General features: G+C 56.8%; 55 protein-coding genes and 3 tRNA genes (2 of these 58 cut by a window edge). 28 read left to right on the top strand and 30 right to left on the bottom strand.

Annotated features, from left to right (window positions below; all coding sequences use genetic code 11):
• Positions 1-307, top strand: partial view of a Tad domain-containing protein gene (locus GVI59_RS01545; protein ID WP_173572528.1) — the end only. Its footprint begins 1112 nt before the window's first position; 307 of the gene's 1419 nt are visible here — the last part of the coding sequence; its start codon lies off the left edge, out of view; the stop codon is at positions 305-307.
• 140 nt (positions 308-447) lie between these two features.
• Here the strand turns inward: GVI59_RS01545 and GVI59_RS18935 are convergent, their stop codons facing one another.
• From GVI59_RS18935 to gpt, 6 genes are all read right to left on the bottom strand, one after another.
• Positions 448-915 carry a hypothetical protein gene (locus tag GVI59_RS18935; protein WP_173572735.1) on the bottom strand — a complete coding sequence of 156 codons (468 nt, stop codon included), beginning with the start codon at positions 913-915 and terminating at the stop codon, positions 448-450.
• Positions 916-1741: 826 nt separating this feature from the next.
• Positions 1742-1818: transfer RNA gene (locus tag GVI59_RS01535), tRNA-Arg, on the bottom strand.
• Positions 1819-1892: 74 nt separating this feature from the next.
• Positions 1893-2198 carry an ETC complex I subunit gene (locus tag GVI59_RS01530; RefSeq protein ID WP_173572527.1) on the bottom strand — a complete coding sequence of 102 codons (306 nt, stop codon included), beginning with the start codon at positions 2196-2198 and terminating at the stop codon, positions 1893-1895.
• 42 nt (positions 2199-2240) lie between these two features.
• A tRNA-Pro gene (locus GVI59_RS01525) sits at positions 2241-2317 on the bottom strand.
• A gap of 15 nt (positions 2318-2332) precedes the next feature.
• Positions 2333-3253: an N-acetylmuramic acid 6-phosphate etherase gene (locus tag GVI59_RS01520; protein WP_173572526.1), complete on the bottom strand. Its 921-nt coding sequence runs from the start codon at positions 3251-3253 to the stop codon at positions 2333-2335.
• Positions 3254-3259: 6 nt separating this feature from the next.
• Positions 3260-3742: a xanthine phosphoribosyltransferase gene (gpt, locus tag GVI59_RS01515; RefSeq protein ID WP_173572525.1), complete on the bottom strand. Its 483-nt coding sequence runs from the start codon at positions 3740-3742 to the stop codon at positions 3260-3262.
• 152 nt (positions 3743-3894) lie between these two features.
• On the opposite strand from gpt, the gene GVI59_RS01510 reads away from it, so the two are divergent.
• The 4 genes from GVI59_RS01510 to GVI59_RS01495 all read left to right on the top strand — a co-directional run bounded on the left by GVI59_RS01510 (position 3895) and on the right by GVI59_RS01495 (position 7330).
• Positions 3895-5148, top strand: coding sequence for an MFS transporter (locus GVI59_RS01510; RefSeq protein ID WP_173572524.1), 1254 nt, complete (start codon positions 3895-3897; stop codon positions 5146-5148).
• Positions 5126-5584: an NUDIX hydrolase gene (locus GVI59_RS01505; RefSeq protein ID WP_173572523.1), complete on the top strand. Its 459-nt coding sequence runs from the start codon at positions 5126-5128 to the stop codon at positions 5582-5584. Before GVI59_RS01510 ends, GVI59_RS01505 begins: the two co-directional genes overlap by 23 nt.
• Before the next feature lie 79 nt (positions 5585-5663).
• Positions 5664-6563 (top strand): ABC transporter permease, encoded by a 900-nt coding sequence (locus tag GVI59_RS01500; RefSeq protein ID WP_338422046.1) that lies wholly within the window; start codon positions 5664-5666, stop codon positions 6561-6563.
• 5 nt (positions 6564-6568) lie between these two features.
• Positions 6569-7330 (top strand): ABC transporter ATP-binding protein, encoded by a 762-nt coding sequence (locus GVI59_RS01495; RefSeq protein ID WP_173572521.1) that lies wholly within the window; start codon positions 6569-6571, stop codon positions 7328-7330.
• A 116-nt stretch (positions 7331-7446) separates the two neighbouring features.
• Here GVI59_RS01495 and GVI59_RS01490 read toward each other — a convergent pair whose 3' ends face one another.
• Genes GVI59_RS01490 through GVI59_RS01480 form a run of 3 tightly spaced genes read right to left on the bottom strand, consistent with a single transcriptional unit; the run spans position 7447 to position 9366 of the window.
• Positions 7447-8601, bottom strand: coding sequence for a 5-(carboxyamino)imidazole ribonucleotide synthase (locus GVI59_RS01490; protein WP_173572520.1), 1155 nt, complete (start codon positions 8599-8601; stop codon positions 7447-7449).
• A complete protein-coding gene (purE, locus tag GVI59_RS01485; RefSeq protein ID WP_173572519.1) occupies positions 8585-9127 on the bottom strand; it encodes a 5-(carboxyamino)imidazole ribonucleotide mutase in 543 nt (180 codons plus the stop codon). Before purE ends, GVI59_RS01490 begins: the two co-directional genes overlap by 17 nt.
• Before the next feature lie 38 nt (positions 9128-9165).
• Positions 9166-9366 (bottom strand): YdcH family protein, encoded by a 201-nt coding sequence (locus GVI59_RS01480; protein ID WP_077812842.1) that lies wholly within the window; start codon positions 9364-9366, stop codon positions 9166-9168.
• Positions 9367-9621: 255 nt separating this feature from the next.
• On the opposite strand from GVI59_RS01480, the gene GVI59_RS01475 reads away from it, so the two are divergent.
• The gene (locus GVI59_RS01475; protein ID WP_173572518.1) at positions 9622-9792 is read left to right on the top strand and encodes a YdcH family protein; all 171 of its coding nucleotides are present in this window, start codon (positions 9622-9624) and stop codon (positions 9790-9792) included.
• A gap of 56 nt (positions 9793-9848) precedes the next feature.
• Here the strand turns inward: GVI59_RS01475 and GVI59_RS01470 are convergent, their stop codons facing one another.
• A complete protein-coding gene (locus tag GVI59_RS01470) occupies positions 9849-10424 on the bottom strand; it encodes a DUF1013 domain-containing protein (RefSeq protein WP_173572517.1) in 576 nt (191 codons plus the stop codon).
• A 287-nt stretch (positions 10425-10711) separates the two neighbouring features.
• A complete protein-coding gene (rpmE, locus tag GVI59_RS01465) occupies positions 10712-10939 on the bottom strand; it encodes a 50S ribosomal protein L31 (RefSeq protein WP_173572516.1) in 228 nt (75 codons plus the stop codon).
• Between the two features lie 277 nt (positions 10940-11216).
• Here rpmE and mscL point away from each other — a divergent pair, with 277 nt between their 5' ends.
• Positions 11217-11681, top strand: coding sequence for a large conductance mechanosensitive channel protein MscL (mscL, locus tag GVI59_RS01460; RefSeq protein ID WP_173572515.1), 465 nt, complete (start codon positions 11217-11219; stop codon positions 11679-11681).
• 160 nt (positions 11682-11841) lie between these two features.
• On the top strand, positions 11842-12348 hold the full coding sequence (locus GVI59_RS01455) for a hypothetical protein (RefSeq protein ID WP_173572514.1): 507 nt from the start codon (positions 11842-11844) through the stop codon (positions 12346-12348).
• Between the two features lie 215 nt (positions 12349-12563).
• Here the strand turns inward: GVI59_RS01455 and GVI59_RS01450 are convergent, their stop codons facing one another.
• The 4 genes from GVI59_RS01450 to aceA form a co-directional block, all read right to left on the bottom strand.
• On the bottom strand, positions 12564-13307 hold the full coding sequence (locus GVI59_RS01450) for an LrgB family protein (protein ID WP_173572513.1): 744 nt from the start codon (positions 13305-13307) through the stop codon (positions 12564-12566).
• 2 nt (positions 13308-13309) lie between these two features.
• Positions 13310-13726 carry a CidA/LrgA family protein gene (locus tag GVI59_RS01445; protein ID WP_173572512.1) on the bottom strand — a complete coding sequence of 139 codons (417 nt, stop codon included), beginning with the start codon at positions 13724-13726 and terminating at the stop codon, positions 13310-13312.
• Between the two features lie 228 nt (positions 13727-13954).
• Positions 13955-16174, bottom strand: a complete 2220-nt coding sequence (locus GVI59_RS01440; RefSeq protein ID WP_173572511.1) for a malate synthase G — start codon at positions 16172-16174, stop codon at positions 13955-13957.
• Between the two features lie 175 nt (positions 16175-16349).
• Positions 16350-17630: an isocitrate lyase gene (gene aceA, locus GVI59_RS01435; RefSeq protein ID WP_173572510.1), complete on the bottom strand. Its 1281-nt coding sequence runs from the start codon at positions 17628-17630 to the stop codon at positions 16350-16352.
• A 133-nt stretch (positions 17631-17763) separates the two neighbouring features.
• Here aceA and GVI59_RS01430 point away from each other — a divergent pair, with 133 nt between their 5' ends.
• The 4 genes from GVI59_RS01430 (at position 17764) to GVI59_RS01415 (ending at position 20929) form a co-directional block, all read left to right on the top strand.
• A complete protein-coding gene (locus tag GVI59_RS01430) occupies positions 17764-19194 on the top strand; it encodes a helix-turn-helix domain-containing protein (protein WP_173572509.1) in 1431 nt (476 codons plus the stop codon).
• 101 nt (positions 19195-19295) lie between these two features.
• Positions 19296-19433: a hypothetical protein gene (locus tag GVI59_RS01425; protein ID WP_173572508.1), complete on the top strand. Its 138-nt coding sequence runs from the start codon at positions 19296-19298 to the stop codon at positions 19431-19433.
• Between the two features lie 243 nt (positions 19434-19676).
• Positions 19677-20276, top strand: a complete 600-nt coding sequence (locus tag GVI59_RS01420) for a PadR family transcriptional regulator (protein ID WP_173572507.1) — start codon at positions 19677-19679, stop codon at positions 20274-20276.
• A 35-nt stretch (positions 20277-20311) separates the two neighbouring features.
• Positions 20312-20929, top strand: coding sequence for an O-methyltransferase (locus GVI59_RS01415; protein ID WP_173572506.1), 618 nt, complete (start codon positions 20312-20314; stop codon positions 20927-20929).
• Between the two features lie 272 nt (positions 20930-21201).
• On the opposite strand, the gene GVI59_RS01410 is transcribed toward GVI59_RS01415, so the two are convergent.
• From GVI59_RS01410 to GVI59_RS01380, 7 genes are all read right to left on the bottom strand, one after another.
• Entirely contained in the window at positions 21202-22563 is a 1362-nt protein-coding gene (locus tag GVI59_RS01410; protein WP_173572505.1) for an amino acid permease, read from the bottom strand.
• Positions 22564-22733: 170 nt separating this feature from the next.
• Entirely contained in the window at positions 22734-24347 is a 1614-nt protein-coding gene (locus GVI59_RS01405) for a hypothetical protein (RefSeq protein ID WP_242012864.1), read from the bottom strand.
• Positions 24348-24938: 591 nt separating this feature from the next.
• Entirely contained in the window at positions 24939-25475 is a 537-nt protein-coding gene (locus GVI59_RS01400) for a DUF3035 domain-containing protein (RefSeq protein ID WP_173572504.1), read from the bottom strand.
• 11 nt (positions 25476-25486) lie between these two features.
• On the bottom strand, positions 25487-26023 hold the full coding sequence (gene lspA, locus GVI59_RS01395) for a signal peptidase II (protein WP_173572503.1): 537 nt from the start codon (positions 26021-26023) through the stop codon (positions 25487-25489).
• A gap of 4 nt (positions 26024-26027) precedes the next feature.
• Entirely contained in the window at positions 26028-28934 is a 2907-nt protein-coding gene (ileS, locus tag GVI59_RS01390) for an isoleucine--tRNA ligase (protein WP_173572502.1), read from the bottom strand.
• A gap of 142 nt (positions 28935-29076) precedes the next feature.
• Positions 29077-29286 carry a TOBE domain-containing protein gene (locus GVI59_RS01385; RefSeq protein WP_173572501.1) on the bottom strand — a complete coding sequence of 70 codons (210 nt, stop codon included), beginning with the start codon at positions 29284-29286 and terminating at the stop codon, positions 29077-29079.
• 11 nt (positions 29287-29297) lie between these two features.
• On the bottom strand, positions 29298-29825 hold the full coding sequence (locus GVI59_RS01380; RefSeq protein ID WP_242012863.1) for a TlpA family protein disulfide reductase: 528 nt from the start codon (positions 29823-29825) through the stop codon (positions 29298-29300).
• Between the two features lie 72 nt (positions 29826-29897).
• On the opposite strand from GVI59_RS01380, the gene argH reads away from it, so the two are divergent.
• The 3 genes from argH to GVI59_RS01365 all read left to right on the top strand — a co-directional run bounded on the left by argH (position 29898) and on the right by GVI59_RS01365 (position 33979).
• Complete coding sequence (gene argH / locus GVI59_RS01375) at positions 29898-31349, top strand: argininosuccinate lyase (RefSeq protein WP_173572499.1); 1452 nt, start codon at positions 29898-29900, stop codon at positions 31347-31349.
• A gap of 211 nt (positions 31350-31560) precedes the next feature.
• Positions 31561-32667, top strand: a complete 1107-nt coding sequence (locus GVI59_RS01370) for an acyltransferase family protein (protein ID WP_173572498.1) — start codon at positions 31561-31563, stop codon at positions 32665-32667.
• 40 nt (positions 32668-32707) lie between these two features.
• Positions 32708-33979, top strand: coding sequence for a polysaccharide polymerase (locus GVI59_RS01365; RefSeq protein ID WP_338422045.1), 1272 nt, complete (start codon positions 32708-32710; stop codon positions 33977-33979).
• A 346-nt stretch (positions 33980-34325) separates the two neighbouring features.
• Here the strand turns inward: GVI59_RS01365 and GVI59_RS01360 are convergent.
• The 3 genes from GVI59_RS01360 to GVI59_RS01350 form a co-directional block, all read right to left on the bottom strand.
• A tRNA-Met gene (locus GVI59_RS01360) sits at positions 34326-34400 on the bottom strand.
• Positions 34401-34468: 68 nt separating this feature from the next.
• Positions 34469-35974 (bottom strand): amino acid permease, encoded by a 1506-nt coding sequence (locus GVI59_RS01355; protein ID WP_173572497.1) that lies wholly within the window; start codon positions 35972-35974, stop codon positions 34469-34471.
• A 119-nt stretch (positions 35975-36093) separates the two neighbouring features.
• The gene (locus tag GVI59_RS01350) at positions 36094-36960 is read right to left on the bottom strand and encodes an undecaprenyl-diphosphate phosphatase (RefSeq protein WP_173572496.1); all 867 of its coding nucleotides are present in this window, start codon (positions 36958-36960) and stop codon (positions 36094-36096) included.
• 229 nt (positions 36961-37189) lie between these two features.
• Between GVI59_RS01350 and GVI59_RS01345 the strand changes: the two genes are divergently transcribed.
• Positions 37190-37651, top strand: a complete 462-nt coding sequence (locus tag GVI59_RS01345; protein ID WP_173572495.1) for an MlaD family protein — start codon at positions 37190-37192, stop codon at positions 37649-37651.
• A 25-nt stretch (positions 37652-37676) separates the two neighbouring features.
• On the opposite strand, the gene GVI59_RS01340 is transcribed toward GVI59_RS01345, so the two are convergent.
• Both GVI59_RS01340 and GVI59_RS01335 read right to left on the bottom strand, forming a co-directional pair.
• Entirely contained in the window at positions 37677-38912 is a 1236-nt protein-coding gene (locus GVI59_RS01340) for an ATP-grasp domain-containing protein (RefSeq protein WP_242012862.1), read from the bottom strand.
• Between the two features lie 45 nt (positions 38913-38957).
• The gene (locus GVI59_RS01335; protein ID WP_173572731.1) at positions 38958-39542 is read right to left on the bottom strand and encodes a DedA family protein; all 585 of its coding nucleotides are present in this window, start codon (positions 39540-39542) and stop codon (positions 38958-38960) included.
• A 185-nt stretch (positions 39543-39727) separates the two neighbouring features.
• On the opposite strand from GVI59_RS01335, the gene GVI59_RS18930 reads away from it, so the two are divergent.
• From GVI59_RS18930 to GVI59_RS01275, 12 genes are all read left to right on the top strand, one after another.
• Positions 39728-40234, top strand: coding sequence for a hypothetical protein (locus GVI59_RS18930; RefSeq protein WP_242012860.1), 507 nt, complete (start codon positions 39728-39730; stop codon positions 40232-40234).
• Between the two features lie 128 nt (positions 40235-40362).
• The gene (locus tag GVI59_RS01325) at positions 40363-41364 is read left to right on the top strand and encodes a lytic murein transglycosylase (protein WP_173572494.1); all 1002 of its coding nucleotides are present in this window, start codon (positions 40363-40365) and stop codon (positions 41362-41364) included.
• Positions 41361-42269 carry a septal ring lytic transglycosylase RlpA family protein gene (locus GVI59_RS01320; protein WP_173572493.1) on the top strand — a complete coding sequence of 303 codons (909 nt, stop codon included), beginning with the start codon at positions 41361-41363 and terminating at the stop codon, positions 42267-42269. Before GVI59_RS01325 ends, GVI59_RS01320 begins: the two co-directional genes overlap by 4 nt.
• 10 nt (positions 42270-42279) lie before the next feature.
• Positions 42280-43605, top strand: a complete 1326-nt coding sequence (locus GVI59_RS01315; protein ID WP_173572492.1) for a serine hydrolase — start codon at positions 42280-42282, stop codon at positions 43603-43605.
• Between the two features lie 4 nt (positions 43606-43609).
• On the top strand, positions 43610-44284 hold the full coding sequence (tmk, locus tag GVI59_RS01310) for a dTMP kinase (RefSeq protein ID WP_173572491.1): 675 nt from the start codon (positions 43610-43612) through the stop codon (positions 44282-44284).
• Between the two features lie 63 nt (positions 44285-44347).
• Positions 44348-45304: a DNA polymerase III subunit delta' gene (locus GVI59_RS01305; RefSeq protein ID WP_173572729.1), complete on the top strand. Its 957-nt coding sequence runs from the start codon at positions 44348-44350 to the stop codon at positions 45302-45304.
• 153 nt (positions 45305-45457) lie between these two features.
• Positions 45458-47005: a methionine--tRNA ligase gene (metG, locus tag GVI59_RS01300; RefSeq protein ID WP_173572490.1), complete on the top strand. Its 1548-nt coding sequence runs from the start codon at positions 45458-45460 to the stop codon at positions 47003-47005.
• Positions 47002-47793, top strand: coding sequence for a TatD family hydrolase (locus GVI59_RS01295; protein ID WP_173572489.1), 792 nt, complete (start codon positions 47002-47004; stop codon positions 47791-47793). Before metG ends, GVI59_RS01295 begins: the two co-directional genes overlap by 4 nt.
• A gap of 29 nt (positions 47794-47822) precedes the next feature.
• Complete coding sequence (locus GVI59_RS01290; RefSeq protein WP_173572488.1) at positions 47823-48641, top strand: MBL fold metallo-hydrolase; 819 nt, start codon at positions 47823-47825, stop codon at positions 48639-48641.
• Between the two features lie 487 nt (positions 48642-49128).
• Positions 49129-51075, top strand: a complete 1947-nt coding sequence (locus tag GVI59_RS01285; RefSeq protein WP_173572487.1) for a PrkA family serine protein kinase — start codon at positions 49129-49131, stop codon at positions 51073-51075.
• Between the two features lie 27 nt (positions 51076-51102).
• Positions 51103-52416, top strand: a complete 1314-nt coding sequence (locus tag GVI59_RS01280; RefSeq protein WP_173572486.1) for a YeaH/YhbH family protein — start codon at positions 51103-51105, stop codon at positions 52414-52416.
• Entirely contained in the window at positions 52413-53936 is a 1524-nt protein-coding gene (locus tag GVI59_RS01275; protein WP_173572485.1) for a SpoVR family protein, read from the top strand. Before GVI59_RS01280 ends, GVI59_RS01275 begins: the two co-directional genes overlap by 4 nt.
• A 53-nt stretch (positions 53937-53989) precedes the next feature.
• Here GVI59_RS01275 and GVI59_RS01270 read toward each other — a convergent pair whose 3' ends face one another.
• From GVI59_RS01270 to GVI59_RS01260, 3 genes are all read right to left on the bottom strand, one after another.
• Positions 53990-55411 (bottom strand): DUF2252 domain-containing protein, encoded by a 1422-nt coding sequence (locus tag GVI59_RS01270; protein ID WP_173572484.1) that lies wholly within the window; start codon positions 55409-55411, stop codon positions 53990-53992.
• A 100-nt stretch (positions 55412-55511) separates the two neighbouring features.
• Positions 55512-56297, bottom strand: coding sequence for an alpha/beta fold hydrolase (locus tag GVI59_RS01265; RefSeq protein WP_173572483.1), 786 nt, complete (start codon positions 56295-56297; stop codon positions 55512-55514).
• 69 nt (positions 56298-56366) lie between these two features.
• Positions 56367-57273: the 3' portion of an NAD(P)H-quinone oxidoreductase gene (locus GVI59_RS01260; RefSeq protein WP_173572728.1), read on the bottom strand. Its footprint extends 98 nt past the window's final position; 907 of the gene's 1005 nt are visible here — the last part of the coding sequence; the start codon falls outside the window, past its right edge; its stop codon occupies positions 56367-56369.

The raw sequence follows: 57273 nt of genomic DNA, 5'->3' as shown, positions 1-57273 counted from the left end.
GGATCCGAACACGCGCTATCGTGTTGTAAATGTCGATTACAGTGCGGCATGTCAGAATATAAAACAAAGCGGGATAAGATTATTTTCCGTCTGGGCAACATATTATTCAATCAATGACTCTCTGATAAATCCGCTGTTGGGGACGGGGGCAGGTTCAATGCAGGGAGCCATGCAGGCCTGCGCATCGGACGATGAGGATTTTTTCGAGGCTGACGACGGCCCGGCCATTCAAACTGCGATTACGTCCATATTCAGTTCTATTATGAGCGATGTTTCTTTGCGACTGATTGGAAATAATCAAAATTGAGCCTTTTTAGAATGGTCCATATTCCATTCCAATCCACAGTGAGGATTGAAGTGAATTGATCGGTCACAAGCATCGTGATTCAGGAAGCCTTCATAGACGAGTTGTTGTAAATCGCCTCAAGGTCGCCCTGGGACTGTTCCTTAGTCGGTCAATCCTTTTTCTTTTTTCTCCCGCTCGGCATTTACGCTGAACTTTTGGTAAATCCCCAATGCCACCACCATACCTGTGGCCACAACCAGAAGTGCCGCTGGATAGAGAATATCTTTCGGCTGCTCACCACTTCTTTCGAAAACACCAACAAGTCCTTCAATAAATACAGCAATAATGATTGTCGTCATGAATTTCGTAAGGCTATCCCGTGCTTCAGACAGGGATTGCTTTCCTTTGGGGCGCAGGACCTCTTCTTCAATGAAATATTTAGCAACATCAAAAACAGCTATGGAAATCACGACATAACTGATCGCTCGAACAATCTCTGTTCGGCCATCGTTAAATGACAACATAAACGCAGATACCAGTCCAATTCCTCCAGATATTATCAGGAATGATGCTAATATTATTAAAACAATACTAGCAAACAGGAAAACAATTCTCGATATATTTTTTATTATATTAATTTCTTTATTCCCTTTAAAAAAATTCTATAAAAAACTTTATAGGTAAAAGATTTATATTTCTAGTTTAATTTCTGTATGAAAACTTTAACTTGAACCTATCTCCTGTGCCGCGTTGTCTGCTCATGTGCTTGCTTGGAAGGCCTGGAGGCTTTTCACACGAAAACAGCGATGGATGAGCGGACAATCTGTGACGACTTAATTTGGCCGTGTGCTGGTCTTTCGCGCTGGTATTCCAGAAAGACCCTTTGTCGGACCCAGTTATCCAGTAATCATTTCGCCATATCTGATAGGCGGTCATCGTCTTGTCGGTGATAGGTTGGTTACCTATGAAACTACCAAAATATCGGTTTATCACAAGCAACCGCGTTGATATTTTTTGATGTGGTACACCTAAACGCGGCAGATTCCGCCAATCACGGACTAACAGGTCTGTCGTTTTGTTCCTTACCGATTGGCCTGATTCAGTACGGTTCACCGCTTCCCAATAGGTGCGATGTGCAAGGACCGTTGCCTTGCCCCTATCTGGCGCTTTTAAGCTGATTCTTATCTGCCCATGACCGGGAAGTGAAAACCGCATGGGCCAGTTTCGGGTGCCGGTAGGCATAAACACACTGAATGACTGAATGACTGAACGGCTGTAGCTTGGCCAAATGTGTTAGCACTGTGCTTTTTCAGGTTTTCAGACACGCCTAAGTTCTTGATTTCCTTTGGCGGGGAAACCCTGTGCATACCACTATGCTAGGCGTCAAAAGTGGACATATCCCTAAAATGAACAGGAAGTGAATCCACTTAACTCATTGATTTGCAAGGAAAAAATTGGCGCGCCCTAATGGATTCGAACCATTGACCCACAGCTTAGAAGGCTGTTGCTCTATCCAACTGAGCTAAGGGCGCGCAGAACTGCCTTGAAGACCGGCAGGCGTTTTATCCGTTGTTCCAGCAGAAAAAACAAGTGCCGTTGAAGAACTTCAGTGCGTCCAGTTCTGGATACGGTTCATCGCGAAATTATCCGCATAAACCTTGGGAACGCGAATGCGTTCGACCACTGGTTCAACTGCATAAGGGATAGCGTGACGACGAGCGTAGGCCTCGGCTTCTTCGAGACTTTCAAACTTCAGTCGAACCTGCGCTTTTGTATCGCTGCTTCCGGTCCATCCCATAAGAGGGGTTGGACGGTGGGGGGCGGACTGGCCATATTCGAAAATCCAGCTGCGGGCACCGTAAAGCCCGGACTGTCCTGCACTTTTAGGCTGTTTGTAAATTCTTGCAGTCATTACTCGCCACTCCGTTGCTTTCAACGAGACCGTGTCGAAAAGTGGTCGGGGCGCCCGGACTCGAACCGGGGGCCTCCTGTACCCAAAACAGGCGCGCTACCAGGCTGCGCCACGCCCCGAACCTGCGGCGGAACCTATGTGCAGAGAGAGGTTCTGGCAAGCCCCAATCGGCTCAAAGCGTTACGCAAATTATCGTCAGACAAAGAAAGGGCAGTCTCAGCCGCCTTTTTATCGGCTCCAAGCGCCATCAGAACGGCTGATTTTACATGGCCTTCTGTCTGTTCGAGCGCGATTCGGGCGTTTTCTTCGCTGCAATCCGTGAGATTGATGACCATGCGGACAGCACGTTCACGTAATTTGGCGTTGCGGCTCCGCATATCCACCATCCGCGCCCTGTAAACGCGCCCCAGACCGGTCATGAGGGAAGTGGATAGCAGATTGAGAACAATTTTCTGGGCCGTTCCAGCCTTCATGCGTGTTGAACCTGCAATCGGCTCGGCTCCGGTGCCAACGAAAACAGCATGCTCTGCAGCAAGCAGGAGAGCCGTCTCCGGTACATTGGCGATGCCCACGGTCAGGGCGCCCGCATTGCGGGCCGCTTTGATACAGGCGACGGTGTAGGGCGTCTTCCCGCTTGCCGCGATCCCGACCACGACATCATTGGCGGTCAACTGAAGCGCCTCGATTTCAGCACAGCCGGCCGACGCATCATCTTCAGCATTTTCGACAGCGTTGAGCAGAGCCTCCCGGCCTCCTGCTATGAGAAGGCACATCCGCTCTGGTGGCCAGTTGTAGGTCGGCTCGAGTTCCGCTCCGTCCTGCGCGGCCAGACGTCCGGAACTGCCCGCTCCGGCATAAACCAGACGCCCACCAGCTTTCAGGCGGGGCAGGGCGCTTTCAACCGCCGCGGTCAGAGCGGGCAGGGCTGATGACACGACCGCTGCCGCAGCAAGCTGGGATTGCCAGAGCGCCGTCAGCTGTGTCGCGACAGGCCATGTGTCGTAATCCAGAAAAGCCGGATCAGCGTTTTCCGTAGCGGGCAGGGACGCGATCATGAGGACTCAGTTCCCGTTCGTCGCTTTTTTGGCGAGAGGCGCGATGAACAGGGGAGCCGTATCCCACGGAAAGAGCACCCACGTGTCCTGCGGCACTTCCATGACGTACAGATCGGTCAGAGGCTTGCCCGTCGGTTTGGCGTAGAGACAGGCGAACAGCGCTTTCGGGAGACGCTCACGGACGACGCGCGCGGTAATGCCGGAATCGACCAGATCATCCACCACAAGAAAACCTTCGCCGTCTCCGGCAGCCTGCGGATCCTTGATTATTTTTGGAGTGCCTTTTGATTCTTCATCATAGGTAACAACAGAAATTGACTCGATCAGGCGGCAGTCGAGTTCGCGGGCGAGGATGGCGGCAGGAATCAGACCACCCCGGGTAATGGCGACAATGCCCTTGAACGGCCCTTTCGACATCAGGGTTTCCGCCAGAGTGCGGGCATCGCGGTGAAGCTGGTCCCAGGTCACTGTTGCATAAGTCGTCGCCATCGCACCGCGTCTCCATTGATCTCAGTCTGTGCGCCGCTGGCTCGTTAAAGGCTTATGGCGGCGTAACGATTGTATTGCCTCCCGCAACCCGTCTTGGCAACGTGACCAGCAGGGTGGTGTCAGCGGAATAATCACCTGCTAGAGACAGCTTCATGTCAGCGACTGAAACCACCGTTCCTCCATCTCCCGACCCAACTCTGTTACGGCAACCGGGACTGATCAGCTGTCTGGTCGGTCGCAATCTCTCCGCCTTCTCCTCGCAGGTGCAGGCGGTTGCGGTCGCCTGGCAGATCTATTCCCTAACGCACAGTTCAGCCTCGCTGGGGTTTGTCGGTCTGGCCCAGTTTCTCCCCATGATGCTGCTGACGCTGCCCGCCGGACATGTGGCGGATCAGTTCAATCGCCGCCGGATCGTGATCACCTGTCAGGTGGTTGAGGCGCTCGCTGCGTGCGGTATGGCGATTGCTTCATGGCAGCATCTGATCGGACCGTGGGCGCTCTATCTGCTGGTGGCGCTGTTCGGCGCCTGTCGCGCCTTCGAGATGCCTGCACAACAGACATTTCTTCCCGCCATTGTTCCGGCTTCGCTGTTTCCACGAGCGGCGGCCTTATCGTCATCGCTGTTTCAGGTGGCCTGCATCGCTGGTCCTTCTCTGGGCGGCGTGCTGTACGGCTTTGGCGCTGATACTTGCTATGCATTGTGCTGCATCGGCTTTGCATCGTCGGCTCTGGCGACAGCATCAATTACCATGCGCTTTCCGGAGCGTCGTCGGCAGCCGATCACGCTGGAATCCGTAATGGGTGGCATCGCCTTCCTGCGCAGACAGCGGCCCATGCTTGGCGCCATCTCGCTGGATCTTTTCGCCGTGCTGCTTGGCGGCGCGACGGCGCTTCTACCGGTCTATGCCGACGACATCCTGCATGCCGGACCTATAGCGCTTGGCCTGCTCAGAGCCGGTCCCGCCATGGGGGCTGTTCTGATGGCGGTCATCATGACGCGCTGGCCCATCCGGAAGAACGCCGGAAAGATCATGTTCCTGTCGGTGGCCATATTCGGGTTGGCGACGATTGTTTTCGGTGTGTCCCGCTCGATCCCGCTCTCCATTCTGGCCCTGATGGTGCTGGGCGCTGCGGATGTGATCAGCGTGATGGTGCGGGGCGCGCTGATTCAGCTTGGCACCCCCGATGAAATGCGCGGACGTGTCTCTGCGGTGAACATGCTGTTCATCGGCTCCTCCAATCAGCTTGGCGAGTTCGAGAGCGGTATGCTGGCGGCCTGTGTGGGCGCAGTGCCCGCCGTGGTGATCGGCGGCATCGGCACGCTGGTGGTGACGGGCTTGTGGATGCGTCTTTTTCCGGGACTGCGTGAACTGGATCGGCTCGATGACATCAAGCCCTCCACCTGAACCGCGAGGCGCAGTGCTCGCTGTCTGTCGCAATCCCACCGACGGAGGGTTTCTGCTGGTCCGGCGCGCCAATCCTCCCGATGCGGGCCTGTGGGGGTTCCCCGGCGGACGTATCGAGCCGGGTGAGACTCTTCTGACCGCAGCCAGCCGTGAGCTCCTGGAAGAAACCGGTGTCAGCACCCAGGGAATCAGTGTGCTGACGGCATTTGGTTCGATCCATCGGGATGGGAACGACTGTCTGCTGTTCCACTATGTCATTGTCGCAGTGCGGTGCGATCTGAAACACTCTCTGGTTACACCGGAGCCCGTCGCCGCTGATGATGCTCTTGAGGCGGGATGGTTCAGTCTGGACGCAATCAGCGGGTTGGGGGCACAGGCCAGCGCAGGCGTCTTCACCCTGGCGCGGCAAGCAGAAGAAGCTGCTCGAAGTTCCTGACCTTGCGCTTCTTTGCGGGGTTGTCTATCGCGCAGGCATGAACAGCACAGAACGGCCGGACGACGAGAGGAAGCCTCCCGTGACGTCAGAACCGATAGGGCCTGCAGAGCCCATCACGGACGAGCCTCATGTTGCAGCAGAACTTGCGGCGCGTGGTGACGTGCCGGTCATGGATCTGCGGCCTGAGCGTGGAACTGCCCGCATCGTTCACGCGCTGAACGATCTGTTCGGCAGCCTCCGGCTGTTCCGCCTCGGCTGGACGCTGGGCTGGCTTGATATAAAAATGCGGTATCGTGGGTCGTTGCTGGGGCCGTTCTGGGTCACTATTTCCACGGCCATTCTTGTTGCGGCCATGGGCGTGCTTTACGCCACGCTTCTGCATACGGACCTCAAGGCTTACCTGCCATTCCTGTGCTTTTCTCTTGTGCTATGGGCGTATCTGAGTGGAATCGTTACGGATGGATGCTGCGCATTTACCAGCACCGTCAATCTGATCCACTCGATCAGAATGCCGTTCACCGTGCATATCATGCGGGTGATGGTCAGGAATTTTCTGACTTTTCTGCACAGTGTCGGTGTCATTGTGGTGCTGTTCGCTGTCTTTGGTGTCGTGCCGACGCTCAACTGGTCGCTGCCCGCAGGTGTTTTGCTGTGGTTTGCTGACCTCTATGCGCTCACTCTGCTGCTGGGCGTGCTGGGCGCGCGCTTCCGGGACATGCCGCCAATTGCCGCCAACGTCATGCAGATCCTGTTTTTTGTGACGCCGATCCTCTGGAAACCCGATCTTATTTATATGGGGCGGCAGTACATGCTGCTTGACCCCTGTTATCCGCTGATTGAGATCGTGCGCGGACCATTCATGGGCACACCGGTAAGGCCGTCGATCTGGTTGATGGCCGTGGCCTACAGCGTTGTTCTCTGGTGTGTTTCCTTTCTGTTGTTCGCCCGCCTGCGCGGTCGTCTGGCTTACTGGGTGTAGACGATATGGCTGGAATTGACGTTTCGAACCTGTCCATCTCCTTTCCGCTCTATCACGGCGATGCACGCAGTCTGAAAAAGACCATGAAGGGCGCTCTGAAGGGCAAAACGCCTTCGAGCCGCTTCTCCCGTGACGATCGCAACCGGATCATGGTGCAGGCTCTGGCCGACATCAATTTCTCCCTGAAGCCCGGCGAGCGTCTTGGGCTGATCGGACGGAACGGAGCGGGCAAGACAACGCTCCTGCGGGCGCTGAGCGGTATTTATGAGCCTGTAGAGGGACGTGTGCTTGTGCAGGGGCGGGTAGGGACGCTGCTGGATACGTCTCTCGGCATGGACCCGGAGCTTTCGGGGCGGGAGAATATTCGCCTGCGGGGGCTGTTTTTCGGATTGTCCGACAAGGCCATCCGGGAGGTCGAGCAGGATGTGGAGACCTTCGCCGATCTGGGCGCTTTCATGGATCTTCCGCTGAAGACCTACAGCTCAGGCATGAGTCTGCGTCTGGCCTTCGGACTGGCGACAGCAATCATGCCGGAAATCCTGATCATGGATGAATGGTTCATGGCGGGAGACGCCACGTTCATACAGCGTGCGGAAGGACGGATCGCAGGATTGGTCGAAGGCGCTGAAATTCTGGTTATTTCCAGCCATATGCCATCCATTGTCGAGAAATGGTGCACGCGCGTGCTCTGGATGGAGCAGGGGAAAATCGTGATGGATGGTAGCCCTGCGGATGTGCTGCCGGTCTATCTGGATGCGGGGAGTTAGAAGCCGCACGTTCTTTCAGGAGCTAAGTGCTTCTGTTTTGTAGTGGACCGGTTTTGTCGACTGACAGTATCCGGGCAACCATCTCCTGAAAAACGATGATTGCCCGACACGAAAAACTATTCTGCGGAACTGGCCAACGGCCCCAGCGCAGCCCGCACACCGAATTCTCCCGGCAGGGAACCGTGGGGGAAAAGCACGTTGACGTGGCCCATCTTGCGACCGGGCCGCGCTTCCCGTTTGCCGTAAAGATGCGGAATCAGGCCCTGCGTTCCGACGATTTCAGGCCACAAAGCCATGTCATCCGGTCCCACAAGATTTTTCATGACCGCATCCGAGTGTCGCACAGGTTCCGGCAAGGGTAGTCCTGTCACAGCGCGCACGTGCATCTCAAACTGGTCACAGGCACAGGCATCCATTGTCCAGTGGCCGGAATTATGAGGGCGAGGGGCGATTTCGTTGACGAGCAGTTCCCCCTTGCGGCCAACAAACATCTCGACGCCCAGAATTCCGATGAGATCCAGACCTTCCGCAATACGACAGGCGATTTTACCCGCCTCAGTTGCCAGTTCCTCACTGATACGGGCGGGCGCGAGGCTGAGGTCCAGAATCCCGGAGACATGGCGGTTTTCAGTAGCCGAAAATGTGCGCGTGGTACCATCGACACCACGAGCGACCATGACGCTGATTTCCATGGCGAAATCGACCATCCCTTCCGCCACCAGCGGTTTGGGAGAGAGAGTTTCCAGAGCCTCATCCAGTTGTTCGGCGTTGTGAACACGGAACTGCCCCTTGCCGTCATAACCCATGCGGGTCGTTTTCAGGATGAAGGGATAACCAACCGTTTCGGCGGCGTGCGCAAGGCTTGCAGCGTCAGTAACAATTTTCCAGGGCGCCACCGGAATGCCGATGGAACCGAGGAATGTCTTTTCCTGTTCACGGTCCTGACTGATCCGGAGAATGGCGCCGGAAGGGCGGACGGGTTTGAGATCTGACAGCAGATCAAGCCCGTTTGCCGAGACGTTCTCAAACTCGAACGTCACGACGTCAACAGCCGCTGCAAAGCGTCTCAGAACATCCGGGTCATTGAAGGAGCCAATGGTGGCGTCATGAGAGACCTGAAGCCCCGGCTCATCTTCACGCTGCGCAAGAATGTGCGAACGGAAACCGAGGCGGGCGGCGGCCATGGCGGACATGCGGCCCAGTTGGCCGCCACCCACAATACCAAGAACCGAGTTGGGAGGCAGAAAGTCGTTCTTACTGTTCAGGTTCATCGCGTACCGAGGCAGTCTGAAGGGCGCGCCATGTATCGAGCCGGGCTGCGAGTTCCGCATCCGAGATGGCGAGGATGGAGGAGGCGAGCAGGGCGGCGTTGATGGCCCCCGCCTTGCCGATCGCCAGAGTGCCGACCGGTATGCCGCCGGGCATCTGGACAATGGAAAGCAGGCTGTCCATGCCTTTCAGCGCCCTGGATTCAACAGGCACTCCCAGAACCGGCAGTCGTGTCCACGCAGCACACATGCCCGGCAGGTGGGCAGCGCCGCCTGCTCCGGCGATGATGACTGACAGACCACGGTCTGTGGCCGTGCGGGCATACTCCGCCAGACGGTCAGGAGTCCGGTGCGCCGAGACGATCTTTGTCTCATACGGAACTTCCAGAGCATCCAGAGTCAGCGTGGCATGCTGCATGGTTTCCCAGTCCGACTGGCTTCCCATGATGATTCCGACGCGCGGCGCTTCCGATTCCTGCTTTACAGCATCATCCGCTGCCGCTTCGGGCTGGTTTTCAATATTATCCATGATCTCTCAAATCTCGGAACCTGATCAGACCATTGCTGTTACGCAATGTTATCCGGAATAAGATGACTCTCGATCCACGCAATCTCATCCTTGAGGAGGAGTTTGCGTTTCTTCAGCCTCTGAAGCTGGAGATGATCCATCGGTTCGTGAACCAGACGGTCAATGACCGTATCCAGATCACGATGTTCGCTCCGCAGTTCATGAAGTCTGCGCAGCATACTTTCCCGATCACTCAGCATCGCACCTCCGGCATTCTCGTCCAGTGATATTCATCACGAACACCCGCTTTACACATCCGTGAGACCATCAGCCCTGATCTTTGTCACGTTAAGCCAACGGATTGTCTTACACCAGAGGCCAGAATCTTCTTCCGAGGGAAGAATGCGGCTCAGGATAAAAATAAACTGCGTAACATGAGCAATTTTTCATGTCAGATTGGTGACAGACAGCGCTAGCATCGGCGTGTTGCAACTATCCAATCGGAGAGTGAAACAATGAGCAAGCAGTCACGCCTTGAGAGCCTCAGCCGTCGGCACTCTGTCCTTGATGCAAAAATCCACGACGAAGGACATCGCCCCATGCCGGATCAGCATGTACTGATGCGCCTTAAATTGCAGAAACTCACGCTCAAGGAGGAAATGGATCGTGTCAGGGCCATGTCCTGATGTGATGACTTGCGACAGGCTGCGTCCGTGAAGTCAGACGCAGCCTGCGATATTTCTCAGTCTTCGCTTTCGATCGGCATGGGCTGGGGCACTTCCTGCCCTTCGCGCGTCAGGCGTTCATTGGCGGCCGCGACGGCAGCGTTGAGATCCATCTGGCTGCACAGGCCGAGTGTCACCGGGTCACGTGGCTTGATGTTCTGGCTGTTCCAGTGCTGGCGGTCACGAACCTTGGCGATGGTGTCCTTGGTTGTCCCGAGCAGCTTGGCGATCTGCTGATCCTGAATCTGCGGGAAGTTGCGCAGAAGAAAAGCGATACCGTCCGGGCGGTCATTGCGGCGGGCGACAGGTGTGTAACGCGCGCCTTTGGCGCGACGCTTCACAGGATTGACCGTCGAAAGAATTTTCAGTTTTGCGTTCGGATCCGCCTCACACCGGCTGATTTCTTCCGCTGTGACCTGACGGTTGGCGACCGGGTCATATCCGACGATTCCCTGCGCAACTTCACCATCAGCGATGGCCTGCACTTCCAGAGGATGCATGCCGCAGAATTCAGCAACCTGCGTGAAGGTCAGAGCCGTCTTTTCGATCAGCCAGACGGCCGTCGCTTTGGGCATAAGAGGAAGCGTGCTCATCATCGATCCTGTTGCTGCGTGGTCTCTTGGCGCTCACGCAGGCACCGGGATCGGTTTGTACGGGCGAGGGCCTCGCCGGCCCGTCCCTGCGTGCCTGCCGGCGCGCTGTTATGTACGGTAATGGCCGCCGCTTGCGATGGGGTCAAGCGAAAATCGTCGACCGGGTCTGACAGGACGGCAGTCCAGACGTTCAGTCGAAAAAAGAAAAACCCTGCGACCGGGCTACGGTGCAGGGTTTTTCCGGCTTATCCGTGAAAAGAAAAGTTCTTTTCACGGTCATCCTTTTCTCAGGAGGCGCGCTTGCCAATGCCTGCAAAGCGCTTGTTGAACTTGGCCACCTGACCTCCGCTGTCGATCATGCGCTGGACGCCTGTCCATGCCGGATGAGACTTCGGGTCGATATCAAGACGCAGGGTGTCACCAGCGGAACCCATGCACGAATACGTTTTGTATTCGGTGCCGTCGGTCATGATGATGTTGACCTCGTGATAGTCGGGGTGAATGTTCTGTTTCATTTCAACGCTCTCTAAGAAAAAGTTCCCGATGCCGACCGGGAATGGATCGCGCACGTATAGGCGGATCAGGCAGGGATGGCAACGAAGAAAGCGGGGAAAACTGGCAATTTCTGCGCACGGTCGAGGCTGCTCAGCCGGAAAACTCTTTAATGGATTTTTTACTTGATGTGCTCCAAAACCAATTTCCTGGCCTATTTGTTGCCATAAGGTTAATCTATTGTTGTAAATCTACGCAGACAGTCGGTAAGACAGGCTACATAATTTTTTAGAGGATCTCATGGCAGACAAGAAACTTGCTGTGCATACACCCGGTTGGGTCAATGACTTCAAAGCCTTCATTATGCGGGGCAATGTCGTTGATATGGCCGTCGGTGTCATCATCGGTGCAGCCTTTACGGCGATTGTGAACAGTCTGGTCAAGGACGTGTTCAATCCGGTGCTTGGTCTGGCCACAGGCGGCATTGATTTCAGCAATCTGTTCGTGACGCTTAAAGGTCCTGTCGAGCCGACACTGGATGCAGCACAGAAAGCTGGTGCGGTCACCCTCAACTACGGTGTCTTCATCAACGCTGTTATCCAGTTCCTGATCGTCGCCATTGTCATCTTCTGGATGGTGCGCCTTCTGTCCAAGCTGCACACGAAGCAGGCTGAAGAGCCGGTAGCTCCGCCTCCGCCGACGAAAAGCGAACTCCTGCTCCAGGATATCCGGGACGCGATTGTTCATCAGCAGACACACAGCTGATACCGCCTGTCCGTATGAGACTGTAGAAAAGAGGAGCCTCGGCTCCTCTTTTTTTGTCTGCGGCTTTGGATGGCGGGTGAAGTTGTTTTGCCCACAACAGGATCTGACTGTTAAGCAGGGCAGCATTTCATGAAAATTCTTTGGGAAATGGAAAAATTTTATGATCTCCGAAGAACGGGAAGTTCGTCCTGCCGACCAGACAGACACGGAGAGTGATGTGTCGTTATATCCCGAAGAAAAAAATGGAAACAAACGGGTTCGCGCAAAGGTTTCAGCCTCTTTAAGGAAAATAACGGATGTCAGAGGAAATGCTGCCTGGTTCAGGAACAAAACCCTGTCCCTGAAAGAGGCTGCGATCATCAGAAAATATTGGCCCTACATTGAAGCGGCGATTTCGAAAATTGCTGGCTCAGCAGCCTTTGAAATCATCGCCGACGAACTGATCATTGCGAAAATAGCCAATATTGTCATTGATCATCTGCCCCTTCATATGCGGCTTATTCTGCGAAAGACCGGTATGGACCGGATTCTTGTCGCAGCACTGTCCAAAGTAAAGAAACAGATTATTCAGAAAATTGCCGTTCTGCGCACCGAAAAGCTTACGAGAGATGGGAAGCCGACTGTGAAGGAGCATGTTGATGGAGATAAAGAAAAAAACGAACAATAGCTGTTTTCTCAATGAAATTTCTTCTGTGTCGTGAAGGTTTTTCCTGAAAAAGAGAAATGGACAGGTGTGATAACAGGGCGACGATGCTTGGAGAACGGATTTATTCCTTAAGCCTCAACGCAGCTGGCTCAAACACCAAGGAATTTTATTGAGCATTTCTTCAAACCGTTTCAGAAGACCGTTTTTTTGAAAAAGCGGCATTCTGAAACAACCTTTTATCCGGGCAGAAAATACAGGATCAGCGGCACAATGATTGCCGTCACCAGTCCGTTCAGCCCGATCCCCAGCGCCGCAAAAGCGGCTCCCACGGGGTCGCGCTGAGCCACCTGAGCCGCCGCGATCCCGCTGCCTGCAATGCCCGCCGCCAGCCCATGCGCCCGCCAGTCCGTAATCCCGAGCCGTCGCAGGATTGTCTCCCCGATCATCGCCGCGATGATGCCGCCCAGAATGGCGAAGGCCGCCGTCAGCGCCGGAATTCCACCGATCTGTGTGGTGATGGCGATGGCGATCGGCGTCGTCACGGCCTTTGGGGCCATGGACAGGGCGACCTCATGCGAGCCGCCCAGAAGCAGAACGAGAACGATCCCGCTGACCACCGACGTCACGGACCCGGCCAGCAGCGCCAGTGTCATGGCGGGAAGACTGCGGGTGACGAGACGGATTGAATCCGCCAGCGGAATGGCCAACGCGACAGTGGCAGGGCCAAGCAGAAAGTTGATGATCTTCACTGACTCAAAATACGTCGCGTAGGGCGTTTCCGTGACCAGAAGGCCCAGCGCAACGAAAGCGATCGCAAACAGCACCGGATTGGCCCACGGCGCACGACCCAGCCGGATCTGCAACCGGACGCCCAGCGCGAAAACCGCGAGCGTCACGCTCAGCCAGAACAGGGTTTCCATGTTCGGCTCGGGAAGAAAACGCGCGTAAATCTGATGAAGCGTGTGAGAAAGTGACTGCATTGTCAGAGCACCTGTCCGCCTGTGTCTGGAATGCGTTCTGGCGAGGGGCGATCATGGGTCGCCCTGTGCATCACGAACGCCGTCACCATCAGTCCGAGAAGCGTAGAGCCAAAGAGCGCCACGGCGATCGGGAGTCCGTTGGCGAGCAGCACCGGCATCTGCGTGACCAGGCCGACACCGGCCGGGACGAACAGCAGGCCAAGGCAGGCGATCAGGGTTCGGGACAGCGAGGATAGGGCTGGGGTGTCAAAGGAAGAAGCTTTGGGTCCGTCCGTCCGTGTCCGGCTGCGTTTCCAGAGCAGGGCGGCGGCCAGCAGGAACATGCCGATAACCGGACCGGGGACCGGCAGATGCAGAACCATCTGTAGCGCGGACCCCAGAAGCTGGAACAGGATCAGGATAAGGAAGGCTTCCGGCATGGCTTTTTCTTTTTCTTGGGGGCGCATCGGACGCCCGGACCGGAAAAGCCGTGATCCGGGCGTCCGATGCGCCCCGGTTCATGAGGGGGGCGGGCCTTCATCTTGCCCGGAACCCGATAACTGGCAAACCACATTTGCGCGCCCCGCTAACGGGAAGGCGTTCCGGCCCCCGGGAACCGGCCGGAACGCCTCGCGCTGGTCCGTCACATTGGAAGGAATGGGCCGCCTTCAGTCGGCGGCGAATTCCATGTCTTCCTGTGTGACCCCTTCGATGCGGTGGCGGCGCTTGGCCTCCCTGCGTCGTCTGTGGAGGATGCTCTCCGTGTAGCCGTTCGGCTGGCGTGCGCCGTCGAACACCAGTTCGCGGGCCGCCATGAACGCGGGACCGTCCTGATGGGTGGAGAGCGGGATGTAACCGGCCTCATCCTGATTCTGCTCGTCCACCATCCGCGCCATGCGGATGAGCGCGGCTTCGACCTGCGCTTCCGACACGACCCCGTGCATCAGCCAGTTGGCGACATGCTGCGAGGAAATCCGGAGTGTGGCGCGATCTTCCATCAGTCCGACATTGTTCAGGTCAGGCACTCTGGAACAGCCGACCCCCATATCCACCCAGCGCACCACATAGCCGAGAATGCTCTGGAGATTGGTGTCGAGTTCGGCGGCGATCTCCTCTTCCGACCAGTGCGCACCCTGAGCGAGGGGAAGGGACAGCAGGTCTTCCATCGGCAGAGGCGCGTGATATCTGAGTTCCTTCTGGACCTCCATCACATCCACCTGATGATAATGCAGAGCGTGAAGAGTGGCCGCTGTAGGAGAGGGAATCCACGCCGTGCTGGCGCCCGCCCGCATCTGCGCCCCCTTCTGCTCCAGCATGTCGGCCATCCGGTCGGGGATCGCCCACATGCCCTTGCCGATCTGCCCATGGCCACGCGGGCCGATGCCCAGGCCACATTCCAGGCCGATGGCGACGTTGCGCTGCTCGTAGGCCCTGATCCACGGCTCCTTTTTCATGTCGCCTTTCCGCACGACGGCTCCGGCCTTCATGCAGGTGTGGATTTCGTCGCCCGTGCGGTCGAGGAAACCTGTGTTGATGAAGAACACGCGCTCGCGAGCTGCATTGATACAGGCGGCAAGGTTGCAGCTCGTGCGCCGCTCCTCGTCCATGATGCCCATCTTGATCGTGTTGCGGGGCAGGGACAGAATCTCTTCAACCGACGTGAAGATGGCGTCGGACAGCGCGACTTCCTGCGAGCCGTGCATCTTCGGTCGAACGAGGTAGATCGAGCCCATGCGGCTGTTGCGGACCGGGCTGTTGCCGCGCAGATCATGCAGGGCGATGGCGGACAGGATCGCGGCGTCGATCACGCCTTCCGGTGTCTCGTTACCCTCGGCATCCAGCACCATGTCCGTGAACATGTGATGGCCAACGGTGCGGACCAGCATCAGGCTGCGGCCATGCAGGATCAGTGGAGCGCCGTCCGGGGCCGTGTAACGTCGGTCTTCCGAGAGCGCGCGGGTCGTCACCTTGCCGTTGCGCGGGACCGCAGCGGTCAGCGTGCCGCGCATCAGCCCAAGCCAGTTACGATAGACCAGCACCTTGTCCTGTGCGTCCACGGCGGCGACGCTGTCCTCGCAGTCCATGATGGTGCTCATCGCGGCTTCCACGATCACGTCCGCAATGCCAGCCTTGTCCACACTGCCGACGGTGGAGGCGCGGTCGATCTTCAGCTCGATATGCAGACCGCGATTGTTGAACAGCACAGCGCGTGGCTCTGATGGTGGTCCTGCGAAACCGGCGAACTGCGTCGGGTGCTTCAGTCCCGTCGTGCGGCCGCATTCGAGCTTCGCGTGCAGTTCACCGTGATGCACATAGTAGGACAACGTATCGGCATGACTGCCGATGAGCAGCGGCACTGTCTCATCAAGGAATAGCTTGGCGCGACGGACGACGATACGCCCACGCAACGGATTATATTCCGTCCCACACTGGAAAGGCGGCGTCTGGGGCAGGGCGTCCGTGCCGTAGAGCGCGTCATACAGACTGCCCCAGCGCGCATTGGCGGCGTTCAGGGCGTAGCGGGCGTTGTTGACGGGCACCACAAGCTGCGGTCCGGCAATCCGGCCGATCTCCGCGTCCACATTCTGGGTGGAAACCGTGAATTTCGGCGGCAGTTCCTCGACATATCCGATCTCGCGCATGAAGCGGGTGCGGAGGTGCATATCCGTGCCGCTGCTGCCGATCAGGAAATTGTCGATCGCTTTCTGGAGCCGGTCGCGCTGTGCGAGTGCGTGACGAATCCTGGGGGAGTATTCGGCGACAAGACCGGCTACCCCGGCCCAGAACGTCTCCTGCGAAACGCCCGTTTCCGGTAGCACTTCGGTGTTGACGAATGTGTGAAGACCGCGATCGATGCTGATGCCTTCAATCTGGATATGCGTGGTCATGGTCGTGTCTCCGAGGCCGTGACGTTTCGCTGCTGGATGCCCTGTTCTGGATGCATAGGGAGGGGCAGAAAAACGCCACGGCTGCTTCGATGAAATGAGGACCATCGTCCCGCCCGCCTCCGCAGCTGGACGGGACGATGTGCGCCGGATCGGCTCCGGCGCGGGAGTTCAGTGGTCAGTGATGGTGGAACTGGTCATGCTCGGTGGAGCCGTGCATGGCCGTTGTGGAGGACTGACCGCCGCTGGCCGTTGTGGCGACGGCGTCGAACCAGCTCGTACCCACCTCGCGCTGATGGCGGGTTGCGGTGTAGCCTTCCGGCTCCGCCGCGAACTCGGCCTGCTGCAACTCGGAGTAGGCCGCCATGCCGCGCTCGGCGTAGCCTTTCGCAAGCTGGAACATGGAGAAGTTCAGTGCGTGGAAGCCCGCAAGCGTGACGAACTGGTATTTGTAACCCATTTTGCCGATGGTCTTCTGGTATTCGGCAATCTCCTTTTCCGAAAGTTTCTTCTTCCAGTTGAAAGAGGGCGAGCAGTTGTAGGCCAGAAGCTTGCCGGGGAACTTCTTGTGGATCGCCTCGGCGAACTGCTCGGCTTCCTTCAGGTTCGGCTCGGACGTCTCCCACCACAGCAGGTCGGCATACGGCGCGTAGGCCTCGCAACGGGCGATCGCGTATTCGACGCCGAGACCCTCCTTGATCCGGAAGAAACCTTCCGCCGTGCGCTCGCCGGAGAGGAACGGGCGGTCGCGCTCGTCCACGTCCGACGTGAGAAGCTGCGCGGAATGGGCGTCCGTGCGGCAGACCAGCAGGGTCGGCGTGCGCTCGACATCGGCGGCCAGACGGGCGGAGTTCAGCGAACGCAGGTGCTGTGAAATGGGGATCAGCACCTTGCCGCCGAGGTGACCGCACTTCTTCTCTGATGCAAGCTGGTCCTCGAAGTGAACGCCTGCCGCACCAGCCGAAATCATGGAGCGCATCAGTTCGAACACGTTCAGCGCACCGCCGAAACCCGCTTCCGCATCGGCCACGATCGGGGCCATCCAGTAGGTCTTGTCGCCCTTGCCTTCCAGAGTCGCGATCTCGTCACAACGACGCAGGGCGTTGTTGATGCGCGATACCACGTTCGGCACGGAGTTGGCCGGGTAGAGCGACTGGTCGGGGTACATCTGCCCCGCAAGGTTCGCGTCCGCCGCAACCTGCCAGCCGGAAAGGTAGATGGCCTTCAGGCCTGCCTTGACCTGCTGCATGGCCTGATTGCCTGTAAGCGCGCCAAGCGAGTTGATGTAGGGCTCTTCATGCAGCAGTTTCCACAGGCGCTCGGCGCCCATCCGTGCGATCGTGTGTTCGACGGTGAACGACCCGGAGAGCTTCGCCACATCCTGCGCGGTGTAATCCCGCTTGATACCGGCAAAACGGGTCTTGTCGCTGATGAACTTTTCGATGGCTTCAACGGACATGGCGTTGTTCCTTCTTGTTTGTGATGTTTTCAGTTAAGATGGTTTCATTGATTACTTCTACAGAAAAGGAACAGTTTCCTATGAATGCTGTAAATTCGTTTACAAAAATAACTCTATATTTGTAAATCGTGTCATGGCAGGATCATCTTCAACACGCATTGGCCGTATCGTTCGTCGTCTCAGGCAGGAAAGGGAGCTTTCGCAGCAGGCTCTGGCTGCGCGACTGGGAATTTCCGCCAGTTATCTCAATCTGATCGAACATGATCAGCGCAGCGTGACGGCTTCTCTGCTGATCAAGTTCACCCGCGCACTGGATGTAAGCATCGAGGCGCTGTCTGGCTCGGAAGAGCAGAAGATTGAGGCGCAGTTACGGGAAGCGCTGTCGGACCCGGAACTGGGCAACGATATGGAGGGGACGGCCCATGAGGTCGCGGCTGTCGCCTCGCAGGCTCATGTCGCCAAGGCGATTCTGGCGCTGCATCAGGCCTATCGGGCGGCGCGCCATGACGCCGAGGGCATGGCGCTGCCGGGGGGGCGTCGTCTTGTCCTGCCGCAGGAGGAAGTGCGGAAGGTCTATGACGAACATCGCAGCTATTTCCCCGTATTGGAGGAAATTGCCGAAACCGTGCGGGAAGAAATGGCGCGGGATATGGGATTTGTTCGTGGAGAGGGGCTGCCGCAGGCCGAGGTGAACCACGCCGTGGCGACGCGACTGCGCCAGAAGCATGGGGTTGTCGTGCAGGTTCTGCCTCTCGATGATGCTCTGAGGCGTTATGATCCTGTTACGCGCCAGCTTGTTCTTTCCGATCTTCTGCCTCGTGAAAGTCGAGGATTCCAGCTAGCGTTTCAACTCATGCTGCTGGAGGCGAGGGATGTTGTTGAGGCTCTTCTGACGGAAATGGAGCCGAGCACCAGGGAAGCCCGGACGTTCCTGCAGATTGGTCTGACCAATTACGCTGCTGCTGCGGTGCTCATGCCTTACATGGCTTTTCTCAAAATGGCCGTTGCCAACCGCTACGATATGGAAGTGCTGAGTTTCCGCTTCGGTGTGTCGTATCAGCAGGCGGCCCAGCGTCTCGCCAGTCTTCAGCGTCCGGGGGCAAGGGGGGTGCCGTTCTTCTTCGTCAGGACGGACCCGGCGGGAAACATCAGTAAAAGTTTTTCAGCCTGTGGTTTTCCCATTCCACGGCAGGGCAATCCATGCCCGCAGTGGAACGCCTGCACCGCTTTTACAACGCTCGGCCAGATCAAGACGCAGATTGTCGCTTTCACGACAGGCCAGTCTTTTCTGTCGATTGCCAAAAGCTCAATGGGCATGGCCCAACGCTGGGGCGATGCGCGTCCCATACGGACCATTACCATCGGATGCGACCTCTCGCGTGCGCGGGAGGTGGTGTATTCCGACCACCTCAATCTGGATGCGCGACCGACTTCAATCGGCATTTCCTGTCATCTGTGTGACTGGGAGGATTGCCGGTCACGGGCCTTCCCACCGCTGAACCACCGTCTGATCCCAGACATCAATGAGCGCGTCCTGCGTCCGATACCGTTCGAAGGGCCGTGAAGCTGGCGTCGGGCATATAGCGAAAAAGAAGAAGACGGATATTTCGTCTTCTTCTTTCTGGTTCAGCGCGTGTGGGGCTTGAGCCGTTCGGCTTCCTTTGCGTGGTCACGTTGGTTGCGGCCGACACGACAAGATCGACCATTACGGCGGCGGTCAGGGACCGGATCGCCAATACTTCACCCGGATTGGCCGTGGTGACCAAGGCGCTGATGTTGTTGGGCGGCTACGGCATGGTCTGAGCCAAGCGGCCTATCACTCAGGCGCAGGCCTTGTTCACGCCTCCATGCGCTATCCACTGGCGCGCGATGCGCTTCTGCATTCAGGAAAAAGGAACGCACTGACATTTTCCCGTCATGGGATCAGGGCAGGGAACTGGGGGGATGGACTGTTTGTGCACCTGAAATGGTGGCTTCATAGGTATGTCAGAAAATATATCCCAATATATCTTGACGTAAGATATATCGGGATATATATCGGTAAGTATGAAACACAGAAACAGACACGCAGGCGGTCGCAACCGTCAGACTTTTTCTCCCGAAGGCATGGCCGGCGGCAATGAGCCTCGTCGTTCTCACGGGCGTGGCGGGCATCACGGCGGCGGACACCGGGGCGGACGTCACCGGCTTTTCGACTACGGTGAAATGCGCCTTCTGGTCCTCAGCCTGATCGCGGAAAACCCGACCTACGGCTATGAACTCATCAAGACCATCGAGGAGAAATTCGGTGGCAGTTACACGCCGAGCCCCGGTGTGATCTATCCGACGCTCACCTGGCTGGAAGAAGCGGGCTATATTCGTCCGACGGCAGAGGAAGGCCGCAAGAGCTACGGCATCACTTCCGAAGGGGAAGCGTTCGTGGCGTCCAACAGGGCCGCGCTGGACGAAATCCTCGCGCGGGCAGCGCGTGCTGATACCGAAGGAAAGGGTGGACGCCGCTCTCTGTCCATGCCGGTGATGCGTGGGATGGAAAACCTCAAGACCGCCCTGCGTCTTCGTCTACGCAATGGTGGTCTGGATGCTGAAGCCGAAGCGAAGATTGCAACGGTGCTCGACGAGGCGGCTCGCGCCATCGAACAGGTTTGAGAGTGACGGCTACAGAACGATGTAGGGAGCGTATCATGGACGATAGAATTACGGCGGTTCTCGATCTCTATCATGCCCGGATGCAGGAAGAGCGCAGCCGCCCACGCGAAGAGCCACCCGGTGGCCGGGATGGGGGTCAGGATCAGCGCATGCGCGCCATCGGACCCGATACAGGGCGATTGATGAACATTCTGGCGCGCAGCCTCTCCGCCCCGACCATTCTCGAACTGGGCACATCCTTCGGCTATTCCGGGATCTGGCTTTCCGAGGCAGCCCGCGCGACAGGCGGGAAACTGATCACGATGGAACTGCATGAGTACAAATCGGCCTATGCCCGGGACATGGCGGAAAAGGCCGGGCTGGCCGAGTGGATCGATTTCCGTGTCGGCGACGCCGTTTCCATGATCGGAGACCTCACACAAAAGGTCGATTTCGTGTTCGTCGATCTATGGAAGGATCTCTACGTGCCCTGCCTTGAGGCGTTCTATCCGCGTCTCAACCCGGGCGCGATCATCGTAGCCGACAACATGATCCGCCCCGGAACGGAGGATGTGAAGCGTTATGGCCGCGCCATCCGTGCGTTGCCGGGTATCTCCAGCGTCCTTCTGCCCGTGGGGACGGGGATCGAGATCAGCCGCTTCGAGCCGGCTTAAATCTTTTTGCGACGATAATTGGAAACACCCAAGGCTACGTGCGGCCTTGGGTGTTTCTTATCGGCCTGTCGGTCGGACCGGGACAAGACACAGAATCAACTATCCGGACAGCCCTGCTGTTGTGTGCACGGCTTTTCCCGTGAGTATCATCACCGCCGAGATCATGTATTTCGTAGATCCCGGCGGTGATGATCTTTCCGCCTTTTATTGCTCACGCGCTCTTGGAGCGAGATGGGTCGTGCACGAGATGAACAATATAGTCCGTTTTTAAATCATGCGGCCTTGCGTGCGAAAATACGCGCCAGAATGTAGCACGCTATAGCCGTCAGCAGGGAGCTCAGTGCTGTCATACGCTCGCCCGGATCGATCAGCATGGCGATGAAAACCAGAACCACAGCACCGATTGTCACGTAGTTGATCACCGGAAACAGCGGTAGCGCGAAGTTTTCCTTTTCCGTCCCATCCTTACGGGCCAGATGACGTGCAACGATGTAGGACGAGGCGATCAGGCAGTAGATCAGCAGGATCAGACCGCCGCTACAGTTCAGCAGAAAAGCGAAAACCGTTTTCGGTGCGAGAATGGATGAGAAGGCGACGACCGCGCCTGCAATGCTGCTGACCAGAATGGCGAGACGAGGGGCCTCAGCCGTGGAATTACGGGTAAGAACCTGCGGGGCGTCGCCCTTGTCGGCCAGTTCCGTCAGGATGCGGGAGGTGATGTACATGCTGGAGTTGAGGCAGGACAGAACCGCGCTCAGGATAACGAGACGGGTGATGAGGCCCGCGCCCGGAATACCCATCACATCCATGGCTGTCACGAAAGGCGATTTTCCAGCGACAACGGACGTCCAGGGAATGACGAGCAGGATCATTGTGACGGAGGCGAGATAGAACAGCGTTACGCGGATGCCGACGCTGCGTGTCACACGGGCGACATTCTTGCCGGGTTCGGACGATTCAGCCGCAGCAACGGTGGCGATTTCCGAACCCATCATGGTGAACAGGATGGTCGGGATCAGGGAAAGGACGGAGATGAAACCGTGCGGGAAAAAGCCGCCATGACCGAGGAAATTTTCAGCAGCAGGCACGCCCGGACCAAAGATGTGGAAAACATACAGCAGGGAAATGCCGACAAAGAGCAGGATGCTGAGAACCTTGATGCCGGAAAGCCAGAATTCGCATTCACCAAAAATACGGGGAGCGGCGAAGTTGATAAGCTGGAGAAGAATAATCAGGCCGAGAGACAGCGCCCAGACAGGCAGATTGATCCAATCCTGTAACAGCATGGCGCCGGCGATCGCTTCACTGCCCAGCACGACAACCCAGAAAAACCAGTAGAGCCAGCCAGAGGTAAAGCCGACATGGTCGCCGTGCGCCTTGCGGATATATTCCACGAAGGAGCCGCGCCCTGGATCGGCGATCACCATTTCCCCGAGCATACGCATGATCATGAAGATCAGGATGCCGACCATGAGGAAACCCAGAAGGATGGCGGGGCCGGTCGCCACAATCGCAGCGCTGCTTCCGACAAACAGGCCTGCTCCAATGACGCCGCCGAGAGCAATCATCATGATGTGCCGGTTCTTCAGACCGTTTTCCTGTAGCGTGCCCACTGGGTTATTCTGCTCCGCCATGAGAGATAAATCCTCTGTAGATGTCTGTTTCCGTCACCTCTGCCTGGCAGAAGAAAGAAAAAACTGGGTGATAGGTCAGCAATGTTGCTGAATACGAAAGCATGCCGCTCCTTTGTTCCGAAGTCATTACAGTTTAGACGCTGGCTCAGGTCAAGGAACGCAATACCATTTTAGAAGTGTTTGTAGAAATATGCCTCAATGATACCGGCATGTTGGCCAATGGAAGGTGTGCTGTATCCTTCTGGAATGCCTGATCGGGCAAAAGCCTTGGCGGTAGGGCCGGAAAATGCAACCCCACCCGCAACAGCTCCTGATAATGTCTCATCATATTTATATTCGGCTGAAAAATCGATTTCATCCGAGATATGACGTTTGGTGTTCTGGGGCAGGCCCATCCCTCCCGGATACAGCAGGCGAAGATCGTAGAAATGCGCTCCGATCGTCAGTTCATCATCTTTCCGAAGAATATGTACAGGCGGTACTGCTGTTATATTGAACTGATGAATTTCGACATCGGATAACGGCGATAGATACATACCGACGATTTCGCCAGGCCAGTAACCACCGTACGTATAACGACGGCCGTCATACAGAAACAGGGGATCGTAATTTCTCTTGACGGAACCGTGCGAGTTCTTGGCGCCCCCGAACCGGGTGTAACGGTAGAAAACGTAGGGTTTCCACGGCAACTTTGAAAAAATATAGCCCGGTTCAAAATACATTCCGTAAGCTTCTGTCGACTGATACCCGTTGCGGGCATGACTGTTTTCTTCCGCGACGAAGTCTCCGTAAAATGTAAAGTTCTTCGATATGCCAAGGGATTTTATAGGGATTGGTGTTCCTCCCCAGCTCAGAGAAGCGACATTCATTCCATCCCGGCTGCCACGATAATTGTAATTATAGTGCGATGAACTGTCAGAATCGCGAACATGGAGATAGGTCAGCGTCACATAAGCGGCTCGATCTTCATACAGAGATGCGCCGTGTCCTCCCGGCTTGTTCCTGAACCAGGTAACGTCAAAACCCTCAAATTTCGTTTTTGGACGATCGTAGCCCTGATCCTGATCGTTATCGCTGTTGTTCTCAAGCATGAAAACATCAGCACGCACTGAATCCGCTTCGAATTTAACGACGCCGGGACCAGAGAATGCAAAACGTGGCGCATACCACCACGCCCCCCGGCTACCGGAGCTGTAAGCGCCTTTACCAATCATGAAGCCGTCGTCGATCTGAAAACGCTGGCGTCCGCCTTCAATAATCAGTTTCTGATTGCCTTTCAGCAGATGGAGTGGGATCTCGACGCCAAGATTGGCGTCCTCCAGAGTGACAGCGCGAGGTGTTCCGGATGTCTGTGATATACTTTGTGCATCGCCGTCTCCGAGCGTCGTGGATCCGATTGCGGAGATCATGCCGAACACATTGAAGCCCCACTGAGTGTCCCAGCGTCCACTCAGCATGGGTTTCCCATACAATTCGCCATAGGAGGAATTCTTGTTTTTTATGTAGCTTCCGTCTTTGCGGGGCTCATAGGAACCGGCGCCAAAATTGGTGTTGGGGAGAAAGAAAGCTGCTCCACCAATATCGAGCGCACCCATGATCGTAACATTTTTGGCGGAAACCAGCGTTGTTTCCGCCTGCGCATCCTTGTCATAAAGAGGAGAAAGAAACGCAGTGAAAGTGAAAAGGGCAATTTTGCTTTTCTGATGGAGTAGGCTTGTTTTTATGCGACCCGCAAGTGACTCATTTCTATCAAGAAATGATTTGGATTGTGTCTGGTTTTTCATGCCACTCGCCGGATCATCACTAAGAAGGCTACACCTGATTTTTCATATTTATCCCATAATGATATATTATATTCAAGCGTCAAGCACTTTTGGCGGCTTCAAGTATAATAGGATTCTTCTAATTCGTTTTTGTTTTGAAACAAAGTTGTATTTTGTGTGTTGTGAAATATTACATCAAGATCGAAATAAAAACTTTCTACATAGAAGAAGTGATTCTTCTTTGTATTTCACTTGAGATTTAATGCTGGTTTATGTTTTTTTGTGTCACGCAATGCTGTCATATCAACGGGGAAAGTGATTTCCAATATGGCGCGATAGTATCAGGAGATATTTAAAAGGCTTTTAAAAATCTGTGCCTCATAAGCAGTGTAGCATCATTAAAGATGCATCTGTTTTACTTAGATTGAGACGGATCTGAAGATCGCAAAGACGCAGGTCAGGCAGATCGGATCGTGCGACTGGCTTATTGAAAAAGCAGGTGATGGACAGCCGATTACCAGAACTGCCGGTATGAAAATAAAAAAGCAGCCCATTGAGAGCTGCTTTACGCAACGGGCATTCAGGAATGCCCGAACGACTTCAATGCAATCTTCAAAGAACGCCAAGAACCTTGGACTTCTTCGCTTTCTTGGTTGGCGTGGCGCCTTTGGTTGGAGGATTTCCCAGAGCCGCGTTCGCTTTCAGCCGGCGATTTTCCGCATCGCCATCGACGACGGAGCCAGCGCCACCACCTTTCCAGAACAGCAGGGCATCGACATAGCCTTCGCCGGCCTTGCCCAGTTCACCCTGATCAGCCTGCTCGGCAGCGTCGTCCGCCTCGTTGATCAGCATTGTCTGACCCGAACTGTCCGGCCCGGACGTGCCATGTAGCGCGACATCAGGGGACAGCGTTTCCAGAGCTTCCATCCGCTGACTTTCGTCGCGGGTGTGATCAATGCCCGAGCCCGGCTTCACCAGCTCGGTTGAGGGCGGCATGGACAACGGCGCCCGGGTCGTCACCGTATATTCATCCGGCACATTGCGCTGAAGGCCGAAGGCGCGCGTGACATCGCTGCCTGCACACCCTGTCAGCAGGGCGCTTAGTCCAAGTCCAAGAGCTACATGTCGAAATCCGACGATTACTCGCATTCTGTTCTGCCTCACTTGTCCCCGGCGCTCCGCTCGACTGGCCGGCCATCACCCTGTTGAGAAGGATGCTGCCGTTCCCGATACAGACTGTCCACTATCAGACCTGCTACACTACACACAATCGCCGCATCAGCGATATTGAAGACATACCACGACCAGCCGAAAGCATGGGCATGGATAAAGTCGACAACAGCCCCATAACGCAGCCGGTCAAGCACATTGCCAACCGCGCCGCCAGTAATGGCTCCGGCCAGACCGGCAATCAGCAGACGGGGAGTCCGGGCAATCCACGTCAGCAAGCCCGCAACGATGGCGAGTGAAATGACGGAAAAAATGATTCTGCCCGCGGCCCCCGCGCCACCGAACATCCCAAAGGTAATGGCGTGATTCCAGACCATGGTGAAGTTCAGGCCGGGACAGATTGCGACAGAGCCTTTTTCAGGTAGCCGGAAGTCGAACAGAATCCAGTATTTGGATATCTGATCGACCAGAAAGACGATAGCGGCACAAAACAGACCGACCGCCAGCGAGCGATAATGGAGCCGCATTCTCTCAGTCGCCAGCCGCTGGCGCGCAGAACAGACCGTTTGCGACCACATCCGCACAGCGCACGCACAGCGTCGGATATGCCGCGTTCTGCCCTACTTCAGGCAGAATCTTCCAGCAACGGACGCATTTTTCACCTTCCGCCACGCTCACGACAGGGACACCACACGGAATACCCGCACCGTTTTCAGGCTGGGGCGCTGTCTCCGGGATAATGGAGAATTCAGCTTGCGAAACAATAGCGAGATCGGTCCAGTCTACACTGTCAAACAGAGAGATCTGGTCTTCATAGACCGGCAGCTCGACCGCCGCCTGTAGGGAAGAGCCGATCTGCCCTGACCGACGGGCGGTTTCGATCTCCGTGGTGATGATGCGGCGGACAGCACGCAGGGTTGTCCAGCGATCGCCGAGTTCCGGGTCGTTCCATTCTTCCGGAACGACAGGGAAGGATTCCAGATGCACGGATGAGTCTTTGCCAAAGCGGGCGGTCCATGCATCGTCAGCCGTGAAGACCAGCACAGGGGCCAGCCACGTGGCGAGGCACCGATGCAGCACATCCAGCACCGTGCGGGCCGCACGACGACGCAGACTGTCCTTGCCGTCGCAGTAGATGACATCCTTGCGGACGTCGAAATAGAAGGCGGAAAGGTCGGTGGTGCAGAAACCGTGCAGGGCAGGGTAGACGCCAACCCATTCATGCGTCTCGACGGCCTGACGCATCATACCGTCGAATTCGGTCAGGCGATGCAGCACCCATTTCTCAAGCTCGGGCAGTTCTTCATACGGAACAGCTTCCGCATCCGTGTAACCTTCCAGCGCGCCAAGCAGCCAGCGAAGAGTATTACGCAGGCGGCGATAGAGCTCACCCTGCTGCTTGAGGATTTCCTTGCCGATGCGAAGGTCTTCATTGGTGTCGGAATTCATCACCCACAGACGCAGGATATCAGCGCCGAGCGAATCGTTCACATCCTGCGGGGCGATAACGTTGCCCAGCGATTTCGACATCTTGCGGCCCTGCTCGTCGAGCACGAAGCCGTTGGTCACAAGCGTCCTGTAAGGGGCGACGCCTCGTGTGCCGACGCTCTCCAGTAGGGAGGACTGGAACCAGCCGCGATGCTGGTCGGAGCCTTCCAGATACAGGTCGGCTGGGAAACGCAGACCGGGCTGGTTCAGCACGAACGAATGGGTCGAACCGCTTTCAAACCAGACATCGACAACGTCGAAAACCTGCTCAAAGTCAGCGGCGTTATACTCGTTGCCGAGGAAGCGCGACGGGTCGCTGTCATACCAGGCGTCCGCACCCTCCTCGCGGAAGGCTGCCACGATACGTTCCATGACAGCGGCGTCACGCAGGACTTCGCCGGTCTGTCTGTTCACGAATACCGCGATGGGCACACCCCATGCACGCTGACGCGAAATGCACCAGTCCGGGCGATCTGCGACCATGGAGGTCAGACGGTTACGGGCCTGTGCCGGAACGAAAGTGACATCCCCAAGTGCACGAAGCGCTTTCTCGCGAATCCGGTTTTCGCCATCCATGCGGATGAACCACTGCGGCGTGGCGCGGTAGATGATCGGTTTCCGTGACCGCCATGAGTGCGGGTAGGAATGAACAAGTTCACCACGCGCGAGAAGACCGTTTGGCGCGATATCCTCTTCCACGGCCCTGGTCATGCTTTCGGAAAGCGCGGCGCAGACCGGATCAGCCGCCTTGAACACATGCGTGCCAGCAAACAGTGGCACGCGATCTACGTAACGACCATCGTCCGCAATCAGTTCAGGGATTTCGATCCCATTCGCCTTGCCGACTGCGAAGTCATCCTCTCCATGCGACGGCGCGATGTGCACCAGTCCCGTGCCAGCGTCGTCAGTGACATACTCGGCGGCCAGCAAAGGCACGTCGAAGTCATATCCCTGACCTCGCAGAGGATGCGATGCGATGCCTCCGTTCAGGGCGGAACCGGGCATGGTGTAGAGAATATGGTGCTCAAGGATGCCGCAATCCTTGCAGACCTGCTCGACAAGGCGCTCGGCGACCAGCAGCTTCATACCGGGCGCGATGGCCGCATCAGCCGCAGTCTCGTCGGCTCGAAGCACGACGTAGGTGATTTCCGGGTTATAGGCGATGGCGCGGTTGGCCGGAATTGTCCACGGGGTGGTCGTCCAGATGACGGCGGACACATCGCGGAGCGCCTCAGCCGAAGTCGGGTCCGTGATGATCGGGAAGGCGACGTAGATCGTCGTGGACTTGTGATCGTGATATTCGATCTCGGCTTCCGCCAATGCCGTCTTTTCGACCGGGCTCCACATGACCGGGCGCAGGCCGCGATACAGAGCGCCGTTCAGCAGGAACTTGCCGATTTCCCCAACGATGGCGGACTCTGAGCTGTAGTCCATTGTGGAATAGCGGTGGTTCCATTCGCCCTGCACGCCGAGCCGCTGGAATTCGCCCATCTGCACGTCGAGCCATTTCGCGGCCCACGCACGGCATTCGCCACGGAACTGGAGGACAGGAATGGAATCCTTGTCGCGTTTCGCCTTGCGGTATTCCTCTTCAACCTTCCACTCGATGGGAAGGCCATGACAGTCCCAGCCGGGAACATAATGGACGGCAAAGCCTGTCATGCGGTGGCTGCGGTTAATCACGTCCTTGAGGATCTTGTTCAGGGCGTGGCCGATATGCAGGTTGCCATTGGCGTAGGGAGGGCCATCATGCAGCACGAACAGCGGCCGGCCTTCGCTCTGGGCGAGAATTTTGCCGTCGAGATCCAGTTCCTGCCATCGGGCGAGCAGTTCCGGCTCCCTTTTCGGCAGATTGCCGCGCATGGGAAACGAGGTCTTCGGTAGGAAAACGGTATCGCGAAAACCGTCTGCCTCAGCGTTGCTCGTGTTCGTCTTGTCCGATCCGGTCATCGTTCCCGCTTGGTCATTCGCTAAAATTCATGATGGACTTACGTCCTGTCCCGGTAAGGGGCAGGACGTTATGAAGAGGACCAACCGGCCCGGTCAAGTTTGTGGTCCAATGCGGCGTCGCCAACGCCACGTTTATGGCGGTTCAGTCTTCCACGCCGACCATCACATCGGACGCCTTGATCACGGCGTAGGCAGGCTTGCCGACTGTCAGGTCCAGATCGGCCACGGCTTCATTGGTAATGGCGGCCATGACCGTTGTCCCACCGATGTCGATGCTGACGTGAGACGTGGTGGCGCCTTTGGCAATGGCCGTCACCGTGCCGCGGATCTGGTTGCGTGCGCTGAGTTTCATGGTGGTGTCCTTCATGTCATCAGGCGCAGCAGAATAGCGACTGCGTCCGGAGTGTTCCACAGAAGAGGGCCTGCGTGACGGCAGACCAGCTCTGCCTGTGCGTTGAGAAAAAGGGTCAGCGGCAGGCTGCTTTCCTCAAGGCTGGCCGGTATGGCCCGCCTCTGATCATAGTAGGAAGAAAAATCCTCCATATGCAGTTTTTTGAGAAAAGGCAGGACGACTTCGGGGCCTCGGTGATCGACCGAAACAGGGACCACGGCCATGCCGCCTGCCGTCAGTGAAGGCATGATTCGGGCGAGGGCAGGGAGTTCGCTGATGCATGGGCCGCACCATGTCGCCCACAGATGCACGATCGTCGGCCTGCCTCGGAAATCTTCCAGAGAGTGCTCAGCACCATCCCTGTCTGTGATGGTCTGTCCTGTCAGAGGCTGGGGAGATTCTTTTGTCAGCGTTGACAGCGAAAGCGGAGTATCCGTGATACCTTGTGCACGAAGAGGTTTGCGCGGCGTCATGCCTGCGACTAGGGTGCCGGCCAGCATGAGAATGGAACGCCGCTGCAGTTTCAGTTTCGCGGACGAGACGCGGGGGCGAAAGTGATGTTGAGGCATTTGATGAGTGTGGACGAGCAGAACGCAGTGAGCAAGCCGACAGAAAGCCCGACAGAAAATAGCGCAAATGTGCAGTGGGGCGGCCGGTTCGCTGGTGGCCCGTCCGCGATCATGCGCGAGATCAACGCATCCATCGGTTTCGACAAGGTCATGTGGCGGCAGGATATCGCCGGATCGCTGGCTCATGCCGCCATGCTGAAGAAGGTCGGCATCATCAGTGCTGACGATGAAGCCGCCATCAAACGCGGCCTGACCGAAATCGGCGCGGAGATCGAAGCTGGATCGTTCCCGTTCGATGAGGCGCTCGAAGACATCCATATGAATATCGAGGCGCGTCTGAGCGACCGGATCGGCGAGGCGGGCAAGCGCCTGCACACCGGTCGGTCCCGTAACGATCAGGTGGCGACGGATTTCCGCCTCTGGGTGCGCGACGCCATCGACGGGATCAGCGGGCAGGTCGAAGCGCTGATGCGCTCACTCGCCACGCGTGCTCTGGAATATGCCGACACGGCGATGCCCGGTTTCACACATCTCCAGACCGCCCAGCCGGTCACGTTCGGTCATCACCTGCTGGCCTATGTCGAGATGCTGTCGCGTGATCGCGGTCGTCTGGCGGATGCCCGCAAGCGTCTGAACGAGTGCCCGCTCGGGTCAGCCGCTCTCGCCGGAACGTCTTTCCCCATTGACCGCAAGATGACGGCGGCTGCGCTCGGGTTTGACCGTCCGACCGCCAATTCGCTCGATTCCGTGTCGGACCGTGACTTCGCGCTCGAATATCTCTCCGCACTCTCGATCATGGCGATGCACCTGTCCCGTTTTGCCGAAGAGATTGTCATCTGGTGTTCGTCACCGTTCAGCTTCATCCGCCTGACGGACGCCTTCACCACCGGCTCCTCCATCATGCCGCAGAAGCGCAACCCGGACGCCGCTGAGCTGGCGCGCGCCAAGGTCGGTCGCGTGCTGGGCTCGATGGTGAGCCTGCTGACAGTGATGAAGGGCCTGCCGCTCGCCTATGCCAAGGACATGCAGGAGGACAAGGTTCCTGTGTTTGAGGCGACGGAAGCGATGGCGCTTACGCTTGCTGCGTGTGACGGCATGGTGCGTGATCTGACTGCGAATGTTGACCAGATGCGCAAATATGCCGGTTCCGGGTTCTCGACCGCTACGGATCTTGCAGACTGGCTTGTTCGTGTTCTCAAGGTGCCGTTCCGCACGGCTCATCATGTCACCGGTCAGTTGGTGGCTATGGCGGAAAAGAAGGGTGTCGATCTGTCTGATCTGAGCCTTGCGGAAATGCAGTCCGTTGAGCCGGGTATTACACAGGATATTTATTCCGTTCTGACCGTGGAGGCGTCGATTGCCTCGCGTGTGAGTGAAGGCGGGACGGCGGGAACTAATGTGCGTCGGGAAGCCGAGGCCTGGCTTGAGCGGCTTGGAAAGGAGCAGAGCAATTGATGACCCGGCGATTTACAGCGCTGTTGGCGCTCGTCTGCATCACGCTGCCTCTCGCGGGGTGCGGTAAAAAAGGCACGCCTCATCCTCCAGGGCCTGCTAGTGAGATTATTTATCCTCGCAGTTATCCTGCGCCGGATTGAAATTCGTTTTGATCTGTCTGCAAGATCTAACAAAATAATATTTTGAAGACGATTTTACAGAGGTAAGATTAATGGAGAAATTGGATGTTATTCCACCTGAGCCAAGTAATTATTTGGTTCAATTGACTTCCGTTCGTGGAATTGCCTGCTTGTTTGTTTTGATAGGGCATGCTGTTCAGGTTTTTCATTATAAGAAAGAGAATATACCTACTGGGTGGTGGATTTTTTCTTCTCTTTTTAATGCTGAAGCCGCTGTCCTTGTGTTTTTTGTCCTGAGTGGCTGCGTTTTGTCATTGGCCTTGAGAAAGATGGATAAACCATCCTGGCGGTTTATTGGAGCGTTCTACGTTCAGCGTGCATTTCGCATATATCCATTGCTCTGGTTTTCTGTAGGGTTATCTTTGCTATGTCTGTGGTCTGTTCGACAGACCATTTCTTATGCGTCTGTTGTTGACTGGCTTGCCAGAAATTTATCAACGCCAATCGATATTCATCGCGTGTTTCTCGCCCTTATGGGCGTTTTTACACGGTACAATGGTCCCATGTGGTCATTGCGTGTGGAATTATTATTTTCCGTTATTTATCCATTTATGCTGATTGTTTTGAGAAAACAAAGATATAGATCAGTCCTGTTGATTGTATGTTTTTTAATCGCCTTGTTTCCTTTCCCTGATGGTCTGGGGCCGCAGTTTGCTCTTGCTTTTTGTCTGGGAACGCTCATTACAATTTTCCCCGCTCCTAAAAAGCACTATCCGTGGGTAACTGTGGGGTGTTTTATAATGTTAATGTGCGATCGGTTCGTCTTTAGTAATATGCATTTTAGAGAAAATGTATTTGATATTTTTGAAACGATATTTTCTTTTTTTCTTATACGCAATATTTACTTCTTTGGAAAGGATATGAAATTTTTAAATTCAAGATTTTTGGTGAATATGGGGGAATTATCTTATAGTATTTATCTTCTCCATCTTCAGCTTATGCTGGTTTTGTTTTCCGTTTTTATGAAGGTTTGGGGCGAAAAAGGTCTTCTCGAAAGCCCTGTATCAACGCAAATTCTGCTCGTATTGAGCACTTTTTTGATGACCCTGATTTTGTCGTGTTTTACCTATCGGGTTATAGAGCTCCCATTGCACTCTCTGGGACGTACTATTGCCAGAACGATGCGAAGCAGTGGCTAGGTTTCTGTTTGTTGAGTACATTCATTAGAAGGAAGCTACTGTGAGTGGTGCCATAATGCAGGGGATACCCCCACGCGGAAATTCCTTTATGACGGGTTTGCGTCCGAAAAGCTCCTCTCGAATGAATTTTGGTTCCTGGCTCGTTGTTTTGTCAGTAGCCTTTAATATTATTCTATGTTTTATTAATACACGTGGTTGGATATACGTTAACGCATCTTTGGTTGCTGTAGTAGAGCTAGCCATTATGTTGGCTGGATTTATAGTTATCCGGCACGATATCAGTCGTAAAGTCGCTGTAATAGGAGCTTTGTCAATTGCTTATATGGTCGGCGCAAAGCTCATAAATCCAAGTTTAAGCCTGAAGATCATTCATGATTTTGCTATTGCCTGTATATTCTGGCAGATTGGATACAAGACAAACATTTTTCAGGTTAATAAATGTTTGCATACTATAATTTCCATTACAATCGTGTTTGCTATTTTTGAGTTTTTGGCACCTATTCAGTTTGGTGATGTTTTCAATGTTTGGCAGTATTATGTCCAGAAGGGCGCTCTTTCTTCTGATACTGTAAACTATAGTGGAACCAATCTTTATCTGTCTGGAAATAGGGGAAGCGCCAGTCGATTGTATTTCCCGCAAATTTTTGGTGGACACAGAATTTCTTCAGTTTTTCTTGAGCCTGATTCCGTTGGTAATCTTGCAGCAATTCTTTTTGGCTGGTGTCTTGCGACCTATAAAAATTCTCCGGGTAATCGAAACATTGGTTTGTTTCTAATTGTCGCCTTACTGATCGTTCTTTCAGATTCCCGTTTTGCAACAGGTTGCTGCCTGGTGATGCTGATATTGCGCGTTACGCCTTTTGCTCAATCAGCTCTCATTGCTTTTCTAATTCCCGTCTGTGTAATGGTCTTATTGACGGTCGTTGGTTCTATGAATGAAATAAGCGGCTGGCTCCCCAGTATCACGAGTGACGATTTTTCTGGAAGGCTGCTTTTTTCCGGACGAGTTCTGGATTACTGGGATGTTTCGCACTGGATGGCGCTTGCTGTTTCTCCAGTTTATACGGCTGATACGGGTTATGCTTATATCTCTAATAATCTGGGAATAATTTTTGCCTTGGTGTATTTGATTTCTTTTTCATTTACGTCCATGCCAAATCGTGTTGCAGGTATTATGAGGATGTGTGTCTCAGTATATTTTGCGACTTCTTTATGCGTCGGAGCTTCTGTCTTTACCATCAAAACGGCTTCACTTTTATGGTTTCTTTATGGTGCAAGCTTTAAACTGTCATCTTCAGAAAAAAATTCTTGAACCAATAGCCCTGAGGTGTCCTCAGCCTGTTGGATCTTATGGAAACGAATTCCTGCCAGTTCGTGCTTCTAATATTCACCAAAGTCAGTGCTATATATCTGTGCTTGTCCTGTGCAACGAATGATGATCGCGATCACGCCGTCGTAGAAGTAAGTGGCCCGGCCATTATAATGACAGTTTCGAACCGCATGTTGCATTCGCTGCCAGAGCAATGAAATCCGGTTTTATGATTTCATTGGCTATGCGCAGAACTGGAAAACCTACATACAGAAGGTCAGCCACCATAGTTTCCAAGTGTGGCTAATTACAGAAAGCTTACTGATATTTCTGGAAAAGAACCGGCCGATGGTAGCGGTGGACGGATTTGAACCGCCGACCAAGGGATTATGATTCCCCTGCTCTACCGCTGAGCTACACCGCCATCGCGCCGGTGAGCGCTGAAATATCCAGATGTGACGGCGGCGTCAACCCATATCAGGCTTCATAACGTCATATCTTCCGGTTTCTGGCCAATTCTGAATGAGACAGGCCGTAAAAACGGTAAATGACTGCACCTGAAGCGAAATATATGCCCAGCAGAATCGCTGGCAGTCGATTGCCCGAGAGAATGCCGCTGGTCAGTTCGACCAGAAGAGGCAGCATCATCACGCCAGCAAACAAGATGCCCAATAGGGGAGTAAGGCCCAGCCAGAGGCGGCCTATCCGTATAGCCCCGAGAGGAACGCGATAAGGACGTTCCGCTTCAGGGCGGACTGAACGGTCCCTGATGACAGTCAGATTGACGACGCCAAATGCTGCTGCCGTGCCGATGCTCACGAGATCACTGATGATGTCGATTGGGAGTGTCGCTGTAGCCAGTGCCACCAGCAGGCCCAGAAGCAGAGAGCCTGCGACCGGGGTGTGAAAACGCGGATGTAGGCGGTTGAAGATGGGCGGCAGAAGGCCGTCCTGAGCCATGGTGAAAAAGATCCGGCTCTGACCGTAGAGCAGACCGAACAGAACCGAACACAGCCCAATCACTCCAGCAAGCTTCACCAGCACCGCCAGGGACGGCGACCCGATTGCATCCGCAGCCAGAGCCAGCGGGTCAGACACATCCAGCTGACGCCAAGGAACGACACCCGTCAGGACTAACGCTACGCAGAGATAGATCAGCGTGCAGATCAGGAGCGATCCAATGATACCGATGGGGATATCGCGTCGGGGGGAGCGGGCTTCTGTCGAAGCAGTCGAGACAGCCTCAAAACCGACATAGGCAAAAAAGACGACGGAAGCAGCCCGAAAGACACCTCCGATGCCGTAGCGGAAGACGCCTTCTGAAGCGGGCAGGAAAGGGCGCCAGTAGTCCGGATGAATCGCCGTCAGTCCGACCGAAACAAAGATCAGCAGGGTCATGGTCTTGAGCAGAACGATGGCTGTATTGATGGTGATGGATTCTGTCACACCACGCATCAACATGGCGGTTACGATCAGCACGGACATGGTGGCCGGCAGATCGATGCGCCATCCGGCTGACAGCACTGTTCCGTTAGCCGTCATGGACGCAGTGACCATCGAAGCGTGCAGGACATCAGGAATGATAATGCCCAAATCATGCAGAAAGCTGACAGCATATCCGGAAAAACCGGAGGCAACGCCCGCACAGGAAATGCCATATTCGAGCAGGAGCAGCCATCCGACCCACCAGGCAGCCCGTTCGCCCAGCGACACATAGGCATAGGTGTAGGCTGACCCCGAAACCGGAATGGAAGAAGCGAGTTCTGCGTAGGAAAAGGCTGTGAACAGGCAGGCAAAACCTGCAATGACAAAAGAGAGAACGACGGCGGGACCGGCATAATTGGCTGCCGCCGTCCCTGCCATCACATAAATGCCCGCACCAACAGTGGAACCAACGCCCAGCATGGTCAGATGAAAAGGGCCCATGGTGCGACGCAGGCCAGATGTTTCACTGGCCTGCACGGCCTGTTCGACCGTTTTGCGTCGTGGTTCTGTCATGTTCCGGACGATCTGCTGCTCTGTCTGAAAAATACTGCTTGCGGGCGAGCAGTCACTATGGCCCCGCAAGCTCCCACGACAGAAAATCGGTCATGGGAGTGAAGAGTCCGAACTGTTCGTTACAGAATGCCGCCCAGATAGACGAGCGATCCTAGACCAAGCAGGATGCAGTAATAGGCAAAAGGAGCCAGAGCCCATTTTTCATGCTGGCTGAAGTAACGCATCAGAATGGCGGTGCAGATCAGGGCAGTGACACCAGCGACACAGGCCGCAATCGCACCCTGATGGATCTGCTCATGCGTCACGGGAACGTGGCGCATTTTCAGAATCTGGTGAGCCGTAGCCGCCAGAATGATCGGCTCCGCCATCAGAAACGAAAAGCGGGCGGCGACATCATGATGCAGTCCACGCAGCAGGCCGCCAGCGATGGTCGCGCCGGAACGGGACATGCCCGGAAAAAGGGCGAGACACTGGAACAGGCCAATAAACAGGGCGTCCCGTGCTGTCAGGCTGGCGATCGGTCGGCCGGCCTCGGGCTCTTCTCCCCGTTGCGGGGAAATCCGCGAGCGTAGTCTCTCCACGATCAGAAGCATCACACCGTTCGCAACAAGCAGTCCCGCAACCGGCAGGGGAGAACCGAACAGACGACGGAAAAGATGTTCGAACAGGCCGCCGCAGAGAACAGCCGGGACAGTCGCAATCGCCAGCAGGAAGAGGATACGGAAACTCTCCAGTCGATACCGTCTGCCATGCAGTCCGAGGGCGCCACCAATAATGGCGGCCCAGTCGCGCCAGAAAAACACGAACAGGGCTACAGACGTCCCGAGATGAAGCATCACGAGAAAAGGCAGAAAGGTCGGATCACTTTCGTCGAAAGGCCAGTGCAGCAGGGCAGGCAGCAGCACCGCGTGACCCAGACTGCTGACCGGGAAGAGCTCGGTTGCCCCCTGAAGAATTGCAATGATGAGGGCCTGCAGCAATGACATAGATTGAACCCGTTCCTGAAAGACCTGACGACTCAGGCGTGATGCGCGGATGAATCGTCTGAATATTTACGGTAAAATTACCGCGCCTTATCGGGCAGGGATACTGTGTTTATGATCGTTTTGGTATCAATGCGTTATTCTTTTTTCCCGCCGGCTTGACCGTGTGGGGTTGCGAAGCCTTATTGAAGCATGATGGGCGTTCAGAAATGCTCGATAAAAGGACGCAGGAATGGCTCGTAACCGACAGACAGGAACCACCGTTTTCAGTTTTGGCGTTCTGGCTGCCGCTATAGGGTTTGCTGTCTACGCTCACGGAACGCAGACCAGCTTTGGCGTTTCCCGTTACCCGCTCTCCGCGAGCTTTGTATCCGCAAACGGCCTGAACTCCGGAGCGGCGGTCGATATTGCGGGAGTGTCTGTCGGACGCGTCTCCGATGTGCATCTGGATTCCCAAACGCAGCTGGCTGTCGTCAGGTTTGAAGTCAATGATACGCTGCATTTCCCTGTGGACAGCGTTCTGAGCGTCGGTTCGACAACCATGTCAGGCGATAACGCCCTGATGATCGAGCCCGGAAAGTCCAGCCAGCTGACAAAGGCCGGGGATGTTCTCACCAATACCCGCGAGCCTTTAAGCCTCGAACAGCAGGTAAGTAACTATATTTTCGGAAATGGCGGTCTGCCCGTAAACTGATCTGATCCGACTTGCGTAACGACAGTCAGTCGTTCAGCGGATAGGAGCGCAGCAGCCGGCGCTGTTCGAACCAGAGACGAAATCCCGCCGGTAGAGGTGTGGATTTCCAGCCGCGCTTGCGATTTTCAGCTCCGATTCGGAACGCCTCGCCATAATGATGGAATTGCGCAGCATAGGCTTCCCGCAGGGTCGTGCGGGCATCCCATATGTGGGTCGCTTCCGACCCTACACCATTGATTTCGATGATCTCGAAATCCTCGCCGCGTCGAAAGGCGTCCGGCGAACGGAACTTTACGTCCACACGGCCGAAATGGAATTCCGGAATATCCTGCATGATGCGATCAAGAACCGCTGTCAGCTCAGGTGTAATGTCGGCCGCGCCATTCCGGAAAACCGAACCTTTGCAATGATTACCCGTAAAGACCAGCGGCAAACCTTCGCCTGCGGCGGGCACATCGTTCAGACGGTCGGCCAGGCGAGGGCGGTAGATGTGCGGCAGCAACTTCGTCCGGGGGTCGCGATCCAGCAGTTCGGCGACGGTCGATTCTCCGTCACCCAGCAGAACAGGCACATCCTTGTAGGTGATGGACGTAATCCGCCCCTGCTTTTCTCCGGCGTGGCGAATGTAGAAAAGCCCCGCCTCATGCTCCCAGCGAATCAGGCGCTGGAGTACAAGCCGGACACCTCGCGGGTATTCCTGCAGAATCTGTTCCAGATCGGCTTGCGTGCGGGCGAGTTTTACGCCTGTGCCATTGCAGCCCACATCCGGTTTGACGACGACAGGGCAGGCGATGCCGACAGCTTTCATGGCGGCTTCAGCGCGTCTCAGATCGTCACGATCGGTATCCAGAATCGCGTAAGGAGCGATGAAGCCTTTTGCAAACGGACCAGCCATGTCGAGGATTGAGCTTTTGCTCTCGCCACAGAGGCCACCGGTGGAAATCAGCGGGTTGGCCGCTGTGGGCATGCCCATGTCACGGTAGCGCACGCCCAGAGCGAGCCAGTAGGCGACGATCGGCGTGTAGAACAGCCAGCCCGGCCAGAATTCGAAAAAGCTGACGGGTTCTGCGTTCTCGATATGCCGTCCACGCAGATGCGCGACCACAGTGCCGATGAAAGACCGTTTCCTGTTTTCAGGGGCGGAGGGAATGAAAGGCGCAGCCTGATGTTTCGCTCCTGAACCGGACGGGCCACGGAGAGAAGAAGGGATGGTGGGCGAAGTCGGTTCCGACGTGCTGCCTGAGTCTGCAGATGTGTCCATGGCAAGGTCAGAAAGACCCGTTCCGTCCAAGTGATCCATTTCGCCCTAACCTCGTGCAGATGGCGATTGCATGCGGGCGACATGACGTCCGACAAGAACGATAGCCAAGATAAACCCTGCCACACCAACCCAGCGCCAGGCGCCAAGTTCATCCAGCAGGATCTGACCCATTTTCAGCGACAGTGCAAATAGTGCGGTTGTCCACAGAAGGGTGGCCAGAGCCGTCGCAAGGATGAAAACCCTGAAACCGGCATGGAAAAAGCCCGTCGCCGTATAAATCGGAAGGCGGGTGCCGGGAATGAAGCGGGACACGAAAATGACTCGGAAAAGAGCTGCGCCATGCCACCATTTTACGCCTGAAGCATTTTCCGTTCCGGCTGTGGAAGGCGCCCAGCGCCGGGCAGGCGGCCAGAAGGCGGCCAGACGTCCCAGCCCATATAATCCGGCGTCTCCCGTGACGATCCCGACATAGAGAGAGAACAGGGCGAGGGGGAGCGTGACCGCCCCATCTCCGACAGCAATCGCGGTCAGAATGGTCGCGCCATCTTCAAGAATGAATGTGCCGATTATGATCGTCACGGCCTGCCACAGGGGAGTGTGCGCGGCAGTGGTGAGGCCGGTTGTCAGCATGCTGGACAGATCGAAGGACATCGCGCGTTCTTTACACGAGCCGGAACTGAACTCCAGTTTCCAAAAATGCACAGGGGGCAGCTAATCCGGTTCTGCTGCAAAAAAATTGGTTAAAAAAGACTTAACTTCCGCCTGTTTGTGTTTACTGTGCCTTACTTCATTCCATGGAGCAGGACGGTTCTATTTTGTCTGAAAAACTGTGCTCACTCGTCGACCTCGCCCGTGAAATTCCGAATTTGCCTTTATCGGGTCCAGCCCGGTTGGCCGCCTTGCGGGCTGCGGTAGGAAATCGGCCAGCTCCCGCCGCTCTTGGTGTGCGCCGCCGCGCTATCAGGAAAACGCCCAGAACCCCTTCCTTTCCCATAACATCATCGCCACGGCCTGCGCCTGCACCACGACCTCCCGTTATCCGGATGACTGAAGCGGAAGCGAAAGCGCTTCCCGTCGAAGTCCGTTTTTTTGATCGGGAATGGTATCTGAAGCAGCATCCCGACGTCGGTCACGCCTGCATCGACCCCAGTCGTCATTACATGGAAAAAGGCTGGCGGGAGGGGAGAAATCCCAATCCCTATTTCGATGGCCGCGCCTATCTGGAGGCCAACCCGGATGTGGACCCGGCCACGAACCCTTTCGAACATTTCATCTTTTTTGGCATTGCGGAGCGCCGTCGCCTGAAGGGTGCCGTAAAATAGGTCCATCGCCCCTCTGGAGAAGCCCCTGCGATCGCAGTAAGGGAATGCGTGAATGGATGCGGAAGGACATTTTCTCCGACATCTGACAGGCAGCGCAGTATTTTGGAGAGTGTGCCGGTATGACTTGCATGATCAACCGTCGTTCCGCAGTGCGTGGCCTGCTGCTTGGTGGGCTTGGTTCCGCCGTTTCCCTGCGTCCCACACTGCTTCAGGCGGCAACGTCTCGTGCGACGGGGGCCTATGCGCAGTTCCTGGAGGGCGTCCGCAGTCAGGCGACCGGGATGGGATTGCCGAGTTCGCTGGTCAGCGAGGCGCTCGCCCTCACACACCAACCCAATGCGCGCGTGTTGCAACTTGACCGCCATCAGCCGGAATTCACTCTGACGTGGGCGCAGTATCGGGAAAAGGTGCTGACACAGGCCAAGATCGACGCAGGTCGGGCAGCCTATGCCAAGCAGCATGGCTCGCTCGTGCGAGTCGAGACGGCGACTGGTGTGGATCGTCAGCCGGTCATGGGGATCTGGGGGCTTGAGTCCTATTACGGCCGTATCACCGGCGGTTTCAACGTGATCGATGCACTGGCAACTTTGGCTTTCGACGGTCGTCGCGCCGCTTTTTTCCGTTCCGAACTCCTGAAAGCCCTGCAGATACTCGGCGAGGGACGGATTCCACCAGCTTCCATGACCGGCAGCTATGCCGGAGCGATGGGACAGCCTCAATTCATGCCGAGCGCCTATCTGAAATATGCCCGCGCCTTCGACGGCTCATCCCGCGCCGACATATGGAAAAGTGTGCCTGATGTGGTGATGTCCATCGGGAATTATCTTGCCAAATCGGGCTGGAAGACAGGCGAACCGTGGGGGCAGGAAATCACCGTGCCGGAGTCTCTGCCGCAGTCGGCGGTAGGGCGCGACCATACCCGCACGCTTCAGGCCTGGATGGCCGCCGGTGTCCGTCGCAAGGACGGATCAGCCTTCGGGCGACCGGAAGTGGAGGGGGCCATTGTCCGCCCTGATGGACCGGGTGGCGAGGCTTTCATGGTGTATCACAATTTCAACGTGATCCGCCGCTATAACCCGTCAGATTATTACGCACTGGGCGTCGGGCTGATGGGTGATCTTACAACATGAAGCTTCCGGTCCGCCGCGCCAGAAGTCGGTCGGTAAGTTGGTCGGTCGCCCGGTGGCTCGTTCCCGGAACAGTGATTCTTCTGGCGGCCTGCCATAAGCCCGCTCCCCCTCTGCCGTCCGCCCACATCCATTACGAAGTCGGGGCCGCCTACAATCAGGATGGTGTCTGGCGTTATCCACGGCAGGAATTCGCCTGGCGGGAGAGTGGTCTGGCTGTGGTGGATGCTGATACATCTCCCCACATCACGGCGGACGGCGAGATTTATGATCCAAAGGCGATGACGGGGTCTCATCCGACCCTTCAGTTGCCGGTGCAGGTGACTGTGCGCAATCTGGATAATGGTCGGCAGATCGAGGTCCGCCTGAACGACAGGGGACCGAAACAACGTGGCAGACTGATTTCTCTGACGCCGCAGGCAGCGGCGGCGCTTGGGATGGGGGGCGAACCTGCCCGTGTCGAAGTGATCGAGAACGAGTTGCCGAGCCGGATCTTCGCCGAAACGCTGCCGGGTGGTCCTCTGCTGGATATGAAGGCCGCACCAGTCGGCACCGTGCAGACCGAATCGCTGGACGCGGCAGTCACGCAGAAAATGGCCTCGACCGACCAGCTGCAGTCCGGCTCGCAACAGGTGCAGCCCGCCTCTCTGCCGTCCCTTCCTGTCGTTTACACACAAGGCTGGGCGACCCCGGGAAGTCTCTGGATTGAAGTCGGACGATTTACACAGCGGTCCTATGCGGCGATAGAAGCGTCACGCGCCGGAGGAACGGTGAGTTACGCCTCTGACAATAACGGTCCCGGCTGGGTCGTACGTGTCGGACCATTTTCCGGTGTTGCTGACGCAGACGCAGCGCTGGACCACGCATTGGCCCTCGGGTTAACGGGGGCCCACATTGTCGTCGAATAGGATTGGGAACGTGCAGACCCGTCGGATACTTCTCGCCAGCGGCGCGGCCGCCATCACCGGTGGCGCCGGCCTTTTGAATGGTGTCGGCCTGTCAGGCACGGCATTCGCGGCAAAGCCCCGTCATGCTTCCCGGCATGGTGGAAAAGCAGCCTCTTCCGTCCAGTCCGTGGCGCCGGCTGTTGATTCGACGCCTGCCATGACGCCGATCGGTCCCGTGGACACGGTCGCCCGCTGGGCCTGCATCACCGATTTCGACAGCGGACAGGTGCTGCTGGAGAAAGCCGCCGACGAACACATGCCGCCATCCTCTCTCACCAAGATGATGACGGCCTATGTCGTGTTCGGCATGCTCAATGCAGGACGCCTCAAGCTGGACCAGACGCTGCCTGTCAGCGAAAAGGCGTGGCGCATGCAGGGCTCGAAGATGTTCGTGCCGCTGGGCGAGAGCATCCCGGTGCAGGACCTGATACAGGGCATGCTGATCCAGTCCGGCAACGATGCCTGCATCGTGCTGGCGGAAGGCGTTTCCGGGTCCGAAGAGCAGTTTGTCGCCCTGATGAACGACACGGCCGCCAAGCTGGGCATGACCAATTCCCACTTCATGAACACGACCGGCTGGCCCGCTGAAGGCCATTACATGTCGGCGCGGGATGTCTGCACCATCGCGACCCATCTTATCCGCGATTTCCCGCAGTACTATCACTTCTTCTCCGAGACCTCGTTCGCCTTCAACAAGATCAATCAGGGCAACCGTAACGTTCTGGTCGACAAGGGGCTTGCTGACGGACTGAAGACCGGTCACACCGATGCAGGCGGGTTCGGTCTCTGCGCTTCCTCCAAGCGGGAAGGGCGCCGCGTGGTCATGGCGATCAACGGCATGGCGAGCACCAACATCCGCGCGCACGAAGGCGAGCGTCTGCTTGGCTGGGCCTTCGCCAATTTCGAGCTGGCTGTCATTGCACGCAAAGGGCAGGTGCTGGATCAGGCTCCGGTGTGGATGGGGCAGGATGCGACTGTTCCCGTCGTAGCGTCCCGTGACGTGACATTCCTGCTGCCACATGGCTGGCAGTCCCGCGTGCATATTTCCGTGGACTACCTCTCGCCTGTTACGGCGCCGGTCACGGCGGGGCAGTCACTGGGCCAGCTGACCATCACACTTCCGACCAGCCAGACGGCGCTGGTTCCTCCGGCTCCCGTTGCAGGAGCGCCGGTGCCTCCCGCTGCGCCAGCTCCGCAGGGCACCGTCATCACTGTTCCAGTGGAGGCCGGTACCAGCGTGGCCAAACTTGGCTTTGGTGGACGCATCGCCGCCCGTCTTGGCATGAAGCGTCACTGATACGGTGAGCGTTGCAGCTAAAAGACCCGGCGCCTTCATCACCTTTGAAGGAGGAGAAGGCGCCGGTAAATCGACTCAGCTCCGGGCGGTGGCGCCTCGTCTGGAAGCGCTCGGCTACGAGGTTGTGGCGACGCGCGAGCCGGGCGGTTCTCCGGGAGCGGAAGCCCTGCGGGAACTGCTGCTCTTCGGGAAGCATGATCTTTCGGCGCGGGCTGAGATCATGACCCACTTCGCGGCCCGCTGCGATCATGTCGATCAGGTCATCCGTCCCGCCATGGAGGCCGGAAAGATCGTTCTGTGTGATCGCTTCTTTGATTCCACCATGGCCTATCAGGGTTATGGCCGCGGAGAGGGAGATCCGGCCCTGATTGCGATGATCCGCTCCCTGCGGGATATTGTCGGCCTGACGCCGGACCTTACCGTGCTGTTCGAGGTTGGTCTGGAGACAGGCCATCGTCGCATTACGGCGCGTGCCGCCGCCGCCGCCGGGCAGGGAGCCCCGCTTGATCGGTATGAAAGCGCGGATCGCGCCTTTCACGCCCGTCTGGCGGCAGGATTCCGTCAGATCGCCGATAAGGAGCCGGAGCGTTTCGTGCGGGTTTCATCCGAAAGCGAGGATGTGCCGGCGATCACCGACAGGGTGGTCGGTCTGCTCAAGACGTTTCTCGAAAAGCGCTGAGGTATGGCGGCCCGACGCGCCACATCGGCCGCTGAATCTGATCCCAATGCGGTGGCCTCGCCGATGGATGCGGCACGCGCGGCGTCGCTGCATGTTGTGGGGCATGACGCCGCCTTCCGGGCGTTCGACGAGGCTTTTGCATCGGGGAGGCTTCACCACGCGTGGCTTCTGACCGGCCCGGAGGGAATCGGTAAACTCCCGCTGGCTTTTCGCATGGCGCGCAGGCTGCTCGGCGCGGAGGACGGCCACTCATCAGCCGGACGTCTGGTGAGTGCGGGCTCTCACCCCGATCTGCTGGCGGTTGGACGGGCTTTTGACGAGAAGCGCCAGAAATTCCGTGGCGAGATCGTCGCCGATGATATTCGCCCCATCAACGCCTTCATGCACCGCACGGCGGCGGAAGGCGGCTGGCGGGTCGTCATCGTCGATACCGCCGAAGCCATGAACCGTAACGCGGCCAATGCGCTGCTCAAGATTCTCGAAGAACCGCCCGTTCGCGCCATTCTGATCCTGACCAGCGCCACGCCGGGAGCCTTGCTGCCGACCATCCGCAGTCGTGTAAGGAAGCTGCCGGTCGCGCCTCTTGGGGAAAGCGATGTCCGGGCCGTGCTGCGAAACACAGTGCCGGATGCTGAGCCGGGAGAGATCGAACGCGTCGTGCCGCTGGCCGAAGGATCGCCGGGCCGCGCCATAGCGCTACTGGCCGACAAAGGCGGAGCCATCGACACTCTGGTGCATGAAGCTGTCAGAGGCATGTCCACCGGGCGCATTCTGGACGCTGCGGAAATCCTGTCGCGTGCGGGAGAGGGGAGTTTTGCGCTGTTCTTCACCCTTCTGGGGAGCGCCATCGCTGAAGAAGCACGCGCTGTGTCCAGAAGCGAGATACAGACAGGCGTCCGATTGGCGGATGCGTGGCGCGAGGTCGCGGAAATCCGCGCGAAAACCGAGAATTTCAATCTGGACAAGCAGGAAGCGATCATTGAGGCGCTGACGGTCGCAGGACAGACGCAGCACAACTGATCAGAACGGATTTGCCTCTGCCGGGGGTCGCTTCATGAACGGCGATCCGATATGGATAGGGCTGCACAGTCAGGATCGCACGGTGTCTCGTGCCGTTGAATGAGCGTTTACGCCCGAGCTGATCCGACAGATAGACCTAACGAAGAGCAGGACATGACCGGCCGTTTTTACGTCACGACCCCGATCTATTATGTAAACGGCGCGCCCCATATCGGCCATGCCTACACCTCCATCGCCGCTGATATCGTCGCCCGGTTTCGCCGTCTCTGCGGTGACGAGGTGTTTTTCCTGACCGGCACCGACGAGCACGGCCAGAAGGTCGAGCAGGCGGCGCAGATGGCGGGCGAGGCTCCGCAGGCGTTCACGGACCGGATTTCCGCTGATTTCCGCAGCATGGCCGATGCGATGAACGTCTCCTATGACGACTTCATCCGCACCACCGAGCCGCGTCACATCGCAGGCGCTCAGGCCGTATGGGAAAAGGTCGCGGCCAACGGCGACATCTATCTCGGTGCTTATGAAGGCTGGTACGCCCTGCGCGACGAGGCGTTCTACAGCGAGGACGAGATCACCACGCGCCCGGACGGCACCAAGGTCGCTCCGACCGGTGCGCCGGTGGAATGGATGCGTGAGCCGTCCTACTTCTTCAAGCTGTCGGCTTATGAAGATCGTCTGCTCGAACTGTACGAGAAACATCCGGACTTTATCGGTCCCGTCGGTCGCCGCAACGAGATTGTCAGCTTTGTGAAGCAGGGGCTGCGTGATCTGTCCGTCAGCCGCACGAGCTTCAAGTGGGGCGTGCCGGTTCCGGGCGATGCCGACCACGTCATGTATGTGTGGTTCGATGCGCTGACCAACTATCTGACCGCGCTCGGTTATCCCGACGCCAATGCACCGCGCATGAAGTTCTGGCCAGCGAACCTGCATATTGTTGGCAAGGATATTGCCCGTTTCCACACGGTCTACTGGCCCGCTTTCCTGATGGCGGCCGGTATCGAACTGCCGGACATGGTTTTCTCCAACGGCTGGTGGACGGTCGAAGGCGAGAAGATGAGCAAGTCGCTCGGCAACGTCATCGACCCGCGTGATCTGGTGAAGGAATTCGGCGTCGATCCGGTCCGCTTCTTCCTGATGCGTGAAGTGCCGTTCGGCGGTGACAGCGATCTGTCGCGCCGCTCGCTCATCAATCGCCTGAACGTCGAACTGGCCAACGACCTCGGCAATCTTGGTCAGCGCACGCTGTCCCTGATCGCCCGCAATTGCGGTGGCATCCTGCCCGCGCAGGGTAAACACACCGAGGCGGACGCCCATCTGCTGGGACAGGCCGCCGTGTTGCCCGACGTGATGAAGGCGCAGATCGCCCGCGTGGCTCTGACGGACGCGCTGGAAGAAGCGTGGAAACTGATCCGTGCCTGCAACGCCTATATCGACCATCAGGCTCCGTGGGCGCTGAAGAAGACCGATCCCGAGCGGATGGCCGACGTTCTGCGTGTTCTGGCTGATGCGCTGCGGTCCATCGCCACGGTTCTTCAGCCTTACATTCCCGAAAGCATGGACAAGATGCTCACGCAGCTTGGTGTCGAGCCGGGCGAACGGGACTTCGACGCGCTGGAAATGCCACTTCCCGCCGGGCGTCCGTTGCCGAAGCCGGAAGGGATTTTCCCCCGTTACGTCGAACCGGAAGCTGGTGAGACAAAATGACCGGCCTGATCGACACGCACTGCCATCTCGACCATTTCTCGGAAGAGGAAATGCCGGGCCTGCTGGACCGGGCCAAAGAGTTCGGTCTGGAGGGCATGGTCACCATCGGCACGCGGCTCTCGCGGCAGTCCGAGCAGAAGGCCCTGACCCGCTACAGCAGGCCGGATCTGTCGATCTGGTGCGCCATTGGCACGCACCCGGATCACGTGATGGAAGAAGCGCCGATGGATGCCGCCGCCATCGTGAAACTGGCGGAAGATCCGGAAGTCGTGGCGATCGGTGAGAGCGGTCTGGACTACTTCCACGGCGCGGAAGAAGTGCGACCGACACAGCAGGCGAGCTTTCGTGAGCATGTCCATGCGGCGCGTCTGACCGGTCTGCCGCTGGCCATCCATACCCGTCAGGCTGATGAGGATATGGCGTCGATCCTGCGGGCAGAAACGGAAACGCGGGGTGCTTTTCCGTTTCTGCTGCACTGCTTCGCGTCCGGTCCGGAACTGGCGAAGACGGCTCTGGAACTGGGGGGCTATCTCAGCTTCTCGGGGATCGTGACGTTTCCGAAGTGTCAGGAATTGCGTGATATCGCTGCCGGTGTGCCGCTGGATCGCATTTTTGTCGAAACCGATTCTCCGTTCCTTGCGCCCGTTCCGCGTCGCGGCAAGCGAAATGAGCCGGGTTATACGGCTTACACCGCTGCGGTGGTCGCGCAGGCAAGAGGAATGGAGGAGCAGGCCTTCATTGAGGCGACCACAGCCAATTTCCGCCGCCTGTTTAGCCGCGCACACTGAACAGCCATTCAATACGGGAAAGACCAATCGTGACTGACACCACGCTCACCATCACCGTTCTTGGTTGTGGCGGCTCTTCCGGCGTGCCGCTTATCGGTGGAGCCGACGGGCGTGGCGCATGGGGCGAGTGTGACCCGAATGAGCCCCGCAACCGCCGGACACGCGCGTCCATTGTGGTGCAGGCTCCGGACAAGCGTCGTCTTCTCGTGGATACCGGGCCGGATATGCGCAATCAGCTGATTGCAAACGGCATTCCCTATGCCGATGCGATTTTCTACACGCATGCCCATGCCGATCATATCGCCGGTCTGGATGATGTCCGGCCCTTCAACTGGGCGCTTGAACGGCCGATCGAGATTTTCGGCACCGAGACGACTCTCTCAGAGATTCATGGACGCTTTGACTATGCGTTTCGTCCGTGGACGCCGAAGGATGCGTTTCGCCCCGGTGTAGAGCCCCGTTTCATCAAGGGGGGAGAACGACAGGAGATCGTCGGTCTGCTTCTTGATGTTTTCGAGCAGGATCATGGGAAACTCAATTCCCTCGGCTTTCGCTGCGGAGGCTTTGCCTATTGCACGGACGTTGTATCCCTGACCGATGAAGTCCTCTCCCTGCTGGAGGGCGTCGATACCTGGATGATTGATTGCCTCCAGATAAAGCCTCATTCAGCTCATGCCTGGCTGGGTCGGGTTCTGGAATGGCGTGAGCGCATTCAGCCCCGCCGTACAATTCTCACGCATCTTGGGCCGTTCATGGACTGGGCGACCCTGGCTAAGACGCTTCCCGTGGGAGTTGAGGCTGCTTTTGACGGACTGACCTTCACGGCGCCGGGGTTGATCGCCTCCTGATCCGAATCGTGAGATTCGTGGTATTCATCAAGGGAAAACCGCGACAGACGGGCTTTTGTGGCTTTGCGGAACGGGCAGGTCGTCTGTGCGGCACATGGATGTGACGCGTTCCTCATGAATTCGTCAGATCTTTTTTAATTCTCTGATTTGAAACGAAAAATTCATCGCATGTTGAGCGTATCCCGCTACCTGCGATGGAAAGAATAGCGATTTCTCTTGAAAATATCGTCGTCGGTTCGATAGCGTGGTTCTGTGAACCGGACAGGACCGCGTCTTCTGCCTTTTTTTGGACAAAATGACAAGTCCTGATTTCCGATTCCGTGGTGTCTCACACGTTTGTTCACTCTCTTTTCATTGCGATGCTGCAATGGGACAAGCAGGCTGAACAGGCGATTACAAAGGGGGGGCAGCCCGATGTCCGAAAGGTTTTCTTCTATCGCGTAACATTTCTGACTCTGATTTCTGACATTTCCGGAGAGCGGTACTGATGGCTTCTGTCTCTGACGTTTTTTCCCTGGCAACCGCGATGCGAGACCGGCACCGCGAGACTGAAATGAGCCTTGCGGAATATCTCGAAGCCTGCCGAACTGATCCATCCTGCTACGCCAGCGCGGCGGAGCGTATGCTGAAAGCGATCGGTGAGCCGGTGATGGTCGATACCTCCCGTGATCCGCGCCAGTCGCGCATCTTCATGAACCGCACACTCCGCATCTATCCGGCCTTCAAGGATTTTTACGGCATGGAGGAGACGATCGAGCAGATCGTCGGCTTCTTCCGCCATGCCGCGCAGGGGCTGGAAGAGCGGAAACAGATTCTCTACCTGCTTGGTCCGGTTGGCGGCGGTAAATCCTCGCTCGGCGAGCGCCTCAAGACCCTGATGGAGCACGAGCCGATCTATGTGCTCAAAGCGGGCAGGCATCTCAGCCCCGTCTTTGAAAGCCCGCTGGGTCTGTTCGATCCGTTCAGCATGAGTGAGGCGCTGGAGCGAGATTATGGCATCCCGCGACGTGTTCTGACGGGCATCGCCAGTCCGTGGGCGCTCAAGCGGCTGGATGAATTCGATGGCGACATTTCGCGCTTCAGCGTGGCCAAGCTGAACCCGTCCAAGCTGCGTCAGATCGCCATAGCCAAGACCGAGCCGGGTGATGACAACAATCAGGATGTCTCGGCTCTCGTCGGAAAGGTCGATATCCGGCAGCTTGAACATTACAGCCAGAACGACCCGGACGCTTACAGCTTCTCTGGCGGCCTGAACCGCGCCAATCAGGGCATTCTCGAATTTGTCGAAATGTTCAAGGCGCCGATCAAGATGTTGCATCCACTGCTGACGGCGACGCAGGAGGGCAATTATGTCGGCACGGAAAATATCGGCTCCATCCCGTTCACCGGTGTGATTCTGGCGCACTCCAACGAGGCTGAGTGGCAGAGTTTCCGCAACAACCGCACGAATGAGGCGTTCCTTGACCGTGTCTGCGTCATCAAGGTGCCTTACTGCCTGCGCGTGACGGAAGAAGCGAAGATTTATGAGAAGCTGGTGGAGACATCCGCACTCAAGGAAGCGCCGCTGGCTCCCAACACACTCGACATGCTCGCGCGGTTTGCGGTGCTCTCGCGGCTGAAAACGCATCCCAATTCAACGCAGTATGCGAAACTGCGGGTGTATGACGGCGAGAACATCCGTGAGACCGACCCCAAGGCCCGCACCATGCAGGAATATCGGGATGCGGCTGGTGTTGATGAGGGCATGGACGGCATTTCCACACGTTTCGCCTACAAGGTGCTCTCTGCGACCTTCAACCATGACTCTACGGAAATTTCGGCCGATCCGGTCCATCTGATGTATGTGCTTGAGCATGCGGTCAGACGGGAACAGTTCCCGGCGGAAGTGGAGGCAAACTATCTCGCGGTTCTGAAATCCGAACTGGCGGGCCGGTATGCGGAATTCCTCGGCAACGAAATCCAGAAAGCCTATCTGGAAAGTTACAGTGACTACGGGCAGAATCTGTTCGATCGGTACCTTGATTATGCGGATGCCTGGATCGAGGATCAGGACTTCAAGGATCCTGACACCGGGCAGATGCTCAATCGTGATCTTCTGAACGCCGAACTGACAAAGATTGAAAAACCGGCTGGTATCGCAAACCCGAAGGACTTCCGGAACGAAGTGGTGAAATTCGCCCTGCGTTCACGAGCGTCGAATGGGGGGCGCAATCCGTCCTGGACATCCTACGAGAAGATCCGCGACGTGATCGAGAAGCGGATGTTCAGTCAGGTGGAAGATCTTCTGCCGGTCATCAGCTTCGGTTCCAAGAAAGATGGCGAAACTGAGCGCAAACATGACGAGTTCGTCGAACGCATGATGGAACGCGGCTATACGGAACGACAGGTCCGCCGGCTCGTTGAATGGTACATGCGCGTAAAACAGTCTGCCTGACATACGCCCACAGATCAGGGGTGCGACTTGGATATCATTGATAGACGATCCAACCCACATGGCAAAAATCTTGAAAACCGTCGTCGTGCTCTGGAAAGGGCACGAGGCGCGGTTCAGAAAGCCGTGCGGGACGCCGTGGCGAACGGCAAGATCCGTGAAGTCGGAGAGGGCAAGGCCGTCTCCATTCCGGCAGATGCGTTGCATGAGCCGGGATTCCATCGTGTTTTCACACAGGGAGAACGACATATCATTTTGACGGGAAACCACGAGTTTTCCCGTGGAGACAAGCTTCGTCGACCGCCATCAGGCGGCGGCGGGCAGGGCGGTGGTCCCGGGCAGGCAGGAACGGATGGGGGAGGAGAAGACGCCTATCGCTTCATCCTTTCCCGTGACGAATTTCTTGATCTGTTCTTTGATGATCTGGAACTGCCCGATCTGATAAAGCGGGAAATCTCCGCCACCGAAACGACGGCGCCAAGTCGGGCGGGCCTGAGTAATGATGGCTCTCCATCCCAGCTCGATCTGGGACGGACCATTCGTTATTCCATGGCGCGGCGTATCGGGCTGGGCCGTCCGAAACCTGCGGAACTGGATGAGATCGAGGCCCGCATTTCCGAGCTGGAGGACATTCGACCGCTTTCCGCCGTGCAACTCGACGAACTCGAAGCGCTGCGGGAAAAACGGGGAATGCTTCGGCAGCGGATGAACCGCATTCCGTGGGTTGATCCGGTGGATCTGCGTTACCGGCGGTTTGCCCCGACACCAAAACCCTCCACCAGAGCGGTCATGTTCTGCCTGATGGACGTGTCCGGTTCCATGACCGAACGGATGAAGGATCTGGCCAAGCAGTTCTTCCTTCTGCTGCACGTCTTTCTGGAAAAGCGTTACAAGACGCTGGATGTCGTCTTCATCCGGCACGCGGAAACTGCAGAAGAAGTGGATGAAGAGACCTTTTTCCACGATCCGCGCACGGGAGGCACCGTTGTATCGACGGCGCTGGAAGAGATGCTGCGTGTCCAGAAGGCACGCTATCCGGTCCAGCAATGGAACATTTACGTCGCCCAGGCTTCCGATGGTGACAACTCTCCATCGGATACTCCGCAGGTCGTCAGACTGCTCGACGAAGATATCCTGCCGCTTGTGCAGTACTACGCCTACATCGAGGTCACCGGCTCGGGGTCGATCATTCGCGGTGAGACGGACCTCTGGCAGGCCTATCGTAGCGTTGCGGAAAAACAGCCGCATCTCGCCATCCGTCAGGTCAGTGACCGGAAGGAAATCTTCCCTGTTTTTCGGGAGCTTTTCGCACGCAGGACAACCGGGGAGGTCAGTCACGCATGACAGGAACAGGGCTGCTCTATCAGGGTGCGGACTGGAACTTCACCATCATCCGCGATTGCTACAATGCCATTGAGGAGATTGCGGAAAAAGAGCTCGGTCTCGACGTTTTTCCAAACCGCATTGAAGTCATCACGTCCGAGCAGATGCTTGATGTCTATACGGCCAACGGTATGCCCATCAATTATCACCACTGGTCGTATGGCAAGCGCTTTGCGGGGCACGAAAACGCCTATCGCCGGGGGCTGATGGGGCTCGCCTATGAAGTCGTCATCAACTCCAATCCCTGCATCAGCTATCTGATGGAGGAAAACAGCGCCACGATGCAGGCGCTGGTGATTGCGCACGCCGCCTTTGGCCACAACCACTTCTTCAAGAACAACCGTCTGTTTCAGGAATGGACGGATCCTTCGCAGATTCTGAACTATCTGGAATTTGCCCGCGGCTACATCTCCCGCTGCGAAGAGATTCACGGGCAAGCGGCAGTGGAGCGTGTGCTGGATGCGGCGCACGCCTTGCAGGGGCAGGGCGTCAATCGGCATAGCGGCTCACGGCATATCGATCTGAAAGATGAACAGGCGCGTGCGCGTGAGCGTCGGGCCTATGAGGACAGTTCTTTCAACGATCTCTGGCGTACATTGCCGCAGGGAAGCGAGCCGGAGCATTCCGGGAACGGCGAAAAGCAGGCGCTCCGCCGCAGGCTTGGACTGCCCGAGGAAAACATCCTTTACTTCCTTGAAAAACATGCTCCGCGACTGGCTCCGTGGGAGCGGGAAATCATCCGCATCGTGCGTCTGATTGCCCAGTATTTCTACCCGCAGCCGCAGCTCAAGCTGATGAATGAAGGGTGCGCGACATGGGTGCATGACCGCATCATGAGTCGTCTGCATGAGAAGGGCCGTATTGACGACGCGGCTTTCATGGAGGTGATCCACTCAACCACCAATGTCATTGCCCAGTTCGGCTACGAGCAGGGCTCAACCAGCTTCAACCCGTATGCGCTTGGCTTTGCGATGATGAAGGATATCGAGCGTATCTGCACCGATCCCACAGATGAGGATCGGCGGTGGCAGCCGGATATTGCAGGCAATGGCGACGCCTATGGAACCCTGCGTCACGCCTGGGCGGAATACCGGGACGAGAGCTTCGTTCTTCAGTTCCTTTCTCCAAAGGTGATGCGCGATTTCCGCATGTTCCGACTTCTGGATGACACCCGCGATCCGTATCTTCTGGTCGACGCCATTCATGATGAAGCCGGTTATCGCGACATCCGGCGGACTGTCGCTGCTTCCTACGACCCCTCGACGTGGTACACGGAGATCGAAATCGTGGATGTGGATACCTTTGGCGACAGAACCCTGCGGCTGGAGCACCGCACGAAGGCAGGTCAGGCTCTGGCTGACAGCGACATGAAACTGACTCTGAACGCGTTGGCGGACCTGTGGGGGTATCGGGTCGTTCTGGACGAGATCGACACACCGACCGGTCGCGTCCTGCTCTCCCATGAGGCAGGGCAGGCGTGAGAAAAATCTTCTGCCTGTCTGAACGCACGAAAGCGGGCAGAAGACTTATGAGGTCAGGATGATGGCTTCGCTGACGATGCCGGTTTGCTGGTGGTCGCCGTCACGAAATTCTTCCAGTCCTTTTTGGTCTGAGCAGCATAGGCGACCGAAAAGGCGGCAATAGCGTCGGAAAATGATGCGCCTTTGCCGAGATAGGCTGAAATGCTCACAGGATCGCCTGACCGGGCGTGGGCGCGGGCCAGAGCGCGGGCGCACAGTTTCGCGTAGTCCTTCAGGCCTTCCTGAGCGAAGTCCGCACCGATTGCGGCAAGGCGCGTATCCTTGACCCTGCGCACATAAAACTGCCGTTTCGATTCGTTTGCGGGCAGATTGGCGTCATCTTCGGACAGCTCTCCGTCATCCCCGACACTGTGTGTCCATCCGAGGAAGGAATCTGAAACGGCCTGCATGATGCGCTGACCAGTGACGACGCGTTCTCCCTGATTGTGAATATGCACGGCCGGACCAGCGTAAGGAGCAAGGACAGATTCCTGAGATTCCTTGATCTGGAGCAGGAGAGGCTCGTTGTCCGCCGTGGTGAACAGCCCGATGGCGCAGAACGTGCCGACGCTGCCGACACCGACCACCTTGAAGATCACGTCACGCAGAGCATAGTGCTTCAGAAGCGCCAGACGTTCCGGCGGCTGCGTGGCGACATAACGGGCGAACGCCTGTCGGGTGGCGTCGTCCTGATCAGGCAGACGCATCACCAGCGGCGGTTTTTCATGCAGCGAAGGTGCGTTGCGGTCATCAGCGATGAGACCGAAGCCCGTCCTGGTGCTGTCCAGACGCTTCTTCAGGAGCGTTTCCGTGGTGCGTCGCGTTTTTGCGTCTTCAAAATGCGCGATGGCATCCTTGAGATCAATGCGATTGAGCCAGACCTGAAGCGGACTTAGCCGGGAGAGACGACGCATCTCCGTGCAGTAGGTCCGGGCCATGGTCTCGGCTAACGTATGCGCCCCATGAGACGAAAGGCCGGTCTCCAGCCCCGCGAGAACAAAAGACGTGCCGAGACGCTTGATGTCCCATTCGAAAGGCGCACGGAACGTTTCGTCAAAATCGTTGATATCGAAAACGGGAATGCCTTCCGGTGAGGCATAGCTTCCGAAATTCGCGAGATGACAGTCGCCACAGGCCTGCACAGTCAGCCCGCTTGTGGGCGTGCCGGCAAGATCAGCAGCCATTACGATGGCTGCCCCACGAAGGAAGGCGAAGGGTGACGCCCTCATCCTGTCGTAACGGACCGGTATCAGACTGGTGATGCGGTGCGTGTTCTGCTGGGTGAGAAGGGCAAGCGGCTCGGAACGGTTTCTGGCAGGTGACCACTCGGCGTGAGAGGATCTGGAAACCAGCTGACGCAGCGTCTGCCCTTTTTTATGACGCTCTTTGCGTGACAGAAGAGGGGCTGGAACTGTGGGTATGGGAGCGATCGTCATAAGTAACTTATGCCGCAACCAGATTACGCTGTCTGCCCTTCCTGATTACGACACATGAGAAAACACGTCGCTGTATCTCACCTTCTGTCCTGCAAGAGATTCAGTTGTTGCCGATGAAATCCGACAGTATTTCATAAAATTCATTCGGTTTTTCCGCGTGGACCCAGTGCCCGGCCCCTTCAATCGTCTTCAGCGTATAATGCGGGAAGAGCTTCTTCATCTCCGGATAATTTTCCGGCGCGATGTAATGGGAGCGCTGACCTGCCACAAAAAGCGTTGGTCCATCATAGGTTTCGTCTGCCGGAATTTCCGGCCAGCCGACAATCTGCGGCATGGCGGCTGCGATTTCATTGATTCCGATCTGCCAGTGCGGGTGATCGCCAAGCTCAACATTCTGGAGCATGAGATTTCTGACTTCCGGTTCGCTGATGACGGTCGCGAGCAGGGCGTCAGCGTCTGTCCGGTTCAGACTTTCAGGGAAATGCAGCGCCGCCAGCTTAGCCGCCAGATCATGCCCCTGCGCAAAACCGCCTTCACCCGGAGCAATATCCGCGACAAGCAGTTTCGCAACCATCTCGGGATGACGCAGGGCCAGCATCATTCCTGTTTTCCCGCCCATTGAGTGACCGACAATGATGGCGGAATGAATGCCGAGATGGTTCAGCGTTTCGTAAACGTCGTCAGCCATGGTCGGGTAATCCATGGGCCCATGCGGGCTTTCGCCGTGATTGCGGAGGTCCAGCGCTATCGTGCGTCGACTCTCGGCCAGTCTTCTCTGGAAGAAACCGAAATTCCGTCCCCGTCCGAAAAGGCCATGAAGGAATACAACGGGAAGATGATCTCCTGATGGTTTTTCCGGACCGCGTTCAAGAAAGTGAAGAAGCATGGATTGTTCTCTTTTGATATAAAAATACTATAAAAACATAATATTGCATATGTTTTGTGATGTTTTTTATCAACTCGAAACTGAGTCTGGATGCGTCAGGATGATCTTGCCGCTGTGGCTGCTGCTTTCCATCAGTCGATGTGCTTCAGCCGCCTCCGCAAGAGGAAAAGTGGTATGCACGATCGGTTCCAGAGCGCCGCTATTCAGCAGGGGCCAGATATGGCTTTTCAGCGCTTGCGCGACTGCGGCTTTGTATTCAGTGCTGCGCGGACGGAGTGCTGTCCCGGTGACGTGCAGGCGCTTTGTCATCAGACGTGTCAGTGAGACATCTTCCGCTTTCGCACCGCCCTGAAAGGCAATGATGACAAGCCGTCCATCCATCGCCAGCGACTTGAGGTTTCGGGAGAAATAGGGGCCTCCGATGATGTCGAGAATGACATCCACGCCTTTGCCCCCCGTATATTCCAGAGTTTTTTCAACGAAGTCATCTGTTCTGTAGTTGATGACAATCGCGCCGAGCTTTTCGCATAGTTCGCCTTTCTCCGGGTCACTGACGGTTGTGAGCGGAATAGCCCCCATGGCTTTTGCGATCTGGATGGCGGCGGTCCCGATGCCTCCCGCCCCACCATGAATCAGGACGGTCTCGCCTTTTTTCAGATCCGCGGTGGTGAAGAGGTTTGACCAGACCGTGAAGAAGGTTTCGGGGATGGCGGCCGCCCTGATGGCGTCATAGTGCTCTGGCCACGGCAGGCACTGCGACGCAGGTACGGCGCAGTAGTCCGCATAGCCGCCGCCGTTGGTTAGGGCGCAGACCTTGCTCCCTATCGCTGGAAATTCTGTGTTTGCGACAGGACTGCCGTGCGCCACGACTGTTCCGGCAATTTCCAGCCCCAGCAAAGGACTTGCTCCCGGAGGCGGTGGATAAAGCCCCTTGCGCTGCATGACGTCCGGGCGATTAACGCCGCTGGCTTCGACA

Source organism: Acetobacter sicerae (genome assembly GCF_011516765.1).
Taxonomy (GTDB): domain Bacteria; phylum Pseudomonadota; class Alphaproteobacteria; order Acetobacterales; family Acetobacteraceae; genus Acetobacter; species Acetobacter sicerae.
This window is presented reverse-complemented; position numbering and strand designations above follow the sequence as displayed.

Coding starts and splice junctions, on each gene's coding strand:
- GVI59_RS01345 (WP_173572495.1), top strand. CDS start 37,190: ATGGCTCGTAACCGACAGACAGGAACCACCGTTTTCAGTTTTGGCGTT.
- GVI59_RS01295 (WP_173572489.1), top strand. CDS start 47,002: ATGACCGGCCTGATCGACACGCACTGCCATCTCGACCATTTCTCGGAA.
- GVI59_RS01495 (WP_173572521.1), top strand. CDS start 6,569: ATGGCTGGAATTGACGTTTCGAACCTGTCCATCTCCTTTCCGCTCTAT.
- GVI59_RS01490 (WP_173572520.1), bottom strand. CDS start 8,601: ATGAACCTGAACAGTAAGAACGACTTTCTGCCTCCCAACTCGGTTCTT.
- GVI59_RS01530 (WP_173572527.1), bottom strand. CDS start 2,198: ATGACTGCAAGAATTTACAAACAGCCTAAAAGTGCAGGACAGTCCGGG.
- GVI59_RS01445 (WP_173572512.1), bottom strand. CDS start 13,726: ATGCCGGAAGCCTTCCTTATCCTGATCCTGTTCCAGCTTCTGGGGTCC.
- GVI59_RS01400 (WP_173572504.1), bottom strand. CDS start 25,475: ATGCGAGTAATCGTCGGATTTCGACATGTAGCTCTTGGACTTGGACTA.
- GVI59_RS01510 (WP_173572524.1), top strand. CDS start 3,895: ATGTCAGCGACTGAAACCACCGTTCCTCCATCTCCCGACCCAACTCTG.
- rpmE (WP_173572516.1), bottom strand. CDS start 10,939: ATGAAACAGAACATTCACCCCGACTATCACGAGGTCAACATCATCATG.
- GVI59_RS01335 (WP_173572731.1), bottom strand. CDS start 39,542: ATGCTGACAACCGGCCTCACCACTGCCGCGCACACTCCCCTGTGGCAG.
- GVI59_RS01320 (WP_173572493.1), top strand. CDS start 41,361: ATGAAGCTTCCGGTCCGCCGCGCCAGAAGTCGGTCGGTAAGTTGGTCG.
- GVI59_RS01275 (WP_173572485.1), top strand. CDS start 52,413: ATGACAGGAACAGGGCTGCTCTATCAGGGTGCGGACTGGAACTTCACC.
- GVI59_RS01350 (WP_173572496.1), bottom strand. CDS start 36,960: ATGTCATTGCTGCAGGCCCTCATCATTGCAATTCTTCAGGGGGCAACC.
- GVI59_RS01455 (WP_173572514.1), top strand. CDS start 11,842: ATGATCTCCGAAGAACGGGAAGTTCGTCCTGCCGACCAGACAGACACG.
- GVI59_RS01305 (WP_173572729.1), top strand. CDS start 44,348: ATGGATGCGGCACGCGCGGCGTCGCTGCATGTTGTGGGGCATGACGCC.
- GVI59_RS01340 (WP_242012862.1), bottom strand. CDS start 38,912: ATGGACACATCTGCAGACTCAGGCAGCACGTCGGAACCGACTTCGCCC.
- GVI59_RS01405 (WP_242012864.1), bottom strand. CDS start 24,347: ATGAAAAACCAGACACAATCCAAATCATTTCTTGATAGAAATGAGTCA.
- lspA (WP_173572503.1), bottom strand. CDS start 26,023: ATGCGGCTCCATTATCGCTCGCTGGCGGTCGGTCTGTTTTGTGCCGCT.
- GVI59_RS01380 (WP_242012863.1), bottom strand. CDS start 29,825: ATGCTGGCCGGCACCCTAGTCGCAGGCATGACGCCGCGCAAACCTCTT.
- GVI59_RS01505 (WP_173572523.1), top strand. CDS start 5,126: ATGACATCAAGCCCTCCACCTGAACCGCGAGGCGCAGTGCTCGCTGTC.
- ileS (WP_173572502.1), bottom strand. CDS start 28,934: ATGACCGGATCGGACAAGACGAACACGAGCAACGCTGAGGCAGACGGT.
- GVI59_RS01420 (WP_173572507.1), top strand. CDS start 19,677: ATGAAACACAGAAACAGACACGCAGGCGGTCGCAACCGTCAGACTTTT.
- GVI59_RS01265 (WP_173572483.1), bottom strand. CDS start 56,297: ATGCTTCTTCACTTTCTTGAACGCGGTCCGGAAAAACCATCAGGAGAT.
- mscL (WP_173572515.1), top strand. CDS start 11,217: ATGGCAGACAAGAAACTTGCTGTGCATACACCCGGTTGGGTCAATGAC.
- GVI59_RS01270 (WP_173572484.1), bottom strand. CDS start 55,411: ATGACGATCGCTCCCATACCCACAGTTCCAGCCCCTCTTCTGTCACGC.
- aceA (WP_173572510.1), bottom strand. CDS start 17,630: ATGTCCGTTGAAGCCATCGAAAAGTTCATCAGCGACAAGACCCGTTTT.
- GVI59_RS01450 (WP_173572513.1), bottom strand. CDS start 13,307: ATGCAGTCACTTTCTCACACGCTTCATCAGATTTACGCGCGTTTTCTT.
- gpt (WP_173572525.1), bottom strand. CDS start 3,742: ATGGCGACGACTTATGCAACAGTGACCTGGGACCAGCTTCACCGCGAT.
- GVI59_RS01415 (WP_173572506.1), top strand. CDS start 20,312: ATGGACGATAGAATTACGGCGGTTCTCGATCTCTATCATGCCCGGATG.
- GVI59_RS01385 (WP_173572501.1), bottom strand. CDS start 29,286: ATGAAACTCAGCGCACGCAACCAGATCCGCGGCACGGTGACGGCCATT.
- GVI59_RS01355 (WP_173572497.1), bottom strand. CDS start 35,974: ATGACAGAACCACGACGCAAAACGGTCGAACAGGCCGTGCAGGCCAGT.
- GVI59_RS01520 (WP_173572526.1), bottom strand. CDS start 3,253: ATGATCGCGTCCCTGCCCGCTACGGAAAACGCTGATCCGGCTTTTCTG.
- GVI59_RS01370 (WP_173572498.1), top strand. CDS start 31,561: ATGGAGAAATTGGATGTTATTCCACCTGAGCCAAGTAATTATTTGGTT.
- metG (WP_173572490.1), top strand. CDS start 45,458: ATGACCGGCCGTTTTTACGTCACGACCCCGATCTATTATGTAAACGGC.
- GVI59_RS01285 (WP_173572487.1), top strand. CDS start 49,129: ATGGCTTCTGTCTCTGACGTTTTTTCCCTGGCAACCGCGATGCGAGAC.
- GVI59_RS01440 (WP_173572511.1), bottom strand. CDS start 16,174: ATGACCACGCATATCCAGATTGAAGGCATCAGCATCGATCGCGGTCTT.
- GVI59_RS01410 (WP_173572505.1), bottom strand. CDS start 22,563: ATGGCGGAGCAGAATAACCCAGTGGGCACGCTACAGGAAAACGGTCTG.
- purE (WP_173572519.1), bottom strand. CDS start 9,127: ATGGATAATATTGAAAACCAGCCCGAAGCGGCAGCGGATGATGCTGTA.
- GVI59_RS01480 (WP_077812842.1), bottom strand. CDS start 9,366: ATGCTGAGTGATCGGGAAAGTATGCTGCGCAGACTTCATGAACTGCGG.
- GVI59_RS01325 (WP_173572494.1), top strand. CDS start 40,363: ATGATCAACCGTCGTTCCGCAGTGCGTGGCCTGCTGCTTGGTGGGCTT.
- GVI59_RS01475 (WP_173572518.1), top strand. CDS start 9,622: ATGAGCAAGCAGTCACGCCTTGAGAGCCTCAGCCGTCGGCACTCTGTC.
- GVI59_RS01470 (WP_173572517.1), bottom strand. CDS start 10,424: ATGAGCACGCTTCCTCTTATGCCCAAAGCGACGGCCGTCTGGCTGATC.
- argH (WP_173572499.1), top strand. CDS start 29,898: ATGAGTGTGGACGAGCAGAACGCAGTGAGCAAGCCGACAGAAAGCCCG.
- GVI59_RS01430 (WP_173572509.1), top strand. CDS start 17,764: ATGGCAGGATCATCTTCAACACGCATTGGCCGTATCGTTCGTCGTCTC.